Raw genomic sequence first — 47961 nt, 5'->3', positions numbered from 1 at the left:
AAGTGGAAAGTGGAAAGTGGAAAGTGGAAAGTGGAAAGTGGAAAGTGGAAAGTGGAAAGTGGATAGAAAATTATTGAAGATAAACAATTTTATACTTCTTTTTTAAGGCGTAGGTTTTTAGTCTTTATTCTTTGGGATTACTTTTATAGATAAGCTAGTGTTAAAAGGTGTTTTTTGGCTTTTTAAGAGGCTTTGTCTCAAATTAGATGTTTCTTATTTGGCAATGTTTTTTTGATGTTAATAATCGCATGTTTCAAAAGATTTTGGAAAGCAAATTAGAACAACTCAAACGGGAATTAATGGTTGGGAACTTTATGTGCTTTATGTTTAAAAAGAGCAGCTTAAAAACAAATCTTTTACATTCTTTAATTAACAGGCTGCTTCTTAAATCTGTGTAATTATTTTAATCTGTGGCTAAATCTAATTTAAATAGAATTGTGAAAAACCTCTTAGTTTGGAAATTCTCCCGTACAATATTCTTTTTTTGAGTTTTTTGTGATGGTTTCTTTTTAATTGTAATGATGGGCAATAAGGCTTTTTTAAGCCGTTTTTAGAAACTATTGTCTCAATTACAATAAAAGATAAGTTCGAATTCTTTTTAAACGTAAAGAGGCCAGAAAAACGATGCTCACTAATTATAGATTCTGAAAATTTGCCGAAAGCGACTAAACTTGAAAAAACCGTGGTGTTGCTGAAGGCTATTCTTAAAGATGTTTAACTTGGTACCTGAAATGACAATCGGGCTTGACAATGAAGTCCAGGGTTTTGCTAAATAAAAAAATCCCCGTTGAAACTCAACGGGGATTTTTTATTATGTAACCTTTATCTTAGTTAACTACGATATCATCGATACCAAAGTTTGTTGTAAGTCTTGGGTTGGTAAGTCCGGAACCGGTATATTCAAAAATGAAGAATCCGTTTCCTGTAACGTTTGCAGGAATTGTGAATGTTCCGGCATTTACAAAAGTCTGGCTTGTTCCAATGTTAAAGCTAGATGTAATATCAACGATAGCTGCATTTCTGATATCTTGGCCAGGAGTGTAGTTTGTCGTATAATATACTTTTAAAGGAGCATGACCTGTTACAGGGAATGAAACTTTATATTTGAAAGTCATTGTATTGGCAGCTGTCATGTCAACCGGAACGAAGAACATCGTTTTGTTATCTTCATTCGGTGTTCCAAAAGATGACATTTCCAGATATTTAGAAGCTGTAGTTTTGATGTTCCAAACTTTAGTTCCAACAAAAGGTTTGTTGAAATAGTTCGGGAAGTTACTTTGGTTAGCAACATAGCTTTCAAAGTTTTCTGTAAAGCTTCCCAAAAAGTTAAAACTTCTGTTTCCGCTTAATTGGATGTCGCTTTCGTATCTTACGATGAATTGGAAATCGGAGTTGTATTTAGTCATTACACCTCTGATTTTTCCACTTCCTGAAGGAACTCTGTTTCCTGAAAAAGGAGCAAAGCTGCTGAAACGGATAATATTTGAAGCACCACCTGTAGATGCAGATGTGATAAAGTGGTTTGTTGCCCCACCACCTGAATCAATATCATAATATTTTCTTCCTACGGAAGCATCAGCAAAACGTACATCGTTGATTTCGATAAGTGTGTTCAGGTTAGCATTGTTATAAGCCTGAGCAAGTGTTACCGTTCTTACCATGTCATTCTCATTTACTCTTGTGCAAGAAGGGAAGATAAACTGTCTCCAAACATTTTCAGAGATTCTTCCAATTTGATTTCCTTGATATAGGGCACCAATCTGTAAAGAGTTGAAAACATTAGCATAGTACAAGCCTTTTAGCTTGATGTAAACTTTAGTCCCTGGAGTAAATCCTTCAGCAAAAGTTGAAGAAACGTTCAAAGCAATGCTGAATCCTACAGGAGCTCCTGTTTCAGGAAGCGTCTGCATAGAAATAGTCTTAAAGAAAGTTCCTTTTTCATCGCTTGAAGTTACATATCCTTCAATGATATCGTCATCTTCATACAACTTTGGAGTTCCGGTAGCCATTGCAATAATCTGCTGAACCGTTTTAGTAGCCGTCAATCCCGGATCAACACATCCAAGGTTTGGCGTATTATAATTGTCGTCATTAGCACAACCAGAAATTAATCCGGCAGCAATCATAGAGACAAATATAGATTTAAATATAATAGATTTCATTTTTTTACTTTTAATAGAATTAGTTATAAACTCTAATATTATCAATTTGATAAGTACCGTCTAATGTCGTACCGTTTCCTTTTACTCTGAATGCGATATGAGCAGTTCCGGTAAATCTTGACAAATCAATTACTCCGGACTTAATAAATTGGTAATAAGTTGCAGAAGTTGTCGGGAAAGTTGCGCTCAATGACTGCCATGTAGCTGCAGTAACATTGGTTCCGTCAAAGTCAGTAGAAATTAATACTTCAATCGTATTTGCTGCGTTGTCAACAAAAGCCTGAGCTGTCTGGAAAACTAATTTCTCGCCCTCCTGAGCATCAAGGTCAATACCTGGAGTGATTAACCATCCAATGTTTGAGGACTGGCCAGATTGGTATGATGTGAATTCTGCATAACCATTTCCGCTGTAAACCTGATTTGTCCAACGAACAGTACCGGTTTCAGCAAAGTTTAACCATCCTTCTTTTTCAAACAATGTGTTGTCTGCACCTTCTGAAAAATCTTCACCAAAAATTAGCGGAGTATATTCTGGAAGGCTAGTGTCATCATCATTTACACAGCTTGACATCATTCCCATCGTAAGAGATGCGAATAATAATGTTGTTATCTTATTCATTTTCATAATACGCAATTTTAGAAGTTGATGTAAAGGTTTACAAAATAAGTTCTTCCATATCCGTAGAAATACTTTGGACCAAAAGAAGGAGTTCCGCTTGAAACGTCTCTGTTTAACTCTTGATAGTTAGCATTTCTTGCCTGTTCAAATCCACCTGTTTTGTATGTCTGATCGAATACGTTGTTGATACTTGCAAAGAATCCTACAGTTTTACCACCGATTCTCCATGATTTTCCTCCAGTTAAATTTACTAAATAAAAATCATCAAATTTCTCTTGTTTCAACAATTTTCTTGCATTCTCACGATCAATATCAGAGAATGGGAAATCCATTCCGTAAGGATCTGCAGAGTTTTCAAAGAAATTGTGTGTTCTCAATAATGCAGATACATCTAAATAGTTGCTTGCCAGGTAGTTTGCGTTAGCACCAATCCACCAGAAGTGAGGATCTCTATATTCAAGACCCACAGAGTAAGCCTGTTGTGGCATACCTGGAAGACGGTAATTTTTCAAGTTAGCCTGTCCAAAATTTACTTGTGTATTTGGCGCGCCTACACTTGCCAGAGAACCTTCTTGTACAAGAGCTGCAAGAGCGTCGTTATTGATACTTACATTAGGATTGTTGTCATAAGTATACTGTCCGTAAGTTCCGGTAGCAGTAAATTTCAATGTTGGGATAATTTGGTATTCGATACCCAATTCAACACCCATGTTTTTCTTATTGATATTGGTTACTGTTTCAGCAACGAAAGCGTTGGCATCAGAACCATCTCCTTCAAATACTCCTTCAGCAAAGAAGAATGAAGTTTCAGTAGCATTTTTGATTGTTGAGTAGAAACCTGTCAATCTTGCTTTCAATTTAGGTGCTCTGATGATATAACTTGCGTCAACACTCATGATGTTTTCACTGTTGATATCCGGAACGATGATGTTGTTCAAACGCGCATTAGGGAAAGTATTTCTCAATGAAGGCGCTTTAGTCATGTAGATTGCATTAACATCGAACATTTGTCTTCCGGTCATTTTGTATGTCATACCTCCTTTGAATCCGAAGTTTTCAAAAACAATCTTGTCGCTTTTTCCAAAAGAGTTGTTTGCATAAAGTCCGTTTCTGTACAAACCTTCTCTTTGGTATTGAGAACGGGAAAATGATTGAGCAAGGTAGAAATCGAATGTGCTGTAGTTGAATTTAAATTGCGTGAAAGCATCAGCTACATCAGCAAGCAAATTATAGTTATAACCATAAGTATCTCCCACACCTACTTGTCTGTTTGGATTGTTCAAGTCAGACTGAGCAAAATTTCCAGTGTAGAAATTGTCGATATCATTAAAATACTGTCCTCCAAGAAGGTCAAGCATGTTTTGGAAGTTATGCGATTTTAGCTTTCTGTAAGTTGCACCAGCATTAAGAATGATGTTGTCAGAAAGTTGAGTATTTAAGATAGAGTTTGCAGTCCAGGTTTTGTCATCTGTTCTGTCTTCATACAATGCATAAACACTGTTTCCTGCAGCTGTTCTGCTGTTAGCAGCATACATTGCATTCCAGTCAATTTGTCTGTTAGTTAAGAAACGGGCTCTTGAAGCTTCTAAAATATTAGCTTCTGAATTTCCTACAAAGGTATTTCCATCATACATTGAAGTATAGTAGCTAGGAAGGTTTCTGTAGTAAGTAGGATCAGGGTTGTTTACGTTTTGGAAATCAAGACGGCTGTTTCCGATTTTACCAAATTGGTAAGAAACATTGGTGTTTAAGTTTGTCTTGTCAGTAATTTTCCAATAGTGGCTTAACATAAAGATTGGCTCTTCAACATCTTTGTCTCTTGAGTTTCTTTTCTCACCATCTTGCCATCCCCAGTATGAGTTGTATTTTTCTCCAGCAATTCTGTTAACTTCAGCCGTGTTTGGAGAGTTTTTACCTCTGCTGTTTTGAGCATAGATTGATGTAAAGTTTAAGCTGTGTTTATCATTAAATCTTTTTTCAATACTTGCAAAGAAAGAGTTTGCGCTGTAATCAGTTCCGTCAAAATAACCTTCCTGAGCCCATCTTCTTGAAGCAGAAATCACATAAGCAATTCCATCTTTATTCATTCCTGAAGCATGAGTTCCCATCATTCTCCAGCTGTAGTTTGTATTGGTTCCGGAGAAAGAAATTCTGGTACCAGGTCTGTAAAATGAAGCTCTTGTATTGATTTCCTGAGTTCCTAAGATACTTCCGAAAGTATAGTCAGAAGGAGCAGAACCCATAGTAAATTCTTGGTTTCTAGTAGCGTCGTTCAAACCTCCCCAGTTACTCCATTGTGGTCGGCCATCATATACTTTGTTCATAACGATACCGTTAATCATCGTGGTTCCGTATTCGTTGTCCAGACCTCTGATTCTAAAACGTGCCTGACCCCAGTTGAACGCTGCCGATTGCTGGAAAGCGTCTCTTGTTGCCTGTAACAATCCAGATGTACTTTCTGAACCGCTGTTGTCATCACCCAAATCATTTTCAGTAATGGTAATCAAGCTTAATTGCTGCTCAGAAGTAATGTCTTCTGCCAAAACAACAACTCCCAAATCTAAAGGTTGACCTTCAACATCGATAGACAGGATTTGACGAGAATAGCCAGTACTTGAAACTTCAAGAAGATGGCTGCCGTGTGGCGCATTTTCGAAAACAAATACACCGTCAGAATTTGTCAAAGCGGTCAATGTTGTGTTTCGAATTGTAGCTACTACATTTTGCAATGGTTTTTGAGTTTTTGAGTCAACAACTTTACCCTTAACTAAGGACCCCTGCTGAGCAAAAGCAAAAACGACTTGCATTACAAATAAAATACTAATTACAAGTTTTTTCATAAATAAATTTAATGATTAATCCCTTTTTGTTAGAAATACAATTTCTTAACGGCGGCAAAGTTACATTATTAATTAATATTATTTACTTTTGCTCCCAAGTTTATGTTAAACTTCATATTTAATTAATATTGGATTTATGAGAATTAAAAAATTTATTGCCCTTTTCATTGTATTATCTTCAATAAATGTTGCGCAAGCTCAGGATAAGAAGTTTAGAGTGCAAACCATTGCATTCTACAACTTTGAGAACTTGTTTGACACGATTAACAATGCAAATGTAAATGATGAAGAGTATACCCCAACAGGTACACAAAATTGGACAGCGGAGAAATACAAAAAGAAACTGGCAAATCTTAGCAGGGTTTTGAATGAAATTGGAACCAGCGACCAACAGAAGGAATCTCCTGTGATTATTGGTGGTGCAGAAATTGAAAACAGAGGTGTTCTTGAAGATTTGGTAAAACAACCGCTTTTGATTAACAAGGATTATGGTATTGTTCATTATGACTCTCCGGACAAAAGAGGAATTGACGTGGCATTGCTATACCAAAAAAAGCATTTCAAACCAACGAGTTCTATCAATATTCCGCTAATCATTTATGACCAGACAGATAAGACAAAGAGAATTTATACCCGTGACCAGTTGTTGGTTACCGGATTGCTGGATGGAGAAGAAATGCACTTTATCGTAAACCACTGGCCATCACGTTCAGGAGGTGAACAAAAATCAAGTCCAAACCGTGAGGCTGCCGGAAGATTAAATAGAAAAATTATTGACTCGTTGTATAATATCAATCCAAACGCAAAAATCATTACTATGGGTGACTTAAATGATGGTCCTTATAATAAGAGTGTTAAGGTTGAATTAGGAGCCAAAGCCAAAAAAGAAGAAACCAAAGAAAGAGGCATGTACAACCCTATGGAAGAAATGTCTAATAAAGGAATCGGAACTTTGGCCTATAGAGACGCCTGGGATTTATTTGACCAGATGATTCTTTCCGAGCCATTAATCAGAAAAGATTATTCTTCCTATCGTTTCTGGAAAGCCGGTGTTTACAACAAGCCTTTCCTTACACAAACAACAGGACAATATAAAGGTTATCCGCTAAGAAACTCCAACGGTCAGGTAGGATTCAGTGACCACTTTCCCGTGTATCTGTACCTGATAAAAGAGGTAAAATAATTTTAAAGGCTAGTTTTTTACTGGCCTTTTTTATTTTTAGTAATTTAGTAGAAATATTAAAGCTATGGCAATTTCAAAACCGTTCAATCTCAATCAATGGATTGAAGAGAACAGGCATCTGCTAAAACCGCCTGTTGGGAATAAAAACATTTATGTTGATTCTGAAGACTATATCGTAATGATAGTAGCCGGGCCAAATGCCCGAAAAGACTACCATTATAATGAAACCGAAGAATTGTTCTATCAGCTTGAAGGCTCTATAAAAGTAATCATTCAGGAAGACGGCAAACGCAAGGAAATGGAACTCCATGCCGGAGATATGTATCTTCATCCGGCCAAAACACCACACTCTCCGGTTCGTTCAGCAGGTTCTATAGGTCTGGTTATTGAAAGAAAAAGAGCAGGAAAAGGCTATACGGACGGACTGCTTTGGTTCTGTGAAAACTGTAACCACAAACTTTACGATGTCTACTTTGAGCTCAACGATATTGAAAAAGATTTCCTGCCGCATTTTCAGCATTTTTATAATTCCAAAACATTACGTACCTGTACAAAATGCGGAACCATTATGGAAGCCGATAAAAAATACACATTAAAGAGATAATATTGTGGTGCTCTTCAAAAACTGAAAACCTTGCTCAACAAGCAAGGTTTTTTTATTGTGCTAAAAAAAACATAATGGAGATAACAGTTTCATATTTAATGTCATACCTTCGCGCCGCATTTAAAATTATCCTTAAAAAATGGACGATTATTATCAGAAGAACATTTTATTAATGTAAGGACAGCGCGTCATATCGCAAGCTGTTCTTAGAAATAGCATTGCATTATGATTACATTCTACAAAAATGACAGCGGGCTTATTCCTGCCCAAAACCCAAACGAAAGCTGCTGGATTAATGCGGTTTCTCCAACTAGAGAAGAAATCAGATACCTTCTTGAAGATTTAAAAATCCCTGAAGCCTTTTATAATGACATTGAAGATATTGACGAACGTCCGCGTCTGGAAACCGAAAACGGCTGGAATCTCATTATCCTGAGAATCCCTTTTAAGAGCAATGACGAAAAGCTACCCTTTAATACGGCTCCTTTGGGACTGATTTTTAACGACGATGTTTTTGTTTCCTTATGTTTTCAACCCAACGACATGCTGGAAGATTTTGTGCTGTATACGCAGCGTAAAAAAATAGCAATCGCTTCGCATTATGATTTAGTACTCAAATTATTGCTATCATCCAGTGTCTGGTATCAGAAATATCTGAAACACATTAACCAGCGTATCAAATTGGCTGAAAGCAATCTGGAAAAATCAATAAAAAATGAAGAACTCCAGGCCTTGCTGCAAATTGAAAAGTGTCTGGTATTTTTTATAACATCTTTAAAAGGGAATGATATCCTTTTCCATAGAATCAAAAATTTAAAAAATCAGAAAACAACACTTAACCCCGATTTGGTTGAAGACGTAGAAATTGAATTGCGGCAGGCAGAAGAGACGACAAATGTCTACAGCAACATTTTAACCGGAATGATGGACGCTTATGCTTCTGTAATTTCGAATAACCTGAACGTTATCATGAAACGGCTGACTTCCATTTCAATCATTTTGATGATTCCTACATTGGTAGCGAGCCTGTACGGAATGAACGTGCCTAATAACCTTCAGGCAAGTCCGCTGGGATTTTGGATTATCCTGCTCATGTCACTATTCATTTCCATTCTGGGCGTATTTATATTTAAGAAGCGAAATCTGTTTTAATTCTTTAAGAAAAGGAAAGACAATTGCTAAAAAAACATTTTGATTCGCAAAATCCACCTATAAATCATAACTTCGCAAAAAATAATACAATTTACAATCAAAAAGTTATAAATGGCAACAATAGCAAATCAATTTGGAATGACTGAAGCCTTGCAACAATTGGGCTTGGCGGCAATTAACGAAGGAACTTCAACAGGAAACAGCTGGTTTTCAAATGGTGAAATCATTGAAAGCTACTCTCCGGTTGACGGTCAGCTAATCGGAAAAGTAAAAACTACTACAAAAGAGGATTATGAAAAAGTAATGAAAAGCGCTACCGAAGCTTTCAAAACTTTCCGATTAATGCCGGCGCCACAGCGTGGAGAAATCGTTCGTCAGTTTGGTCAGAAATTGCGCGAGAAAAAAGAAGCTCTTGGTAAATTGGTTTCCTATGAAATGGGTAAATCATTCCAGGAAGGTCTTGGAGAAGTTCAGGAAATGATTGATATCTGCGATTTTGCCGTTGGACTGTCCCGTCAGTTGCACGGATTAACAATGCATTCAGAGCGTCCTGGACACAGAATGTATGAGCAGTACCATTCATTAGGAGTTGTTGGAATCATTTCTGCTTTCAACTTCCCAGTAGCCGTTTGGTCATGGAATACCGCTTTGGCCTGGATTGCAGGTGATGTTTGTGTTTGGAAGCCATCTGAAAAAACACCGTTATGTGGTATCGCTTGTCAAAATATCATCGCAGAAGTCCTAAAAGAAAACAACCTTCCGGAAGGTATTTCCTGCCTGATTAACGGCGACTACAAAGTAGGTGAGTGGATGACTGCAGATGTTCGCGTTCCTTTGGTTTCTGCAACAGGTTCTACAAGAATGGGAAAAATAGTAGCTCAGGCTGTAGCCGGACGTTTAGGGAAATCATTATTGGAGTTGGGAGGAAACAATGCTATCATCGTAACTCCGGATGCAGATATTAAAATGACAGTTATCGGAGCTGTTTTTGGCGCTGTAGGAACTGCAGGACAAAGATGTACTTCAACACGTCGTTTAATTATTCACGAAAGCATTTATGATAAAGTAAGAGATGCAATCGTTGCGGCTTACGGACAATTGAAAATAGGAAACCCACTAGACCAAAACAATCACGTTGGGCCGCTTATCGATACACATGCAGTTGAAATGTACAACAAAGCTTTGGAAAAAGTAGTAGCTGAAGGCGGTAAAATTATTGTTGAAGGTGGCGTTCTTTCTGGCGAAGGTTATGAAAGTGGATGTTATGTGAAACCGGCAATTGCTGAAGCAGACAATTCTTTTGAAATCGTACAGCACGAAACATTTGCACCAGTTCTATACCTGTTGAAATATTCTGGAGAAGTTGAAAATGCAATCGATCTTCAAAATGGTGTGGCACAAGGATTGTCTTCTGCAATCATGACCAACAATTTGCGTGAAGCGGAAAGATTCCTTTCTGTTGCAGGTTCTGACTGTGGAATTGCAAACGTAAACATCGGAACTTCTGGCGCTGAAATCGGTGGTGCTTTTGGTGGTGAAAAAGAAACCGGAGGCGGACGTGAATCAGGTTCTGACGCCTGGAAAGTATATATGAGAAGACAAACGAATACAATCAACTATACTACCAAGTTGCCTTTGGCACAAGGAATCAAGTTTGATTTGTAAGATTTAGCTATTCTTAATAATAAAGTCCTGCTGAAAAGCGGGACTTTTTGTTTAAAGTTAATTGATTATCCGAAGTTTATACCAAACCAACTCCAATTGCTTAGCGGCTCTGCGCCTTTGCGAGCAACTATTTCACGCAAAGGCGCAGAGCCGCAAAGTTCCTGGATAATGGAAATTTGGTGTAAACTCCCCGATAATCATTTTACATTTCCCGGAATAAAAACCTTTCGTCAAAACAGCCAAGCTATTCGTCAAATGAATTTCATGATGTATGGCTGAACTGCGTACTTCGTGCAAAAATAAATTTGACATGAAGAAACTGGTTTTTTATTGGGTACTATTTTTTGCTTCAATTGCAGGCAAAGCACAAACAGGCATTTCAGGACAAGTCAAGGCAGATTATGTGCCTTTTTCTAATTATATACGCCCTATTGATAGTGTAAAGACAGATTCCAAGAGTGATTTTAAAAGAGTACAAGCCGCTCTGGAAATACCGCTCTCTCTTAAAATGGTTGATGAGAATAAGCCGAAATTGTGGTCGCTGTATCTTCAGGGAAGCTATGCTGCTATGGAAAACAAATATTATGACGAGAAATTGTTTCCTGCGGAATTGTTGAATGCCCAGATAGGATTGAAACATATCCGGCCTATTGGAGGCAAGTGGTCCATGATGGCAACCTTGTCTGTGGGTATCTATACCGATTTGGAACAGATTACTATTGACGATGTTTTGCTTCAGGGAGGAGTGCTTTTTATCAAAAATTTCAAGCCTAATTTGGCATTTGGATTTGGCCCGGTATTGACCAATGCATTTGGTGTTCCTATGGTTTTGCCCGGAATTTATTTCAATTGGGAAACTCAAACAGCATTGCATTTTAAGATAGCATTTCCTGAAGGTGCCGAAATAGGCTATAGATTCACACCGAATTTTGACTTAAAAGCAGTGGTAGAATTGGATGGTATGACAGCCGAAGTTTCTCGGGATGGAAAATCAAAACTGTTAGGCTATCAGCAAATCATTGCAGGAATACGCCCCCAATCTAAATTAGGCGAACATTGGACAATTGATTTTACGGCTGGCTCTACGCTCACACGCTCTTTTCAGACAAATGACAGAAAGCTTAGCGATATTTTTAAAGAAAAGGATATGGCCAATCCAAAGTTTTCGACTACGTTTTATGGTGCGGTAGCTTTAAAATGGAAGTTTTAGATTATCGGCTTAACAGGTTTTTATAAACTACCTCTTTCAGGAGTGCCTCTCTGCGTGTTCTTGAAATAGGTAGTTGCTGCCCGTTAATAGAAAGACGGCCGCCTGCTATAGAATCGATATGGTCGATATTTACCAAAAAGGATTTATGAATCCTGAAAAACTTTTCTTTAGGAAGCGTTTCTTCCAGCGAAATCATAGTCTGATGGATAATCAGGACTTGATTTTTGAAATGCAACTTGGCATAGTTCTGCATTCCTTCGATATAAAGAATATCCATCCAGGATATTTTTTGGAAACCTTCACCCTGGCGGATATATAGAAAAGGGTCAGCCGGAACCTGCTGTTTTGCAGAAGCGGTTAAAGAAAACAGTTGCTGAGCTTTTAAAGATGCCTGATAAAATCGTTGAAATGTGATAGGTTTCAGCAGATAGTCTACTATTTGAAGACGATATCCTTCCAAAGCATGTTCAGAATAGGCTGTCGTAAAAATTACCATTTGTGGGCGTTCCAGAGAATCTAAAAATTCCAGACCCGAGAGATAAGGCATGTTAATATCCAGAAACAGTAAATCGACCAGCCCTTTTTGGACGTATTCTGAAGCTTCGAGAGCCGAAGCACAGGAACCGATAACTTCCAAAAAATCTATTTTTTCAATAAAATCGATAATGCTATGCCGCGCCAATGGCTCATCATCAATAACGAGACAATGAATCATCACTTTAGAAGACTGGTCCGCATTCATATTCATATCAATTGAGTGCTAAATTAAGAATAATTGTATAGGTATCTTTCGTTTTCTCAATAGATAAATCATAACGACATGGATATTGGATATCAAGCCTCTTGCGCACATTTTCCAATCCAAGTCCATGATCATTAGATGATGGTTTATACTGTTCAGTATATGAATTTTTTATTTTTAGCATGAGATCATTTCCTTCCTGTCTGCACAACAGATTTACGTAACCATTTTCATGAGGAAGCCTTGAAACGTGTTTAAAAGCATTTTCTACTAATGGCATCAACAGTAATGGTGTAATTTGTAGGCTGCCGTTTTGGATTTCCCATCGGCAATCCACATCCAATTCATTTCCCCAACGTACTTGCTCAATACCGACAAGATCTTTCAGATATTTGATTTCCGCATCCAGCATTACATATTCACGATTGGACTGATACAATTGGTAACGCAGAATATCCGAAAATTTGATAAGCAACTCAGAAGCAAGAGGCACATTGCGTTGCATGAGAATATGAATGTGATTGAGCACATTAAACATCAGGTGCGGATTGATCTGATCCTGCAATATCTTGATTTGGGCTTCCAGGTGATTTTGCTTTAATAGGGCGTGCTTTTTTTCCATTATGCCATGCTCCTGATAAAAACGCAGGCCGCAGGCTGTACCATTTACTAATAAAGCCGCCGGAATCGCGGTGTAAAAACGGAACCAGAAATGTTCTAAAACAGGTAATTTGGATTGAGGATAAATACCCCGTATTTCATAACTTGAAAACACGACAGATATCAGTGCGAGGCATCCGGCCAGAAGGAATACCATAAAAACAAACTGAGCTCCAAAAAAGCCCATCCTGTTTTTGTTCAAAGCTTTAGGTAGCAAAACATCGCTTAGCGTATGAGCAATAGTAATGGAAAATACTAAGAAAAGCAGTGCCTGGTAGACAGCATGTAAGAAATTAAAATCCTGGATCATCTGTGACCAGATGGCAAAACCTAAGGCACACCAAAATACACTTATAAATAGCCAATGCTTGTATTGAGAATTTTTTTTCATGAGAAAAGGCAAAGATAATCTTGCTTCGTTAAATTTTCGAATATACAAAGAAGGAAAGATTATTGCTTTTTTTGAAAAATATTTGACCAACTGTATCTACAGATTGACTAAAAGCAGATGTGGCAGTAAAAAACATCCGGTTTTACTTCTCCCACAAACTATCCGTAAAATACTGTTTGCCATCTAAAAAATTTTCAACAACCTTAAAATTCAACTGATTTGCCAAATCCTCAATTTCTGCAAAACTGTATTTTTTAGAAAGTTCTGTCCAAATGGTTTCGTTTTTTTCAAAACTAAACGATGTGTTTAGTACCCGACTGTAAAATTGCTGTTGGATTAAGCTGTACAGATAACTATTGACTTCGCCATTTTCAGGATTATAATGGCAGTAAAAATCAAATTGATCTATGGCAATATCTGCATCCAGTTCCTTGTTAATTCTATGAAGCAGGTTCATATTGAATGCTTTGGTAATTCCATGCGGGTCGTCATAGGCAGCCTGTATAACTCTGGGGTCTTTTTGCAAATCAATACCTAGCAATAATTTATCACCCTTTTTCATTCCGGACGAAAATTTTTGAAGTAAATCAAATACATCTTCCTTTTTATAATTACCAATATTGCCTCCCAGAAAAAGAAACAGGTTTGGAGTGTCATCTTTTGCTATATCTTCAAGCACATCAAAATAATCGCCAATTTTCGATTCCATTTTGAGTTTTGGCAAGGCAGAGAGCAGGTCTTCTTCCAGAATTAATATGGCTTCTTCAGATATGTCAATAGGCATATAGGTGAAATCTGCATCTTTATTCAGGAAAGTCTTTAATAACTGCTTTGTTTTTGTGCCGTCACCCGAACCAAACTCCACAATATTGAAATTTCCCTTAAAAGCAATCTTGTCCAAAATGGTATCCGATTGCCAGGACAGGATTTCCAACTCGCAATTGGTAGGGTAGTACTCGGGCATTTTCATGATTTGCCGGAATATCTGACTTCCGTTATCATCATAAAAATATTTAGAGGACAAGTGTTTCTTTTTTGAAGTCAATCCTTCAAGGACATCTTCCGCAAAAGCGGTATAATGGATGGGTTGTGCAGTATTCATAAGCAATTATTTTGCGAGACGAATGCCGTTGAACTGCCAGCGTTCATGGGCATGAAAAAAGTTTCTGTATGTTTTTCGGTCATGCTGTGGCGGCGTGGCACAGGAAGCGCCACGGAGTACCATCTGATTGACCATGAATTTTCCGTTATATTCTCCGATAGCGCCTTCGGGTTTTTTAAAATTCGGATAGGGCAGGTAAGCGCTATTTGTCCATTCCCAACGCTTTCCCCAATTGAATTTGTCGGCAGCAGCTTCCCATTCGAATTCGGTTGGCAGTCGCATTTTTTTCCAGGCTGCAAAAGCAACAGCTTCATAAAAGCTGATGTGTGTCAGGATAGCTTCTGGATTTAATTTTTCCAATCCGCCTAAAGTGTAATTGTGCCATTCTCCATCAATCTTATGCCAGTATAAGGGTGCCTCAATTTTGTTTTCGGTAACCCAGGACCAGCCTTCATCCAGCCAGTAATCAAAATTCTTATAGCCGCCATTAGAAATGAATTCCAGATATTCCGCATTGGTCACCAGCGATTTTGAAATTTCAAAATCATGCAGGTATACTTTATGTCTTCCATGTTCATTGTCAAATGAAAATCCTTCCCCTTCAAATCCTATTTCATAAATACCTTCTTCGAGTTTTACAAACCCGGTTTCTTCATTTTCCTGTTTTTCCCAATCAATATTTTCGTCATATACGGGGAAAATAGGATTGTTTCCAAGAATATATTTAATGTCGGTAATAAGCAGTTCCTGATGTTGCTGCTCATGATTCAATCCCAACTCAATTAAGTCTTTCAATTCTTCCGATTTAAGCTGTAACAGTATTTGCATATGCATATCTACATAAGAACGGTATTCAAATACTTCATGAACACCCGGACGGGTAATGTTTCCCCTATCCGCTCTAAAAACACGTTTGCCTACAAAATTGTAGTAGCTGTTGAATAAGAAGCTAAAATCGTCATCGAACAGTTTATAATCCGGAAGATGTTCGTTTAAGACGAACTGTTCAAAAAACCATGTAGTATGTGCCAGATGCCATTTTGGAGGACTTACAAAATCAGCAGGCTGCGGTACAAAATCTTCTGTAGTCAGTGCATTACAGAGGTGTTCAGTGTGTTTTCTAATGGAATTGTATCGGTCTGAAAGTGTCATTTTTTTGGTGAGTTTGTATACCTAATTTACAAATAATGTTTTATAGCTTCTTTCAAACCGGCTGATTTTAACCTATTTATAACATTGCTAAAAAAAATAAATAAACCAGGCAACCTTTTTAAAAGTTTTGCATCTATATAGAAATTGCTATAGAAAAAGATTCCATTGTAACGGCATAGAAACCCGGAAACTATATTTGACAGCAACTGCGAAAACTATCAATCTTTTGCTTCAGGTTTGGTTATGATTACTGCAGCTGCATGTCACGTTATTCCGAAAGTGTGACTGTCGCGTTACAACCGGAATAAAAAAAGTCCCGATATTACCGGGACTTTTTCTTTTTGCGGAAATAGGAAAACAAAAAATCCGATTCTTTTTAGGAACCGGATTTTGAATATGCTGTTTATTTTATAATTATAGATTGAACGAAGCGCCAATATGGAAAACAAACTGATTGTTCAGGCGGTCATATCCAAACACATCACTTTTATATTTTGCAATTGGAACGCTAAATTCTGTAAATAAACCGAAACCTTGCGAGAAGAAATAACGTCCGCCTAAATGGGCGCCAAAATTTCTTAAGCCTAAATCCAGACCCGGATAGATATCTACATTTTCTGGCAAGCCCATCACATTTCCGATGTTTGCATTAAAACGCGCTTTCAAATCGAAACGGTCTTCAAATTTAGAGCCGTCGCCATCAACGCCCAACAGATATGTGGTGTATCCACCAATAGACATGTTTTCACCAATTCCATAGTCATAAGTAGCCATGATTCCTGTTGCATGATCCTGAAAGTTGGCACCTACCTGAAACTTCTTGTCGCCTTTTCCGCTAAAAGCCTGTGCGTTTCCAAGAAAAGCACTTAAAAGCAAACCAATTGTTATAATTTTCTTCATGATTAAAAATTTTATGCAAATATACTCGAATTTTATAATTTTTTAAACAAATTAATTTCGACCACTTTCTTCAGGATATAACAAGTAAACCGGATCGCTTTGCCAATATTCTTTTGTTTGAATATCCAGAATAGTCAAAGGGCCTTTAAAAGCAGCTCCTGTATCAACATTCCAGATGTTTGCCTTATTCACAGGAACGGTTTCTCCAATTCGGGTTACCGGTGTATGTCCAATAAAAATTTCAGTGTAAAGATTGAATCTTTTTGGATAAAAAGGACTGTTTTTTTCAATAGAACTGTCAAGTGAAAGTGCATTTTCCCACAAGGTGCGTTCCCAATAAAACATTTTTGGGAAATACTCATAACTAACCCCGTTGAGGTTGGTAAACCCGGCATGAACAAACAAACGATTATGCTCGTCCAGATGGTAATTTTCTAAAGTTTTAAGAAAATCAATATGAGCCTGTTTTTTTTCCTGAGACAGTATGCCATATTTTTCCATAGTCAGGCGACCGCCATGATTGAACCATTGCGGGTTGTCCTTTTTTACTTCCAACCATTGCAACAGCAGGTCGTCATGGTTTCCTCTTAAAAAAATGCAATTATGGGTGGTTTTCAGAGCAATTAAAAAATCAATTACTTCCGGAGATTCGCTCCAGCCGTCAACATAATCCCCAAGGAAAATCAAGGTATCATTAGTGGTTACGTCGGCTCTTTTAAAAATCTGGTGCAGGGCTTTTAATCCGCCATGGATATCTCCAATGATTAAAGTTCTGTTCATTCTATAAAGTATTGTTTTCAAATATCATAAAAAACTATTGATTATATAAAAGAATAATTCACATTTAGCGTTTAATTAGGATTGAAAAAGAAAATATTTGATTTAAAATTCTGACTTTTTAAAAACTACTATGCAAAAAATTTACCCCCAACTGGCCTTTTTATTCTTAATGGGGCCGGTTTTGTATGCACAGAACACAATTAAAGGAAAAATTATTGATTCAGAAACCAAAGAACCTCTTGCCTTTGCTACGGTTGTCATTAATGGAGATAATAGACAAGGTGTGTCTTCTGATATTGAAGGTACCTTTGTCTATAAAAGCACTTCGCCTATTTCCAGCGTCAGTTGTAGTTATATGGGATATGAAAATTTTTCCACTCCCATTTTAAAAAAGGACAGCGAAATAGTAATTGCTATGGTCCGTTCCAAATTTGATTTAAACGAAGTGGTTATAGAATCAGGAGAGAATCCTGCCAATGCCATAATTCGGAAAGTAATTGCCAATAAAGAACTTAATAATCCGGAAAACATCAATTCTTTTAAATACCGGTGTTATAACAAGCTAATTTATGATTACAGATCGGATTCGCCCGATAAAAAAGACAGTTTGCTCATCCGGCAAAAACTAAAGGGAAGCCGGCTTTTTATGATGGAATCTGTAACAAACCGAAAATTCATAAAACCCGATATTAGCGAAGAAGTCGTAATTGGTACCAAAGTCTCGGGATTTGAAAATCCGACCTTTGCTTCACTGGCAACCGATTTTCAGCCATTTTCTTTTTATAAAGACAACATCAGACTGTTCAATATCAATTACCTGAATCCAATTAGTAAGGGTAGTTTAAAGAAATATAAGTTTCGCATTGAAGATACAATCTACCAACAAAAAGACACGGTATACATCCTTTCATTCCGACCTCAGGCGAATAAAAATTTTGACGGACTAAAAGGGTTCCTGTACATCAATACCAACAAATATGCAGTACAAAATGTTATCGCATCACCTTTCGAAAAAGGAAAAATTGATATCAGAATACAACAGCAGTATGCTTTTATAGATAATAAATACTGGTTTCCGCAGCAGCTTAACTATGCTTTGATTTTTAATGAATTTCCAACCAAAACTATCGGAATGATTCTGGATGGTAAGAGTTATATAGATCAGGTAGAAGTCGATATACCGCTGAATAAAAAAGAATTTTCATTAGAAGCTGTCCGTATGGATTCTGAAGCAGCAAAAAAAGACAGCCTTTTTTGGGATAATTCCCGTGCCGAAAAACTAAACAATGCCGAAATGACTACCTACAAGGTCATTGACAGTATTGGAAAGAAAGCGAATTTTGACGGCTTTTTGACATTTATGGAGAAATTTGCACAAGGACGAATTCCTGCCGGTCCAATCGATATTGATTTGTCAAAAACGTTTAGCTACAACAAATACGAAAAATTAAGGCTGGGAACCGGTTTTTATACCAATGAAAAGCTCTTCAAAGATTTGACTTTGAGCGGCTTTTTGGGTTATGGAATGGAGGACCATGACTGGAAATATGGAGGGGAAATACTATATAGGATTTCTAAAGAAAACGAGATGGTAGTTGGAGCAAAATACCAGCAAAACCTGATGGAAACAGGGAATTATGGTTTGAATACGTATGAGCCCAGCCTTTATAATTTCAGAAATTATATTGGTTACCAATATGACATGATCAGGCAGAATAATCTGAATTTTAGCTTCAGGACGCTACGCTATTTAAAATTCAAAGTCGATTTCAATCATACCAAAACTACACCCAGGTATGAATATCTTTTCAACGATGGAAATCGGGATTTTCGAAATTATACAACGACAGACCTCACATTCCACCTAAGATTTGCTTACAAGGAAAAATTTGTAAATAGCATGAACCAGCGCTATTCTATGGGAACAAAATATCCTGTCTTTAATCTGGCCTACACTAAAGGAATCAAAAACTTAATCGATAGTGATTTTGATTATAACAGGATAGAAGCCAGTGTCCAGCAGTCCTTTTTTACAAAGAATTTCGGACAGACAGACTATCGCTTAGAAGCCGGTTTTATTGACAAGCCGTTGCCATATGGACTTTTATTTACAGGTGAAGGAAGTTATGATAGCAAATCGGCTATTATTATGAAAAACACCTTTCAAACGCTACGTCCGTATGAGTTTTTATCAGACAGCTATGTGAACTTATTTCTTTCACACAATTTTGGCGGGTTACTGTTCAAATCAGGAAAGTTTCAACCGGGTGTGACCTGGCATAATAATTTTGGTTGGGGAAATCTGTCAGATAAAAGCGCACATCAGGTAATTGCTTTCAAGACAAAAGATAAGATTTTTACAGAAACAGGTTTACAGATAGATAATATTTTAAAAATCAACTATATGAATATTGCTAATCTGGGTCTTGGATTTGGTGTGTATTATAGATATGGGGCCTATTCACATCCTGAGTTTAATGACAACCTGACTTTTAAATTTTCGATGGCCATGTCAATCAAGTGATGTATCATATTTCATCTTACGCAAAATGCGCATTGCTTCCTTAAAGTTGACATAAACAGTCGGATTCTCGAAACTTTTCAGCAAAGGTTTTGCATCTATCAGTTTTTGTTTTGCCTCTTCAAAACCGTTGAGGTAGCAAATCATGAATGTTGAAGGAAGATTTTCCAGGTCTTTTTTTTCTCTTTCAGAAAGTGTAAGTCCTTTGTCGAGTTTGGCAAGCAGCGATTGGTTGGAATTATAGATATGGAAAAGCATTTTTCTATTGTATTGTGGCGGTTCAAACAAAAATTGCGTTTCGATTTTATAGTAGCCGTTGTCATAAAAGGAAATGGTCTGTTTTTCTAACGGATAATAACTGGTCTTATCGTTTAGTCCCAGTGGAAGGTATTCTGTTATTGAAAAAGTATGGTTGTCGTATTCAATGGAAACTTCATCCAATGCCGAATAAAAGAGCTTCACCTGTTCGTTCACGAGTTCGATGTCAACACGGGAAAGATAGGTCATGTCCTTGACCTTTTTTTTATGTCCGGCCCAGCAAACCACAAATAATTCTTTGAATACTTTATATTTTGGAGACATGTCCTTATGCCGGTTGTTCATGAAATCAATAACGCCTTCCAGAGTATGTTCAATGCTGTTGCGGGAGTTGTTTTCAATACTGATAACGGTTTCCACATTTTGGTAGTTTCGGCCACTATCATTTGGAATTTCATCAACAGGAACAGAATTGCTTCCAATGCGTATGAATATCGATTTTGCAGGAATAGTATGGATTCCTTTTTTAAAAAAGGAAACTTTTTTACTCGGTTTGATTGTTACTAATCCAATAACCTTGTCTTTTGGAAGATTTGGAAAAGGCACATTTTCATACTGGATTTTAGGGGGATTCTCCAGAAAGGCATTGACGAGATTCTGGATTCGGCTGTCGTCAAAAAAATCATCACCTATAATTTCATTATCGTGGTCTTCAATGCCCACAACAATATAGGAATTGTTGGCAGGATTGGAATTTGACAAGGCGCAAATATGTTTTAAAAATTTGGCCTTTCCTTCCCGGGTGTGGAGGTTCAGTTGGCGCTTTTTGTCATAAAAGCTGCTTTCGTCATTATGAGCGAGGAGATTTTTTATGAGCAGGCGCTTATTGATCATGGAGTGAATGTTAAAAGGCCGGGTTTTTAGTTCTTCGAACCAAAAACCCGGCCATCATCAATTTAGAGTATGCGGTTTACTATTGTAGAGGAAGCCTGCGCCGTCGACATTACCATCAGGTCGGCAATGTTGACATGGTAGGGTCTCGTAATTACAAATCGTATAATATCGGCTATGTCTTCCGGTTTTAAAGGTTCAAAACCTTTGTAAACATTGGAAGCTCTTTCAGCATCGCCTTTGAAACGTACCTGTGAAAATTCCGTCTCAACCATGCCCGGATGAATGCCTCCAACCCGTATGCCGTATTGGTTGAGGTCCATTCGCATGCCCTGGTTAATAGCATCAACAGCGTGTTTTGTAGCGCAATAGACATTTCCATTCGGATAAACTTCTTTTGCGGCTGTGGAGCCAATGTTGATAATGTGGCCGTTTCTCCTCTCAACCATTTTCGGAATAACGGCATGTGAAACATATAAAAGACCTTTGATATTGATGTCTACCATAGCATCCCAATCTTCCAGATCGCCATTTTGAATAGGGTCCAAACCGTGCGCATTTCCGGCATTGTTAATGAGGATATCGATTTCGGCAAATTCTTTTGGCAGTGAATCGATAGATTCCTGTACGGCTTTTTTCTTTCTTACGTCAAAATTAAGCGTATGTACTTTGGTGCGGTGTTCGAGCTCGAGCTGTAATTCAGCCAAACGGTCCTCGCGTCTTCCACAAAGAATCAACTTAAAATTATGTTTTGCTAATTCAATCGCTGTAGCTCTTCCTATACCGCTGGTAGCGCCTGTTATTAATACTGTTTTCATTAATTTCCTGTCAGAATTTATAATTCATCCTAAATAGTTTAGTCTTTTTAAGGCACTTTGTTTCCCATACTTTCTGTCCAGATGGCAAACCATTCTTCGTTTTCCAGTTTGAATTCGGTTGCCTTATAAAGTTGCTGGATTCTGGAAACATTCACGGTTCCTGCAATTGGGATAACTTTTGCCGGATGCTGTAATACCCATGACAATAAAATGGTGTCTGAACCTACATGATATTTTCCAACCAATTCTGCCAAAAGTGTTTTTAAACGTCGCGTTTGGTCGGTTTTTTCTCTGAAAACCGTTCCAAGCGGATTCCACGCCATAGGGCGTATGTTATGCACCTGCATATGGTCAAAGCTTCCGTCGGTCATAGCCTTAAAGTCGGTTGCAGAAAATTGTACCTGGTTGTAACTCACTTCTGTTTTTGAAAGTATCAGGTCGGTTTGTGAAGGCGTAAAATTAGACAGCCCGAAATCAAGGATTTTTCCTTCCGATTTTAATTTTTCTACGGCTTCTGCAATTTCATTGGCATTCATAAGCGGACTCGGACGATGCAGCAGGAAAACATCCAGATAATCAGTATGGAGGTTTTTCAGCGAGTTTTCTACAGACCAGATAATATAGTCTTTCGAATAGTCATAATGTTTGATTTTGTTATTCCTGTTTCCAAGAACATGCTGTATGCCGCATTTTGAAATCAGCTGTATTTTTCTTCGGTCGATCTTGCTTTCGGACAAAGCTTTTCCAAATTCGGCTTCGGTCGTGTAGCCTCCATAAATATCGGCATGATCGAAAGTGGTGATTTTATTTTCAGAGCAAACGTGTATCAGGTTCGCCATTTCGGAAGTTGTGAGATTTTTATCCCAGACTCCCCAGCTCATAGTTCCCGCAATAATGGGAGATAATGTTGTTTTCACGATGATAAGTTTTGAGATTTTAAATTTATGAAAACAAAATCATAAATCATCCTTAAAACCAAGGCATTCAAACATATTTTAACGTAACGTTAACAACTTGCATTTAAATAAATTTTCAATTTGCACTGTTAAAATTAAATACTAATTTCACGGCTTTTTAAATATTAGATTATGGAAGAAAATGCTACTGCATTAGACATTAGGGCAATTAATGAAAAAATAGAAAGAGAAAGTGCTTTTATCGACTTGCTGATGATGGAAATGAATAAAGTCATTGTAGGTCAGAAACACATGGTGGAGCGATTATTGATTGGACTTTTGGGACAAGGGCATATTTTGCTGGAAGGTGTTCCCGGATTGGCAAAAACATTAGCAATTAATACACTGTCGCAGGCAGTTCAAGGTTCTTTCAGCCGTATACAGTTTACTCCGGATTTACTTCCTGCCGATGTGGTAGGAACCATGATCTATAATATTAAAGACAATGCTTTTTCAATCAAGAAAGGACCAATCTTCGCTAATTTCGTTTTGGCAGATGAGATTAACCGTGCCCCTGCAAAAGTACAGTCGGCATTGCTTGAAGCCATGCAGGAAAAGCAGGTAACTATTGGAGATACGACTTTCAAATTAGATAAGCCATTTTTAGTATTGGCTACACAAAACCCGGTAGAACAGGAAGGAACCTATCCGTTACCAGAAGCTCAGGTTGACCGTTTTATGTTGAAAACAGTTATCGACTATCCAAAAATCGATGAAGAAAGAATGGTCATCCGCCAGAACCTGAAAGGCTCTTATGAAAAAGTAAATCCTGTAGTTTCTACAGACCAGATTCTTCGCGCTCAGGAAGCAGTTCGTGAAGTATATATGGATGAAAAAATTGAAAAATACATTCTGGATATCATTTTCGCAACCCGTTATCCGGAAAAATACAAACTGGAAAACCTGAAACCATTAATCAGTTTTGGTGCATCGCCTCGTGGAAGTATCAATTTGGCGAATGCAGCTAAATGTTATGCCTTTATCAAACGCAGAGGTTATGTAATTCCTGAAGACGTGCGTGCTGTTGTTCACGATGTACTTCGCCATAGAATTGGAATTACGTATGAAGCAGAAGCAGAAAACGTAACTTCTGTAGACATCATAAACAAAATCGTAAACGAAGTTGAAGTACCTTAGTAAGTTGATAGTTGACAGTGAATAGTTGATAGTTTATCGATAGTTCAAACTAACTATCCACTAAAGACTATCCACTATCCACTAAAAAGACTATCCGCTAAAAATTGTCCACTATCAACTAAAAAAAATGGATACAAAGGAATTACTCAAGAAAGTACGGAAGATAGAAATCAAGACCCGAAGATTGAGCGATCATATTTTTTCGGGTGAATATCACACATCGTTCAAAGGACGCGGGATGACTTTTAGTGAAGTCCGCCAGTATCAGTTTGGAGACGATGTGCGTGCAATTGACTGGAACGTTACGGCAAGATATAATGAACCTTACATTAAAGTTTTTGAAGAAGAACGCGAGCTGACCATGATGCTTATGGTTGACGTCAGCGGTTCGGAAAGCTTTGGAACACAAAATGGCTTCAAGAAAGATATCGTTACTGAAATTGCGGCAACAATGGCCTTTTCAGCAACACAGAATAATGACAAAATTGGTTTGATTTTATTTTCGGATGAAATAGAACTGTATATTCCGCCTAAAAAAGGAAGGTCGCACGTATTGAGAATTATCCGGGAACTGATAGAGTTCAAGCCTAAAAGCCATAAGACGAATATTTCTCAGGCATTGCGGTTTTTGTCCGGAGTCATGAAAAAGAAAGCCATCGTTTTTGTGATTTCTGATTTTATGACAGACGATAATTATGAGCATACGCTAAAAATTGCAGGAAAAAAACACGACCTTACCGGTATTCGTGTCTATGATGTAAGGGAAGAAAAAATGCCAAACATAGGAATGGTCAATATGCTGGATGCCGAAACAGGCGAAACTCTATTGGTCAACACGGGCTCAAAAGCGGTACGTCTGGAATATGAAAAATACTATCAGGAAAAAATGAAATTTTTTAAGGAAACGTTTAGCAGATGTGGTTCGGGAACGGTAAATACCAGAGTAGATGAAAGCTACGTGACGAAACTATTGGGCTATTTTAAATCGAGAGGATAATCTTTTTTCCCCCTTTCATGATTAAGATTAGGAACTAAAATGAAGAACAACACGCTTTACATACTATTTTTTTTATTCATCGGAACCTTTGCCTTTGGGCAGCAGAAACGGGTAACTACAGCCGTTGATTCGACCAAAATAAAAATAGGGGCACAAATCAATCTTACGTTAAAAACTTCAGTAGACACATTGTCAAATGTGGTATTTCCGGAAAGCACTAATTTCGGACAGTTAGAAGTTCTGGAATCCTATCCAACTGATACCGTGAAACAAAAAGACCGCTATCTGCTTACAAAAAGATATGGACTTACCCAGTTTGATTCCGGAAAATACATGATACCGAGCCTTAAAGTACTCATCAACGACAAACCCTACTCAACAGATTCAATTTTTGTTAACGTTGCCGGAGTCAAGGTCGATACATTGAAACAAAAAATGTACGACATCAAAGGAATAGCAGAAGTTAAGGAATCTATGGGTAATTGGTGGAAATACCTTCTGGGACTCTTGCTTTTGGGCGGAATCGGATACCTGATTTATTACTTTTCCAAAAAATATAAAAAGAAAGAAAAGCCGGAAGAGGTTGTATATGCAACACCAATAGAAAAAGCGGTAACACTTCTTAAAAATCTGGAACAGAAAGGACTTTGGCAAAAAGGAGAAGTTAAGAACTATTATTCAGAATTGACAGATATTACCAGAACCTATATTGAAGAAGAAATTCAGGTTCCGGCAATGGAAAGCACCACTTCCGAAGTTATTACAGGTTTGAGAAATGCCGCTGTCCGTAAAAAGATGAAAATTTCACAGGAAACCGTTGACAATCTGGAGCGTGTTCTGCGTCAGGCAGATTTGGTGAAATTTGCCAAATCAAAACCGCTTGATTTCGAAATAGCGGAAGACCGTGCAAAAATAGAAAAGACAATTTTCACATTGCACAAGGCTATACCTGAAGTTGAGGAAGAAGACGAAGAACTGTTATTACTCGACGCGCAGAAAAAAGAACTGCTGCTAAAGAAAAAACGCAAACGCAAAATTGCAATTGCCACATTTGCAGGAGCATTTTTGGTGGTAGGAACGTTAACCTATTTCATTACGACCAGAGGGTTGGATGCTATTTTAGGCAACCCTACAAAAGAATTATATGAAGGCGAATGGATTAAGAGTGACTACGGAAATCCGGCTGTGACCATTGAAACACCGAAAGTATTGAAAAGAACAAAACTTCCGGGCGGCAATAAAGACATGGGCATAAAAGAAAGCCAGGCATTTGCTTATGGGACTGTTTTTGATGAGGTGATGGTGAATATTTCTACTACATCATTTAAGGATACTTTGAGCCGACCGCTGGAAAAAGTAGTTGAAAAGGAAATCAAGTCGTTTGAAAAACAATACAAAGCAAAAGATGTTTTTGTAAAGCAGGACCAGTTCGATACCAAAGAAGGTATTTCCGGAATAAAAGCCTACGGAACTATGGTCGTTTTTAAAGAAGACAGTGATAAAGGAATCAAAATTGGATATGAAATTATGGTATTCGGACAAGAAGGAGGCCTTCAGGAAATTATTATTACCTATCGTGATAATGACGAATACGGTTCCAAAATTTCAGATAGGATAGTAAACTCGGTCGAACTTAAAAAAGTAAACTAAGATGAAAAATGTTACCTTTTTAAATCCTGAGTTTTTCTGGCTGTTTGTTCTCATTCCGATTGCTATTGCATGGCAAATATGGAAAGGAAAGAAACAGGCTTCACTAAAAGTAAGCTCGCTAAAAGGATTCAAGGCGAAACCATCAATTTGGTCAAAATTAAAACCGCTATTATTTGTTTTCAGGATTCTTGCCTTAGGTTTTCTGATTGTTGCCATGGCAAGACCGCAAACCGTAGATATTAGTAATAAGACCAACATAACCAACGGAATTGATATTGTAATGTCTATTGACGTTTCGGGAAGTATGTTAACGCGTGATTTGAAGCCAAACCGTTTGGAAGCTTTGAAAAGGGTGGCCTCAGAATTCGTAGAAGCCCGTCCAAACGACAGAATAGGTCTGGTTGTCTATGCAGCAGAAAGCTATACCAAAACGCCGGTAACCAGTGACAAGGCAGTCGTGTTGGATGCTTTGAACAGTGTAAAGTATGATAACCTTTTGCAGGACGGAACAGGAATTGGTATGGGATTGGCAACAGCCGTAAACCGATTGAAAGACAGCAAGGCAAAAAGTAAAGTAATTATATTGCTTACGGACGGAGTCAACAATTCCGGGTTTATCGATCCGAGAATGGCTTCCGAAATAGCAAAAGAATACGGCATAAAAGTATATACGATTGGTATAGGAACAACCGGAATGGCAGAATCTCCTTATGCCATAGCTCCAAATGGAGATTTTGTTTACCGAATGATGCAGGTGGAAATTGATGAGCAGTTGATGAAAGAAATTGCAAGAAATACCGATGGAAAATATTTCAGGGCAAAAAATAACCAGAGCCTGAAAGCTATATATGATGAAATCAATAAGCTGGAAACCACAGAAATTGAAGAACAGAAATTCTATAATTACGATGAAAGGTTCAGACCTTTTGCTATAGCAGCAGGCATACTTTTATTGTTAGAAGTTTTATTGAAAAATACGGTTTTTAGAAGCTTTATTTAAGAAATTATGTACGACGAATTAGACGAAAAAAAATATTTATATCTCCTGATAGTCATACCAATTCTGGTACTGATTTTCCTTTTCAATCTTTATTGGAAAAGAAAAAAACAGAAAGAATTTGGTGACCTGAAATTGGTGAAAAAACTAACTCCGGAAAAATCGGTTTTCAAATCGACCCTGAAAATTACGGTCTTTCTTTTGGCGTTGGCCTGCCTCATTTTAGGTCTGGTTAATCCTAAATTGGGAACCAAGGTCGAAACCGTAAAAAGAGAAGGTATTGATATTGTTTTTGCTATTGACGTTTCAAAATCAATGCTGGCAGAAGATGTAGCGCCAAACCGTCTGGAAAAAACCAAGCAGATTGTTTCGCAGATTATCAATCAGTTGGGGAGTGACAGAATCGGAATTGTAGCCTATGCGGGCAGTGCTTTTCCGGTATTGCCAATTACGACAGATTACAGTGTGGCCAAAATGTTCCTGCAAAGCATGAATCCGGGAATGGTGTCATCACAAGGTACTTCGCTTGATGAAGCCATACACCTGTCGTCTAGTTTTTTCAGCCAGGACAGTAAGGTGAGCAAGCTGGTTATCATGATTTCTGATGGGGAAGACCATTCCGAAGGAATTGAAGAAGCAACAGAAGAAGCCAATAAAAACGGATTGAAAATCATAACTATTGGAGTAGGTACCGAAAAAGGCGGACCCATACCGTTAAAAAGAAATGGTGTGGTAGAAAGCTTCCAGCGCGACCAAAACGGAGAAGTTGTAGTCACCAAGCTGAATGAGACTACTTTGAAAGAAATTGCCAAAATTACCAAAGGAGGTTATGTGAACGGAAACAATACAAAAGAAGTGGTCGATTATGTGAAACACGCCTTGGAAAATATTGAAAAAAGCGAATTCGAAACCAAGCAGTTTGCCAATTACCAATCGCAGTTTCAGTGGCTTTTAGGAATAGCATTCTTTTTGTTTTTTATTGATATCTTCTTTTTAGAGAAAAAGACAAACTGGGTGAAAAAGATGAACTTATTTAATGAAAAGGAATAATATGAGACAGCTATTGATATATACGCTTCTACTTTTTTCCTTTGCAGCAATCGCACAGGAAAAAGATAAAGACAAGAATCTGCCAAGAGGAAATAAAGAGTTTAAAGAAAAAAACTATGTCGATGCTGAAGCCGAATACAGAATTTCATTATCCAAATCGCCAACCAAGGCAATAGCATCTTATAATTTAGGAAATACGATTTATAAGCAAAAACAGCCAAGTGAAGCAAAACTGGCTTATGTCAATACTATAGAAAATGCCAAGACCAAAGCCGAAAAGCACAAAGCTTTTCATAATTTGGGAAACATTTTTATGACAGAAAAAAAATATTCAGATGCTGTTGAAGCCTATAAAAATGCACTGAGAAACAATCCGGCTGATGAACAGACCCGTTACAATTATGCCTTAGCTAAAGAATATCTGAAAAACAATCCGGAGCCGCCTAAAGACGATAAGAAGAAAGACAAAGACAAGAAAGAAAAAGATAAGGATAAGAAAAACGAGAAAGACGACAAAAAAGAAGGAGACAAGGGCGACGATAAGAAAGAGAATAAAGACAAGGGCGACGATAAAAAGGATAAGCAGGACGGCAAAAATGGTGAAGGAAAGAATGATAAGGATTCTGACCAGAAAGGCCAGCCTAAACCACAACCGGGTAACAGTCCGTCAAAGCAGCGAATTGAAAACCTGCTCGATGCAGTAAACAATGAAGAAAAGAAAATTCAGGAAAAGGTCAATGCCAAAAAAGTAAAAGGCAAGCCGGTTCAAACAGAAAAAGACTGGTAAGATGTTGATTGCGATGAGAAAATATATAGCAGCACTAATTTTAATCTGTTTCCAGGGTCTTTCTGCCCAGGTACAATTTGAGGCAAAAGTCAGTAAACAGACACTCGGACTTAACGAAAGGCTCCGTATTGATTTCATCATGAATGAAGACGGCGATAACTTTACGCCGCCTTCTTTTGAAGGTTTCCGTGTGGTTGGTGGTCCAAGCCAGCAAGTGAGCCAGACCTGGATTAATGGGAGGGCAACTTTTAATAAATCCTATATTTATATACTGCTTCCGCAACAAAGAGGAACGCTCACCATCAAGCAGGCAACAATAGAAATTAAAGGGCAGACCTACAAAACGGCACCCATTAAAATAAACGTAACGGCACCTATTGATGAGTCTAAGGACCCTAGCAGTCCGGACTATGTGCCAAGCGGTGGAATCCATCTTATTGCTGAAATATCGAATACAAACCCGTATCTAAACCAGCCAATTACAGTTGTCTATAAGCTGTATGTGAGCAATAATGTCAGCGTTAGGAACTGGAAAGAAATCGATAGCCCGAAATTCAATGATTTCTGGAGCCAGAATATCGATATCAAAAATCTTGTAGTCGAAAACGGAAAATATAATGGTGAAGACTACCGTTATGTGGTGCTTAGAAAAACGGTGCTATATCCTCAAAAATCGGGGAAACTAACCATAGAACCGCTTTCTTTGGACATTGTGGTTGACCAGCCTACCAACAGAAGAGATATTTTTGGAAGAGTCCAGTTTGTTACAGGCAATAAAACGGTTTCTGCGGGAAGTAAGGTTATCAATGTAAAAGCTTTGCCTGAAGCAGGAAAACCACAGGACTTTACCGGCGCCGTAGGAAAATTCAATTTTGTTGTCAAGCCTTCCAAAACGGAGTTAAGACATGGTGAATCATTGGATTTGGATATCAGTGTTTCCGGTAACGGGAACCTGAAACTGTTTACCTTGCCAAAACCAATTGTGCCAAGTGCTTTGGAAATGTATGACCCGGTACATAGTGAGCAGGTTACAACACCACTTTCCGGAATGCAGGGAAAAATTGCGGATAAATACACCATTATTCCGCAATATCAGGGCAATTATACCATTAAGGGACTAACATTCTCGTATTTTGACCTGTCTACAAAAACATACAAAACAATAACTTCAAATGATATTGTTATTAAGGTTTTGGATGGACCGACTTCATCGGATTCTTCTGTAGCTGCCACTCCGGGAGCTACAACAAACAAACAGGCAGTAAAAAGTACGAATCAGTTCCGGTTTATTGCGCTGAAAACGCAATTGCATTCTACCCATAAAGAGGATTTCTTCGGTTCAGGGTTGTTTTATACGTTGCTATTCCTGCCTTTCCTCTTTATCCCTATAATTATTTTGGCTAAGAAGAAAAAAGAAGCAATTGATAGTGATGTTGTTGGAAATAAGAGAAAGATGTCTAACAGGCTGGCTAAAAAATACCTTTCGGAAGCTAAAAAACAAATCAATAATAAAGAGCCGTTTTATATCGCCCTTGAAAAAGCATTGCACAATTTCCTGAAAGCCAAATTACATATCGAGACTTCAGAAATGAGCAAAGACAAGATTCGTGAAATTCTTTTGGACAGAAATGCAAGGCCGGAAACGATAAATGATTTTATAAACCTTACGGAGAACTGTGAGTTTGCCAGATATGCGCCTTATTCCAGTGTAGCCATCCAGCAGGATTTTGATAAGGCCGTAACCGTAATTTCCGAACTGGAAAAACAAATCTAACAATTGATAATTCATTATAGAATTGAAAATTGAACAAAAATGAAAAACATAGTCTACATACTGTTGCTTTTTACCCAGGTTTTCTGGGCACAGGACAATTTTGAGGCCGGAAACAAGTTCTACCGTCAGGACAAATTTGAAGAAGCTGTCAAAGCCTATGAAAATGTACTGAAAACAAAACAGCACTCAGCGGAATTGTATTTTAATCTCGGAAATGCTTATTACAAGCTCAATAAAACCGCTCCTGCGATTTATTATTACGAAAAGGCTCTGTTGCTTAATCCTGGTTATAGTGATGCCAGAAACAACCTGCAATTTGCCCAAAACATGACAATTGACGATATCAAGCCTGTGCAGCAGGTTGGTTTTGGAAAAATTATTCATGATTTTACGTCTTCCTATACCTATGACGGCTGGGCCAAAATTGCTATTGGCTTTTCAATCCTGTTTCTGTTGTTTTTCATAGGATATTATTTTTCGGCGGCAACCTGGCTCAAACGCGTTTTCTTTGTGGGATTATTCGTTGCATTAATTGCATTAATTGTGAGTGTTGCTTCTGCCATAGCAGAAAAGACAAGCTATGAAAACGATAAGCCTGCCATAATTTTTGCAGATACGGTGGGTGTTAAAAATGAACCGAAAGAAAATGCAGACAACGCCTTTGTACTTCATGAAGGCACAAAAGTCCAGATTATTGAAACGTTGGATAATTGGAGGAAAATTCAATTGGCTGATGAAAAAGAAGGCTGGGTGAATAAGGATGTTTTGAAAGAGATAAAGTAGATGTAGAATTTATGATTTTAGATTTATGATTTCTGTCTGTGACTCGCAAGCTAAAATCAAAAATCTTAAATCAAAAATCCTAAATCAAAAATTTACTTCTTCAACTCCTCAAACCATTCCTCAAAAACAGGGTAAACAAACTCTGAAATTTTCAGAATCGGGTTATAAAACAGCGAGTCATCAAGGGTTTTCTTTTCGGCAAACGTATTGTTGGAATTGATTTTTTGGAACAGTGCCAAGACAAAGCTCAGAATCAGGCACATTTTCAGGACGCCAAAAACTCCTCCGGCAATTTTATTTAGCAGTCCCAAACTTGCAAAATTGGCAATGGAAGTAAAGAATTTTGCCAGTAACGAAATACCGATAACTACACCAATAAAAGTCAGTACAAATGCCCAGATGGCAATGGTTTTTGGATTCCAGGAAAATACATCTGCTAAAAATTCAGCTGTAATGAAAGAAAACTTTATCGCAATATAAATCCCTAAAAGCAGCGATACCAAAGAAGCAAACTCTACAAAAAGCCCATTCCAAAGCCCTCTGATTAAACCATAGGCTAAGAAAATGCCTAAAATAATATCTAAAAGTCCCATTCAAAAAATAATAAGCAGCCAAGATAGATGACTTTGCATAGAAAAACAAAAATCAAGAATGTATCTTTGCAGATTAAATTCACAATTTATGAATGGAAAATTTCTGTTCGTAACTTAAAAAACTAAGATTCAAATGTCTAGAGATATACAATTAAAACAACGCTGGGAAAAAGTCGTCAGTCTTTTATCTCACCAATTTGCCGAAGGCGATGAGGAACTCGATTTGGACTCCATCATTTACCTTATCGGAGTACAGGAACTGGGAAAGGTTCATAATAAATTCAAAAAAGATGAAAAGGTAAACCTGATGCATATTGCCATATGCCGACTGCTGGAGCCTTACGGATTCTATGAATTTGATTATTTCGACAATGAAGGATGGCCGCATTATAAGATAAAAGAAGAACTGCCACCATTGAAAGCAGGTGAGCAATCCGTGCTAATGAAAGAAGCCATTGTGAATTATTTTCTGGAAAGAGAATTTATCGATTAGAGATTGCGAAACGTTCGTTCAGAACGGGCTTTTTCAGGGAAAAAATATTAAATTTGCACCTTTACTAAAAGAAGATGATAGACAAGATTAAAGAATATATTGGCGAAGTAGAAGCGTTTCAAACCCAAAATAAAGAGGAACTGGAAGCTTTCAGAATAAAATTTCTTGGGAGCAAAGGCCTTATAAAAGATTTTTTCGCCGAGTTCAAAAATGTTCCTAACGAACAGAAAAAAGAATTCGGGCAGGTAATCAATCAATTGAAAACTACGGCTGAAGATAAGCTAAAATCCATTCAGGAACTGTTTGAAAGCAAGGAAGAAACCATAGGCATCTATGGCGATTTGACGCGTCCGGCAGAACCTGTAAAGATAGGTTCGCGCCATCCTATTTCTTTGGTTAAAAATCAGATTGTAGATATTTTTTCCAACATCGGTTTCAACGTTTCTGAAGGTCCGGAAATTGAAGACGACTGGCATAACTTCACAGCATTGAATCTTCCGGAATATCATCCGGCAAGAGACATGCAGGATACTTTTTTTATCCAGACTAATCCGGATATCCTGTTGAGAACACATACATCATCAGTTCAGGTGCGTTATATGGAAGAAAACAAACCGCCAATCCGAACGATTTCTCCGGGACGTGTTTTCAGAAATGAAGCCGTTTCTTCGCGTTCGCACTGTATTTTCCACCAGGTGGAAGGTTTGTACATCGATAAAGATGTTTCGTTTGCCGACCTGAAACAGACGCTTTTATATTTTACAAAAGAAATGTTCGGGAAATCAAAAATCCGTTTGCGTCCGTCTTATTTCCCGTTTACAGAACCAAGTGCGGAGATTGACATCTATTGGGGATTAAAAACAGAAACCGACTACAGAATTACCAAAGGAACCGGTTGGCTTGAAATTGGTGGTTGCGGAATGGTTGACCCTAATGTATTGAAAAACTGTGGTATCAATGCAGATGAATTTACAGGTTTCGCCTTTGGAATGGGTGTTGAAAGAATAGCAATGCTGCTGCACCAAATTGGCGATATCAGGATGTTCTATGAAAATGATGTGAGATTCCTGGAGCAATTTAAAGCTTCTATTTAAGTCGTAAAGTTCATAAAGTCATAAAGTTCATAAAGTCGAAAGTTGGAAAGTAATTGTCTAAAAAAAGACTAATTACTTTCCACTATTCACTTTCCATTTTCCATTTTCCATTTTCCACTTTCGACTTTCCACTTTCGACTATCAACTATCAACTATTCACTATGAAAAAAGATATCGTTATCCCAAAAGTAGAAAACGTTTTCCTAGCCGCCGTCCAGGAATGGAACGACGACTTTATGGAAAAAGTATGGTATGTCTATTTAGTCAATGACAGTGATTTTGATTTGGATAGTGTCATGGTCGTATCAAAGGCCTTTGGAACCATTGATGGCGAAATGAAAAAAACATCACTTTTGCGCCATGCCTTTACGCAGGTTCCTGCTGTTTCTGTAGTAAAAGTAGAAATGGTTGAAAAGAGCGTTTTGGCTCTTAACAACGAATTCATGGTTACTTATTTTATAGGAAACACCCTGTATGATAAGAAATTCATTTTCCGTACAAATACTATCAACGAGCGCGCTACAGAAGAAGTGCCTATTTTGTTTGTAAACGGAGTTATCGTCAGATAAATCAGCCTTTCAAAATCTTAGCCTTTTCAACATCAAATTCTTCCTGCGATAAAATTCCGGCATCCAAAAGCTCTTTCAGGTCTAATAAGGCTTGCTTTTTTGAAGCCATATCAACAGGAGCGGAAGCTGGTGCGGGTTCTGTTTTCGTACTATTTGGATTAGCAGTGTTTGACGGACTGTATTTTAGCAACAGTTCCGTAATTTCATTAAATCCCTTGATGTTGGAATAATCAATCGCTTTCTGTTCTTTTGCGTTTACTACAGAAGCATCTGCTTCTTTTTCCAAAAGCAGTTTTACCATATCTTTTTTGCCGTTAGCTGCTGCATAATGCAAGGCCGTATTGCCACTTTCATCCTGTATGTTGATATTGGCATCCTTATCCAAAAGCAATTTGACCATACTCACATGGCCGCTTTTTGCGGCAACATGCAGCAAGCTTTCGCCACCATAACCATAAGATGTGTCTAATGAAAAACTACTCGAAATACTAAGACTGTCGGCCGTTTCCACCCAATCCAGATAAGAATACATGGACGTTTCGTTTCCGGTCACCGGTTTGGAATAATTAACATCGACGCCATTATTTATAAAAAGCTCGACAATTTCTTTTTGGTTGTTGGAACAGGCATACCATATTGGTGACAATCCGCTTTGGGAAGAAACAAAAATGTCGGCTCCTTTTTCCGTCAAGAGTTTGGTCAGCATGCGGTTGCTGTCATAGCAGGCCAAAAGCAAAGCGCTTTCGCCGGCATGATTGATATGGTTAATAGCAGCGCCATTTTCCAAAAGCAGTTCGACCATGGGCTGGTTTTTTGATTTGACGGCAAACAGCAAAGGTGAATTGCCCTGTTTGTTGGTCGTATTGACATCGGCTCCGTTTTCTAATAATTTTTTGACAATCGCTGCATTTCTCCAACTGGCTGCTATAAGAAGCGGGGTTTCGGCTTCATTGTTTTCTAAATCAGCATTTACGCCCTGTTCAAGCAGTTTTTCTAAAACCTCAATTTGTCCGGTTTGGGCTGTAAGATGCAAAAGACTGTTTCCTTTGAAATCTTTGACGTCTGTTTTGGCGCCATTTTCCAATAAGAATAATGCCGTCTGCTTTTGTTTTTGCAAACAGGCAAAATAGAAAGGCGTTTCGCCGGCGTGGTCTTCATAATCAATAGCGGCTCCTTCGCTAATGAGTATCTGTACAAGGTCAAGATAACCATGATGGGCTGCATAATGCAATGCAGTTCTGCCTTTTTCATCGGTATAGGTTACATCAACTTCTTTGTTGGCTAATAAAAGTTCTGCTATTTTTCTTTTTCCGCTTTCGCAAGCGATTATAAATGACATTGACATGGTTCGTTCGGATTAGGATTGCTTCATCAGCAGTTCAACGGTTTTTATTTTCAGGTTATCATCAGACGCGAGATTCAGGGCCGTCTGGTCTTTATCGTTTGTGATTGTGACATCGGCACCGTTTTCAAGCAAAAGCTTTACTTTTCGGTACATTTCCTTTGCTTTTTCAGCATCATAATTCACATTGTAGGCACAAACTTTATGCAATAATGTATTTCCGCTATTGTCCTGACGATTGATGTCGATGGCTCCGGTTTCTATAATAGTTTGAAGTACTTCCGGTTTTTTTTCAGCGATGAGGTCGGCTGGCATTGTGTCCCGGCCATAATAAATGCTGGTTTGGTATATATCTGCTCCATCATCAATGAGCTTTCGTAATAATTCCAGACTTTTTTCTGAAGTATCATACATCATTCGCATGTATTCAAACAAAAGCGTTACCTGGTCGCTGTTGAGCAGGTCAAATTGAGGCATGTCGTAATTTCGAAGTAAATCGTACAACCTGACATCTAGTTTATGGGCTACGGCATAGAAAAAGGCCGTATTTCCGTTTTTATCGGCATGATTAGGATTGGCTCCATTTTGCAGAAGAAGCTCAAGATATTCGTTTCTGTTGAATTCTATGGCTGTAATCAAAGGTGTTTTCTGCACAATGTTCTGAGCATTGACATCCAAACCTTCCTGTATCAGAAATTCAAGATACGAAAGGGAAAGTTCGGGTTTCATCAGATTGGTTTTTATAACCTGATGCAGGAAATTTTCTTCGGCATTGTTCTTGAAGTTTACATTACATCCCGTTTCTGCCAGTATTTTAATACTTTCGAGACTGGCGCCTTTCTCGAAAAAGTAGCCAAGGAGAGTTTTGGCACCCACTTCATCGTTTATATTGTCAAATTTTGAAATAAATTCCCTGAAAAAATCAAGAGATTCATCATCTGTCTGCAGGCCCCTCACGACGCTTTGGAAAATGCTTTTATCAAAACTGTCAAATTCATAGACATCGGTTTCAATAACACCATTTTCTAAAAAGAGGCGGATAATTTCAAATTGTTTTTGCTGAAATAGTCTGTCAAAAATGCCTGACTTGCTGTATTCGTTTAGTGTTTTTGGAAGTTTTTCGCCATTGGCAACATGGTCTAAAACTTCGGAGAATTTTCCCGAGTTTAAAAGTTGTTCTAACATAAGGTTGTATGGTTATTATTTATCATAATTACGAAAAATAATAACACAAGCCGAGAACTTTCACTTTATTTTCACAAATAGACTATTTTTCTTCTTTTACAGGAAAAGCCAAAGAAGCCATTACAGACAAAATCAGTACGCTTCCTACTACAGTCAGTGAAGTTGGTGATGAGATATGGTAAAAAGGCTGTATAAGCATTTTTACGCCTATAAAAGCCAGGATAATTGCCAGTCCGTACTTTAGTCGGCTGAACATATACATAAAGTTTGCCAACAGGAAATATAAAGCCCTAAGCCCCAATATGGCAAAAATGTTTGAAGTGTAAAGAATAAAAGGGTCGTTTGGTGCTATGGCAAAAATAGCCGGAATAGAATCGACCGCAAAAATCAGGTCCGTAAATTCGATAACAGCTACAACAACTAATAATGGTGTAGCCATTTTGACTCCGTTTTCTACCGTAAAAAACTTATCGCCGTCATAATTTTCAGAAACTTTGAAGAATCGGTGTACCAATTTGGCTCCCGGGCTTTTTGTAAAATCTTTGTTTTCGTCATTGTCTTCTTTTGAAAACCACGATTTGAATCCTGCGAAAACAAGGAAAAACCCAAAGACCGATAAGACAACATTAATGCTGACCAGCTTTCCAAAAATATTCATTTCAGGCAGATAGGTCATATTGATAAGCTCTACGCCGGAGAAAATAAAAATCGCCCTGAAAATCAAAGCCCCGATAATTCCCCAAAACAGGACTTTATGGTGCAAATGTTTCGGAACATTAAAAAAACCAAAAACCAGAATGAAGACAAAAAGGTTGTCGACAGAAAGCGCCTTTTCAATCCAGTAAGCCGATTGAAATTGCGTGAACTGCTCTATTCCCATCAAATAATAAATCACGCCGCTAAAACCCATGGCTAAAGAAATCCATACGATTGACCAGATAGCCGCTTCCTTGTTCGAAACGACATGGCTTTTTTTGTTGAACACTCCTAAATCAAGAAGCAGCATAATGATGATAACAACAGAAAATGCGGTCAGGATTCCGGGATGATTGACTAGATGGTCGACGCCGTTGTTTTGCATGTCAGGAATTAGTTAAGTTTTTCAGTTAGTTTTCTAAATACTTTTTTAGGTTCTTTTCCTTCATATAAGATGCCATAAACTGCATCAATGATTGGAGTTTTGGCACGCAAGCCTTCATTTAGCTTGTAGGCACTGTTTGTGGCATAATAGCCTTCGGCAACCATACTCATTTCCATCATGGCAGATTTTACGGTATAGCCTTTTCCAATCATGTTTCCAAACATTCTGTTTCTCGAAAATATGGAATATCCCGTAACCAATAAATCGCCCAGATAGGCAGAATCATTGATGTTTCGTTTCATTTTATGAACCTTTCGGATGAATTTTTTCATTTCGCGTATTGCGTTACTCATCAAAAGTGCCTGAAAGTTATCGCCATACCCCAAACCGTGAGCCATTCCGGCTGCAATCGCATAAATGTTTTTTAGCATGGCAGCATATTCTGTACCAATAATGTCATCAGAAATTTTGGCTTTGATATAATTGCCGCTGAGGTTATTTGCCATAATTTTGGCCTTTTGCGAATCGCCACAAGCAATGGTTAGATAGGAAAGGCGTTCCATGGCAACTTCTTCAGCGTGACAAGGACCTGTTATAACCCCGATATTGTCATACGGGATCTTGTATTTTTCGTGGAAATGCTCTCCAACAATAAGGCTGGTTTCAGGAACAATACCTTTGATGGCAGAAAAAATAATTTTCCCATCCAGGCTTTCTGTAAGATGCTCCAATTCGCCACTTAAAAAAGCTGAAGGAATAGCGAAAATAATATAATCGGCATATTTTACTGCTTCGTTTATATTACTGGTAAGTTTTAGTTTTTTGGTGTCAAATTCAACAGAACTGAGGTAATTCGGATTGTGTTTGAACTTTTTGATATGTTCAATCGCACTTTCATTCCTCATATACCACGCAATCTCTTCGAGATTAACGCAAAGCATTTTTGCAATTGCTGTCGCCCAGCTTCCGCCGCCAATTACGGCAAATTTTGGATGTTCATTCATTTCGGTTCGTTTGTTTGCCAAAAATACTCAAATAAGTGGTAATCGGAAATTAATTTCGTCCCTCTATTCTCTTTTTTGTCAGAAACCTACTCCATAAAACGGACACATCGATAATTTTAACTTAAAATTATGATTATCAATGCAATGCGGGACCATTGTTGCCGTTATTGATATTGAGTTGGTTAGATTACAATATACGTTGCAAAATAATACGCCTTCGTATTATTAAGTTAGTTAAGATTTGTTTTTGGTGTTTTGAAAAAGGCACTCTTGAAAATTACTTTCAGGAGTGCCTTTTGACTTTAAAACGGGTGAACTCTTAATAGCTGAGTTCCACAATATTTTTTACTTTTTCAGGAGTAATGTTTTTCTTTTCTCCCAGGCCTTTCCAGCCTCTTTCTTCAAAACGTCGGGCTATGAAATCGGCTGTCTTTTCGTAGTCCTGTGTGTATTCAGACAATTTGGTCTGCATTCCCATTCTATGAAAAAATTCAACGGTTTTTTCAATAGCTTCAACAGCCATTTCATCTATAGTACCATCGGCAACATTCCAGACTCTTTTGCCATATTGTGCCAGCTTATCTTTTTTGGTTTCAAACATGACGCGGTACAGATTTGGGCCAATAATAGCTAGTGTTCTGGCATGGTCTATTTCAAACAGGGCAGTCAGTTCGTGGCCAATCATATGCGTAGCCCAATCTGTTGGAACGCCTTTCTGGATTAGTCCGTTCAATGCCATCGTACAACTCCACATATAATTAGACGCCAGTTTATAGTCGGTTGGATTTTCTACAACTTCCGGTCCGATTTCGATTAGGGTTTGTAGAATTCCTTCAGAAATTCTGTCCTGCAATAGAGCATCATGCGGATAGGTAAGATATTGTTCAAGAACGTGCGTGTAGGCATCAATAATCCCGTTTTGGATTTGTCTTTTTGGCAATGAAGCAACTACTTCAGGGTCGCAGATTGAAAATTTTGGGAATAGGGCAGGACCACCAAACGAAAGTTTTTCCTGAGTTTCGTTGATGGTGATTACCGCTCCCGAATTCATTTCGCTTGCAGTAGCCGGAAGCGTGAGAACTGTCCCAAACGGAACGGCATTATCAAGAATCCGAATTCCTTTTTTTAGAATATCCATTGGCTTTCCGTCAAATTTTACGGCAGCCGAAATAAACTTGGTCCCATCAATTACAGAACCGCCGCCTACAGCCAGTATAAAATCCAGTTGTTTTTCACGGATGATTTCTACGGCTTTCATTAAGGTTTCATAACGCGGATTGGGCTCAATTCCTCCAAATTCGGTGATGTCATACCCGTGCAGTGCTTTTCGTACCTGGTCATAAACACCATTTTTGAAGATACTGCCACCGCCATAAGTAATCAATACTTTTGCCTCTTTTGGGATGAGGTCGGAAATTTTTGCAATTTGTCCTTTCCCAAAAACCAATTGGGTAGGATTGTATAATTCGAAGTTCAGCATAATTTTAAATTTTATGTAAAATTACGAATCCATGAAGCGAAAAAGTGGTAAAGCTCTGTTAAGAAAATAACCTAAAAAGTAGAAAAGAATACTGCTTTCCGCGAAACAATTTTTATTTTTGTGTAAAAATTACGCATTTATGTCGCCAGTTCAAAATATACGAATAGCCGTTGATGCCATTGTTTTTGGTTATCAAAACAATAAGCTTTATGTGCTTCTGATACAACAAAAATTTGGTTCAGAAAAAGCCTATTGGGCTCTGCCGGGCGGTTTGGTCAAAGAAGATGAGACATTAAAAGAGGCAGTAAAACGGGAACTGCATGAGGAGACCAATGTGGCTATTAATTATTTTGAACAGCTTTATACTTTTGGCGATGACATATACCGCGATTCCAGAAACCGCGTAATTTCTGTGGCGTATTTTGCCTTGGTTGATTCCTCAAAATTTGATATTAAGGCAGATTCTGATGCTGAAAATGTGAAATGGTTTGAGATAAAAGCTGTCCCGCAACTGGCTTTTGACCATAATTTAATATTAGATAAAGCGGTGGAACGATTAAAAGCAAAATTGACCTACCAACCCGTAGGATTTGATTTGCTTCCTGAGGAATTTATGTTTTCTGAGCTTGAAAATCTATACTGTACCATTTTAGAAAAAGAAATCGACAGGAGAAATTTCCGCAAGAAGATTTTAAGCTTCGGAATTATTGAAGAAACAGATAAGTTTTCTCCCATAAAAAGCGGGCGTCCGGCCAAACTTTTCAAATTCAACAAGCAAAAATATTACGACCTTGAAAAAGAAGGCTTCCATTTCGAAATTAAATTTGCGTAAAAATCACACTAAATAATTTGACTGTTGTGTTTTTTGTTTTATATTTGCGTAATAATTACACAAACTAAAAAACATGATACTCAATTTAGATACCCATTTCAATCCTTTTCCAGGTAAAAGAGAAATACAGTTCCAAAGCTTTACTTTTTCAGGTGGTGAACCTCATATCAAGATCAATCCTGATTTTGATGTTTCTGAACCGGTAACGATTACACATCGAATCAATTCTTTTAATGATTTTGGCTTGCTGCTGTTGGCAATAGATGCGTTGAAAAGAATGGATGTGAAATTAATCAATGTTTTTATCCCTTATTTTCCGGCAGCAAGACAGGATCGTGTAATGATTTCAGGAGAACCATTGTCTGTAAAGGTTTATGCGGATATTTTGAATAGCCTGAAACTAAATAAAGTTACTGTTTTTGACGCACATTCTGAAGTAACTCCGGCATTACTTGACAACTGCGAAGTGATTCCAAACCATGCTTTTATTGCGGAGGTCTTAGAAAAAATAGGCAAGGAAGTAAAATTGATTTCTCCTGATGGTGGTGCTTTGAAAAAAATCTATAAAGTTTCTGAATATTTAGGCGGCGTTGAGGTCGTGGAATGCAGCAAAAGCCGTGATGTTAAGACAGGGAAGTTATCTGGTTTTAAAGTTTACAACGATGACCTTAAAGGAATGGATTGTTTGATTGTAGATGACATTTGTGATGGAGGCGGCACCTTCGTCGGACTTGCCGAAGAATTAAAAAAGAAAAATGCTGGAAAATTATATTTAGCCGTAAGCCACGGAATTTTCAACAAAGGATTTGATGTTTTTCAAAAAGATTTCGAGAAAATATTTACGACAAATTCTTTTAGAGAATTTGACAATGAGATGGTAGAGGTGGTAAAATTAAAATTATGAATAAAAATTATAGAGTAGAAATAGCAAATAAAACACTGGAAATCATCAAGAATGGTTTTTATGAGGTCAACGGAAAAAAAGTTAATATAGAAAAAGAACTAAGGAGTTCAATAGAAAATACGATTACAATAGCACCAGAGGATTGGGAGCCTATTTTGAGAATTCCAATCGATAATACGCACAATACAGAAATCAGCATTAAAAACTGTTCTACGATTGAAGCGATATTTCAAGAAAAAGAAGGCAAAATAGGAGTGTTGAATTTTGCTTCTGCAAAGAATCCTGGAGGGGGATTTTTGGGTGGTGCATCTGCACAGGAAGAAAGTTTGGCAAGGTCGTCAAGTCTGTATGAATCGCAGATTAAAGATAAAAAAATGTATGACTTTAATAGAAGCCAATCATCGTTTTTATATTCAGACTATATGATTTATAGTCCGGATGTTTTATTCTGGAACGATGATAACGGAAATTATTTTGAACGACCATTAATTGCAGATGTGATTACTTCTCCGGCTCCAAATAAAGGAGCTATGCTACAGCATAACAGAAAAGATGAAATCGAGAATATTGATGAAGTTTTTAAAAGGAGAATGGATGAGATGCTGGCAATTGCAGCCAAAAACGAGATTGAAATATTAATCTTAGGGGCTTGGGGTTGTGGTGTTTTTAGAAATGAGCCAAAAGAAGTAGCCCAATTATTTAAGGAAATCATCTCCGAAAAATATTCCGGGGCATTTCAGAAAATTGTTTTTGCAGTATATGATACTTCTGAAAAGAAATTGAATTTTAAAGTTTTTGAAGATATTTTTAGTTAGATAATGAAAATCGAAGTTATCCAAGCAGATATTACAGAAATTCAGGTTGATGCCATAGTAAATGCGGCCAATACTTCCCTTTTGGGCGGAGGCGGAGTTGACGGAGCCATCCATAGAAAAGGGGGAAAACAAATTCTTGAAGAATGTATTGCTATCAGAAACAGGCAAGGCGGTTGTGATGTAGGCCAAGCTGTAATTACGAAAGCAGGAAATTTACCGTCAAAATTTGTAATCCACACCGTTGGCCCGGTTTGGAATGGCGACAAGGAGGAAAAGAAAAAACTCTTGGCTGATTGTTATAAGAATAGTTTGGAATTGGCACTTGAGAATAACATTAAAACCATTGCTTTTCCGAATATCAGTACGGGAATTTATCATTTTCCTAAAGATAAAGCTGCAGAAATTGCCATCCAGGCAGTAAAAGAATTCTCCCGAAAAGAAGAATTCGAAAAGATAATTTTTGTCTGTTTTGACGAAGAAAACCACAGTTTATATAAAAATTTACAAGACAACTAATTTTAATCCATGAGAACTTTAGTTATAGGAGATATCCACGGAGGATATAAAGCCTTGGTTCAGGTTTTGGAAAGAGCAAAAGTTACGACTGACGATACCCTAATTTTTTTAGGAGATTATGTAGATGGTTGGAGCGAATCGGCTCAGGTTATTGATTATTTGATTGAACTGGATAAAAAACACAAATGTATTTTCATAAAAGGAAATCATGATTTGTGGTGTGGAAGATGGCTGCTCTTAGGGGCTTCTAATCCTGTATGGGAAGAAAATGGAGGGAAGGCTACAAAAGAAAGCTATTTGAAAACAGGTTTATTGACTAATTCTGAACATAAATCCTTTTTCGAAAACCTAAAAAACTTTTATATTGACGAAGAAGAAAGGCTCTTCATCCATGCCGGATATACCTCAATTCATGGAGTCGAAAAAGAAGAACACGAATCCAATTATTATTTTGACAGGACTTTATGGGAAATGGTTTTGGCAATGGATAAAAATATGGACGAAGAGGTGTTTACTTATCCTAAACGATTACACCATTATCGTGAAATCTATATCGGTCATACACCAACAACAAATTACAATCAGGATGTTCCAATGAATGCTATGAATGTATGGAATATCGATACAGGTGCCGGGTTTAAAGGAAAGCTGTCGGTTTTAGATATAGAATCAAAACTATTTTGGCAAAGTGACCCGCTTGTTGAGTTATATCCAAATGAAAAAGGAAGAAATTAATACCCAAACAATGAAAGATATTCAATACAAAAAAGGAGATGCAACCAATCCTATAGATAATGGCAACAAGGTAATTGTCCACATATGCAATGACATTGGTGCATGGGGAAAAGGTTTTGTGATGGCCATTTCAAAAAAATGGAAAGAACCGGAAAAGAAATACAGAGAATGGTTTAAATCTAAAGAAAATTTCAATCTTGGGGAGGTTCAATTCGTACAAGTTCAGGAAGATTTGTGGGTTGCGAATCTAATAGGTCAGCATAAAATAAACAAAGACGAAAACGGCAATGCCCCGATAAGATATGATGCCGTTGAAAACGGATTGGATAAGGTGGCAAATTTTGCATGTGAAATAAATGCTTCTGTGCATATGCCTAGAATAGGTTGCGGTTTAGCAGGAGGAAAATGGGAAATGATTGAACCAATTATCGAGAAAACCATTTCAAAAAAAGATATTAACACAACAGTTTACGATTTTTAAAAAAACAAATATGAACCCACTCTTATTAACAGACGGCTACAAAGTCGACCACAGAAGACAATATCCGGAAGAAACAACACTGGTTTATTCTAACTGGACACCAAGAAAATCAAGAATTGAAAATGTAGATGAGGTAGTTTTTTTCGGATTACAGTACTTTATCAAGAAATACATCATTGAAGATTTTGAGAGCAGTTTTTTCAGACAGCCAAAAGAAGAAGTTGTAAAAAAGTATGCCCGAAGAATCAACAATTATTTAGGTGAAAATCAAGTTGGTACAAAACATATTGAGGATTTGCATGATTTAGGATACATTCCTATGGTTTTTAAGGCATTGCCTGAAGGAGCAAGTGTTCCTGTTCGTGTTCCTATGTTTACGATGTACAACACGAAACCGGAGTTTTTCTGGTTGACCAATTATTTCGAAACCTTGCTTTCTGCTGTAATCTGGCTGCCTTGTAATTCGGCTACGATAGCCAAACAATATCGAAAAGTTTTGGACCGTTTTGCAAAAGAAACTTCTTCCGTTCCGGAGTTTGTAAACTGGCAGGCACATGATTTCTCCATGCGGGGAATGGGCGGAGTAGAAGCAGCAGTAACTTCTGCGGCCGGTCATTTGCTTAGTTTTACAGGTACAGACACGATTCCGGCAATTGATTTTTTTGAAGAATATTATAATGCGAATTCAGATAAGGAACTTATTGGCGGTTCTGTAGCAGCTACTGAACATTCCGTTATGTGTATGGGAACCACTGAAGGCGAGTTCGAAACCTTTGAACGACTGATTACAAAAGTATATCCAAAAGGTATTGTTTCTATTGTTTCTGATACCTGGGATTTATGGAAAGTTTTGACGGACTACCTTCCAAGACTTAAAAATAATATTGTTTCAAGAGAAGGGAAAGTTGTAGTAAGACCGGATAGTGGAGACCCGATTCATATTTTATGCGGTAATCCTTATGGAAAAACTGAAGAAGAAAGAAAGGGTGTGATAGAGTTGTTATGGGATGTTTTTGGAGGAACTATCAATGATAAGGGCTATAAAGAATTGGTCCCCCAAATAGGTGCCATTTATGGTGATAGCATCACGATTGAACGGGCAACAAAAATCTGTGAAAAACTAAAAGAAAAAGGCTTTGCTTCTACGAATGTAGTTTTAGGAATTGGGTCGTTTACCTACCAATACAACACCAGAGATACTTTTGGTTTTGCGATGAAAGCTACCTATGGAGAAGTAAACGGTGAGGGAAGAGCTATTTTTAAAGACCCGATTACAGATGACGGAACAAAAAAATCAGCGAAAGGATTGATGAAAATTGAATTGGAAAACGGAACCTACAAGCTCATTGACCAGGTTTCGTGGGATGAAGAGAAGAAAGGTGAGCTGAAAGAAGTTTTCAGAGATGGAAAACTGCTCATTGATTACTCTCTTGCCGGGATTCGTAAAACGATTAATGAATAATAAAATAAAAAGCCTAAACAGGAATGTTTAGGCTTTTTATTTATCAATTATTTCCCAAGCGATTTCAACTCTTTTAAAACTGCTTCTCCAACACCTTTTGCGGATTGAGGATTTTGTCCGGTTACGAGCCTTCCGTCAACCGTAACATGAGGTTGCCATAATCCGGATTTTTCGAACTTAGCACCACGTTCTATCAGTTTTGTTTCTAAAGCAAACGGAACGACTTTTTCTAATTTTACTGCAATTTCTTCTTCATTGGTAAAGGCGTTTACTTTTTTGCCGTCAACCAAATATTTGCCATTGCTTAATTTAATGTTTACCAATCCCGCTGGTCCGTGGCAGACTGCTCCAACCACGCCATTGTTTTCATAAATAGCCGTAGCAATTTTGGCGATTTCTGCATTTTCAGGAAAATCCCACATGGCACCATGGCCTCCGGCATAGTAAATAGCGACATAATCTTTCGGATTTACTTCAGACGGTTTCATTGAATTGCTGATTTTGTTGTGATAAACCGCATCTTCCCAAAATTGCTTATTAATCGGGTCGTTCAGGTCAAAACCATCAACAGGCGGTGTTCCGCCTTTTGGGCTTACAAAATCAATTGTATAATGGTCTTTTAATACTTCCCAGGCATGGGTAACTTCTCCCAGATAATAACCGGTTGGTTCGCCTGTGTTTCCTTTTTTGTCATGGCTCGATACCACGAATAAAATTTTCTTTTTTTCCATCTTTTTTGATTTTTTAGTTTGTGCGTTGGCCAAATCCGGATTTAAGAAAAGGGCAAAAACTGTAACTGCCATCAAAACCGGAGCGATTATTTTTTTCATAACTAATGTTCTTTAGAATTAAGTTACAAAATTCAGAAGAAATTTAGGGGATGAAAAGGTAAAAAGTCACGAATTTGAAGTGACAATTGTCACACTTACGAACTAAAACGGCTCAATGTTTCCCGGGAAACGCCAAGATAGGAAGCAATCAGTTTTTTAGGGACTTTTTGAAATAGGCTGGGATAAAGCTGCAGTAATTTTTCATAACGTTCCTGCGGATTGTTGTTTAGCATCGACAGGATTCTCTGTTGCAGGGCAATATATCCGGCATTGGATTTTCTGCGAAAAAAATGTTCAATCTTATGCATTTCTGAGCAGAGTTTTTCACGGTTGTACAGTGAAAGGCAAAGTACTTCCGTATCTTCAATGCAGTCAATGTTGAGAGTGGCTTTTGTTTGGTTGAAATAGGCATTGAAATCACAAATCCACCAATCAGGAAGGGCAAACTGGAGAATATGTTCTTTCCCGTCCTGGCTAACATGATAGGCTTTCAGGCAGCCTTCCAAAACAAAAAAATCATTAGGGACATCTTCACCTTCCTGAACTAAAAACTGGTGTTTTTTATATTTTTTAGGAGTAAAATGCGACAGTATATAATCGAATTCGCCATCAGTTAGTGGCGTGATTTTCTCGATTTGCTGTCGTAATAGTTGACTCATTTTTTAACCTTTATAATTTGTGTCTGAAATCTACTTCTTTATTTTTTGCCACTGATTGGAATGATTGCCACTGATTTTTAAACATCGATAAAAATCATTCTAATC

The 47961-nt window shown here is 37.7% G+C and carries 44 protein-coding genes; 24 read left to right on the top strand and 20 right to left on the bottom strand.

The window, feature by feature from the left end; translation table 11 throughout:
• Positions 1–827: 827 nt before the first annotated feature.
• From ASG38_RS02905 to ASG38_RS02895, 3 genes are read right to left on the bottom strand one after another with little or no spacing between them, the layout of a single operon-like run.
• On the bottom strand, positions 828–2162 hold the full coding sequence (locus ASG38_RS02905; RefSeq protein ID WP_157485990.1) for a DUF5689 domain-containing protein: 1335 nt from the start codon (positions 2160–2162) through the stop codon (positions 828–830).
• A gap of 19 nt (positions 2163–2181) precedes the next feature.
• The gene (locus tag ASG38_RS02900; RefSeq protein WP_162239644.1) at positions 2182–2781 is read right to left on the bottom strand and encodes a choice-of-anchor J domain-containing protein; all 600 of its coding nucleotides are present in this window, start codon (positions 2779–2781) and stop codon (positions 2182–2184) included.
• Positions 2782–2798: 17 nt separating this feature from the next.
• Positions 2799–5621 (bottom strand): carboxypeptidase-like regulatory domain-containing protein, encoded by a 2823-nt coding sequence (locus ASG38_RS02895; protein ID WP_056066932.1) that lies wholly within the window; start codon positions 5619–5621, stop codon positions 2799–2801.
• Positions 5622–5757: 136 nt separating this feature from the next.
• On the opposite strand from ASG38_RS02895, the gene ASG38_RS02890 reads away from it, so the two are divergent.
• The 5 genes from ASG38_RS02890 (at position 5758) to ASG38_RS02870 (ending at position 11435) form a co-directional block, all read left to right on the top strand.
• Positions 5758–6804 carry an endonuclease gene (locus ASG38_RS02890; protein ID WP_056066929.1) on the top strand — a complete coding sequence of 349 codons (1047 nt, stop codon included), beginning with the start codon at positions 5758–5760 and terminating at the stop codon, positions 6802–6804.
• A 64-nt stretch (positions 6805–6868) separates the two neighbouring features.
• Positions 6869–7408: a 3-hydroxyanthranilate 3,4-dioxygenase gene (locus ASG38_RS02885; protein WP_056066927.1), complete on the top strand. Its 540-nt coding sequence runs from the start codon at positions 6869–6871 to the stop codon at positions 7406–7408.
• Between the two features lie 225 nt (positions 7409–7633).
• A complete protein-coding gene (locus tag ASG38_RS02880; RefSeq protein ID WP_056066922.1) occupies positions 7634–8560 on the top strand; it encodes a magnesium transporter CorA family protein in 927 nt (308 codons plus the stop codon).
• Between the two features lie 111 nt (positions 8561–8671).
• A complete protein-coding gene (locus ASG38_RS02875; protein WP_056066919.1) occupies positions 8672–10225 on the top strand; it encodes an aldehyde dehydrogenase family protein in 1554 nt (517 codons plus the stop codon).
• Positions 10226–10535: 310 nt separating this feature from the next.
• A complete protein-coding gene (locus ASG38_RS02870) occupies positions 10536–11435 on the top strand; it encodes a DUF6268 family outer membrane beta-barrel protein (RefSeq protein WP_056067383.1) in 900 nt (299 codons plus the stop codon).
• Position 11436: 1 nt separating this feature from the next.
• On the opposite strand, the gene ASG38_RS02865 is transcribed toward ASG38_RS02870, so the two are convergent.
• From ASG38_RS02865 to ASG38_RS02840, 6 genes are all read right to left on the bottom strand, one after another.
• Positions 11437–12177, bottom strand: coding sequence for a LytTR family DNA-binding domain-containing protein (locus ASG38_RS02865; RefSeq protein ID WP_056067380.1), 741 nt, complete (start codon positions 12175–12177; stop codon positions 11437–11439).
• 7 nt (positions 12178–12184) lie between these two features.
• Positions 12185–13228, bottom strand: coding sequence for a sensor histidine kinase (locus ASG38_RS02860; protein ID WP_056067379.1), 1044 nt, complete (start codon positions 13226–13228; stop codon positions 12185–12187).
• Between the two features lie 142 nt (positions 13229–13370).
• A complete protein-coding gene (locus tag ASG38_RS02855) occupies positions 13371–14330 on the bottom strand; it encodes an L-histidine N(alpha)-methyltransferase (protein ID WP_056066916.1) in 960 nt (319 codons plus the stop codon).
• Positions 14331–14336: 6 nt separating this feature from the next.
• Complete coding sequence (gene egtB, locus ASG38_RS02850; RefSeq protein WP_056066913.1) at positions 14337–15482, bottom strand: ergothioneine biosynthesis protein EgtB; 1146 nt, start codon at positions 15480–15482, stop codon at positions 14337–14339.
• A 414-nt stretch (positions 15483–15896) separates the two neighbouring features.
• Positions 15897–16382, bottom strand: a complete 486-nt coding sequence (locus ASG38_RS02845) for a DUF6646 family protein (RefSeq protein ID WP_056066910.1) — start codon at positions 16380–16382, stop codon at positions 15897–15899.
• Between the two features lie 51 nt (positions 16383–16433).
• Entirely contained in the window at positions 16434–17162 is a 729-nt protein-coding gene (locus ASG38_RS02840; RefSeq protein ID WP_056066907.1) for a metallophosphoesterase family protein, read from the bottom strand.
• Between the two features lie 130 nt (positions 17163–17292).
• Here ASG38_RS02840 and ASG38_RS02835 point away from each other — a divergent pair, with 130 nt between their 5' ends.
• A complete protein-coding gene (locus ASG38_RS02835; RefSeq protein WP_056066904.1) occupies positions 17293–19686 on the top strand; it encodes a DUF5686 family protein in 2394 nt (797 codons plus the stop codon).
• Here the strand turns inward: ASG38_RS02835 and ASG38_RS02830 are convergent.
• From ASG38_RS02830 to ASG38_RS02820, 3 genes are all read right to left on the bottom strand, one after another.
• Positions 19675–20835, bottom strand: coding sequence for an ATP-binding protein (locus tag ASG38_RS02830; RefSeq protein ID WP_056066900.1), 1161 nt, complete (start codon positions 20833–20835; stop codon positions 19675–19677). The two genes, ASG38_RS02835 and ASG38_RS02830, sit on opposite strands and share 12 nt — an antisense overlap.
• A gap of 62 nt (positions 20836–20897) precedes the next feature.
• A complete protein-coding gene (locus ASG38_RS02825) occupies positions 20898–21650 on the bottom strand; it encodes an SDR family NAD(P)-dependent oxidoreductase (protein WP_056066897.1) in 753 nt (250 codons plus the stop codon).
• Between the two features lie 47 nt (positions 21651–21697).
• Complete coding sequence (locus ASG38_RS02820) at positions 21698–22570, bottom strand: aldo/keto reductase family oxidoreductase (protein ID WP_056066894.1); 873 nt, start codon at positions 22568–22570, stop codon at positions 21698–21700.
• A gap of 168 nt (positions 22571–22738) precedes the next feature.
• Here ASG38_RS02820 and ASG38_RS02815 point away from each other — a divergent pair, with 168 nt between their 5' ends.
• From ASG38_RS02815 to ASG38_RS02780, 8 genes are all read left to right on the top strand, one after another.
• Positions 22739–23743: a MoxR family ATPase gene (locus ASG38_RS02815; RefSeq protein ID WP_056066891.1), complete on the top strand. Its 1005-nt coding sequence runs from the start codon at positions 22739–22741 to the stop codon at positions 23741–23743.
• Between the two features lie 127 nt (positions 23744–23870).
• Complete coding sequence (locus ASG38_RS02810; RefSeq protein WP_056066888.1) at positions 23871–24740, top strand: DUF58 domain-containing protein; 870 nt, start codon at positions 23871–23873, stop codon at positions 24738–24740.
• Positions 24741–24779: 39 nt separating this feature from the next.
• Positions 24780–26390, top strand: coding sequence for a hypothetical protein (locus ASG38_RS02805; protein ID WP_056066884.1), 1611 nt, complete (start codon positions 24780–24782; stop codon positions 26388–26390).
• A 1-nt stretch (position 26391) separates the two neighbouring features.
• The gene (locus ASG38_RS02800; protein WP_056066883.1) at positions 26392–27390 is read left to right on the top strand and encodes a VWA domain-containing protein; all 999 of its coding nucleotides are present in this window, start codon (positions 26392–26394) and stop codon (positions 27388–27390) included.
• Positions 27391–27396: 6 nt separating this feature from the next.
• Positions 27397–28437 carry a VWA domain-containing protein gene (locus ASG38_RS02795; protein WP_056066881.1) on the top strand — a complete coding sequence of 347 codons (1041 nt, stop codon included), beginning with the start codon at positions 27397–27399 and terminating at the stop codon, positions 28435–28437.
• 1 nt (position 28438) lies between these two features.
• Entirely contained in the window at positions 28439–29224 is a 786-nt protein-coding gene (locus tag ASG38_RS02790) for a tetratricopeptide repeat protein (RefSeq protein ID WP_056066879.1), read from the top strand.
• Between the two features lie 13 nt (positions 29225–29237).
• A complete protein-coding gene (locus tag ASG38_RS02785; protein WP_056066876.1) occupies positions 29238–30998 on the top strand; it encodes a BatD family protein in 1761 nt (586 codons plus the stop codon).
• Positions 30999–31037: 39 nt separating this feature from the next.
• Positions 31038–31781, top strand: coding sequence for an SH3 domain-containing protein (locus ASG38_RS02780; RefSeq protein ID WP_056066875.1), 744 nt, complete (start codon positions 31038–31040; stop codon positions 31779–31781).
• Positions 31782–31873: 92 nt separating this feature from the next.
• On the opposite strand, the gene ASG38_RS02775 is transcribed toward ASG38_RS02780, so the two are convergent.
• A complete protein-coding gene (locus tag ASG38_RS02775; RefSeq protein WP_056066873.1) occupies positions 31874–32374 on the bottom strand; it encodes a CvpA family protein in 501 nt (166 codons plus the stop codon).
• Positions 32375–32507: 133 nt separating this feature from the next.
• Between ASG38_RS02775 and ASG38_RS02770 the strand changes: the two genes are divergently transcribed.
• The 3 genes from ASG38_RS02770 (at position 32508) to ASG38_RS02760 (ending at position 34530) form a co-directional block, all read left to right on the top strand.
• Positions 32508–32867 (top strand): hypothetical protein, encoded by a 360-nt coding sequence (locus ASG38_RS02770; protein WP_056066871.1) that lies wholly within the window; start codon positions 32508–32510, stop codon positions 32865–32867.
• A gap of 74 nt (positions 32868–32941) precedes the next feature.
• Positions 32942–33961 (top strand): phenylalanine--tRNA ligase subunit alpha, encoded by a 1020-nt coding sequence (pheS, locus tag ASG38_RS02765; RefSeq protein WP_056066869.1) that lies wholly within the window; start codon positions 32942–32944, stop codon positions 33959–33961.
• A gap of 161 nt (positions 33962–34122) precedes the next feature.
• Positions 34123–34530: a hypothetical protein gene (locus tag ASG38_RS02760; RefSeq protein WP_056066866.1), complete on the top strand. Its 408-nt coding sequence runs from the start codon at positions 34123–34125 to the stop codon at positions 34528–34530.
• Between the two features lies 1 nt (position 34531).
• Here the strand turns inward: ASG38_RS02760 and ASG38_RS02755 are convergent, their stop codons facing one another.
• The 5 genes from ASG38_RS02755 to ASG38_RS02735 form a co-directional block, all read right to left on the bottom strand.
• A complete protein-coding gene (locus ASG38_RS02755) occupies positions 34532–35875 on the bottom strand; it encodes an ankyrin repeat domain-containing protein (RefSeq protein ID WP_056066865.1) in 1344 nt (447 codons plus the stop codon).
• Positions 35876–35887: 12 nt separating this feature from the next.
• Positions 35888–37057 carry an ankyrin repeat domain-containing protein gene (locus ASG38_RS02750; protein WP_056066863.1) on the bottom strand — a complete coding sequence of 390 codons (1170 nt, stop codon included), beginning with the start codon at positions 37055–37057 and terminating at the stop codon, positions 35888–35890.
• Positions 37058–37139: 82 nt separating this feature from the next.
• On the bottom strand, positions 37140–38138 hold the full coding sequence (locus ASG38_RS02745) for a TerC/Alx family metal homeostasis membrane protein (protein WP_056066861.1): 999 nt from the start codon (positions 38136–38138) through the stop codon (positions 37140–37142).
• 8 nt (positions 38139–38146) lie between these two features.
• Positions 38147–39142: an NAD(P)H-dependent glycerol-3-phosphate dehydrogenase gene (locus ASG38_RS02740; protein WP_056066858.1), complete on the bottom strand. Its 996-nt coding sequence runs from the start codon at positions 39140–39142 to the stop codon at positions 38147–38149.
• A 319-nt stretch (positions 39143–39461) separates the two neighbouring features.
• Entirely contained in the window at positions 39462–40622 is a 1161-nt protein-coding gene (locus tag ASG38_RS02735; protein ID WP_056066855.1) for an iron-containing alcohol dehydrogenase, read from the bottom strand.
• Between the two features lie 139 nt (positions 40623–40761).
• Between ASG38_RS02735 and ASG38_RS02730 the strand changes: the two genes are divergently transcribed.
• The 7 genes from ASG38_RS02730 to ASG38_RS02700 all read left to right on the top strand — a co-directional run bounded on the left by ASG38_RS02730 (position 40762) and on the right by ASG38_RS02700 (position 46367).
• Entirely contained in the window at positions 40762–41454 is a 693-nt protein-coding gene (locus ASG38_RS02730; protein ID WP_056066853.1) for an NUDIX domain-containing protein, read from the top strand.
• Between the two features lie 73 nt (positions 41455–41527).
• Positions 41528–42358 (top strand): ribose-phosphate diphosphokinase, encoded by an 831-nt coding sequence (prs, locus tag ASG38_RS02725; protein WP_056066848.1) that lies wholly within the window; start codon positions 41528–41530, stop codon positions 42356–42358.
• Positions 42355–43173 (top strand): TIGR02452 family protein, encoded by an 819-nt coding sequence (locus ASG38_RS02720; protein ID WP_056066845.1) that lies wholly within the window; start codon positions 42355–42357, stop codon positions 43171–43173. Before prs ends, ASG38_RS02720 begins: the two co-directional genes overlap by 4 nt.
• A gap of 3 nt (positions 43174–43176) precedes the next feature.
• Positions 43177–43689 (top strand): O-acetyl-ADP-ribose deacetylase, encoded by a 513-nt coding sequence (locus tag ASG38_RS02715; RefSeq protein WP_056066842.1) that lies wholly within the window; start codon positions 43177–43179, stop codon positions 43687–43689.
• A 9-nt stretch (positions 43690–43698) separates the two neighbouring features.
• Positions 43699–44424 (top strand): metallophosphoesterase family protein, encoded by a 726-nt coding sequence (locus ASG38_RS02710; RefSeq protein WP_056066839.1) that lies wholly within the window; start codon positions 43699–43701, stop codon positions 44422–44424.
• 10 nt (positions 44425–44434) lie between these two features.
• Entirely contained in the window at positions 44435–44905 is a 471-nt protein-coding gene (locus ASG38_RS02705) for a macro domain-containing protein (RefSeq protein ID WP_056067377.1), read from the top strand.
• 10 nt (positions 44906–44915) lie between these two features.
• A complete protein-coding gene (locus tag ASG38_RS02700) occupies positions 44916–46367 on the top strand; it encodes a nicotinate phosphoribosyltransferase (protein WP_056066836.1) in 1452 nt (483 codons plus the stop codon).
• A 47-nt stretch (positions 46368–46414) separates the two neighbouring features.
• On the opposite strand, the gene ASG38_RS02695 is transcribed toward ASG38_RS02700, so the two are convergent.
• Together ASG38_RS02695 and ASG38_RS02690 are read right to left on the bottom strand one after the other, a co-directional pair.
• Positions 46415–47197: a type 1 glutamine amidotransferase domain-containing protein gene (locus ASG38_RS02695; RefSeq protein WP_082482139.1), complete on the bottom strand. Its 783-nt coding sequence runs from the start codon at positions 47195–47197 to the stop codon at positions 46415–46417.
• A gap of 95 nt (positions 47198–47292) precedes the next feature.
• The gene (locus tag ASG38_RS02690) at positions 47293–47856 is read right to left on the bottom strand and encodes a Crp/Fnr family transcriptional regulator (protein ID WP_056066834.1); all 564 of its coding nucleotides are present in this window, start codon (positions 47854–47856) and stop codon (positions 47293–47295) included.
• Between the last annotated feature and the right edge of the window lie 105 nt (positions 47857–47961).

The sequence above is a fragment of the Flavobacterium sp. Leaf359 genome (assembly GCF_001423985.1).
Classification (GTDB): domain Bacteria; phylum Bacteroidota; class Bacteroidia; order Flavobacteriales; family Flavobacteriaceae; genus Flavobacterium; species Flavobacterium lindanitolerans.
The sequence above is the reverse complement of the archived record's forward strand: the minus strand, read 5'-3'. Positions and strand labels throughout refer to the sequence as shown.

Bases quoted from the DNA above. Each gene is read 5' to 3' on its own strand.
- ASG38_RS02750 (WP_056066863.1), bottom strand. From the start codon at position 37,057: ATGTTAGAACAACTTTTAAACTCGGGAAAATTCTCCGAAGTTTTAGAC.
- ASG38_RS02715 (WP_056066842.1), top strand. From the start codon at position 43,177: ATGAAAATCGAAGTTATCCAAGCAGATATTACAGAAATTCAGGTTGAT.
- ASG38_RS02875 (WP_056066919.1), top strand. From the start codon at position 8,672: ATGGCAACAATAGCAAATCAATTTGGAATGACTGAAGCCTTGCAACAA.
- ASG38_RS02805 (WP_056066884.1), top strand. From the start codon at position 24,780: ATGAAGAACAACACGCTTTACATACTATTTTTTTTATTCATCGGAACC.
- ASG38_RS02695 (WP_082482139.1), bottom strand. From the start codon at position 47,197: ATGAAAAAAATAATCGCTCCGGTTTTGATGGCAGTTACAGTTTTTGCC.
- ASG38_RS02825 (WP_056066897.1), bottom strand. From the start codon at position 21,650: ATGAAAACAGTATTAATAACAGGCGCTACCAGCGGTATAGGAAGAGCT.
- ASG38_RS02735 (WP_056066855.1), bottom strand. From the start codon at position 40,622: ATGCTGAACTTCGAATTATACAATCCTACCCAATTGGTTTTTGGGAAA.
- ASG38_RS02865 (WP_056067380.1), bottom strand. From the start codon at position 12,177: ATGAATGCGGACCAGTCTTCTAAAGTGATGATTCATTGTCTCGTTATT.
- ASG38_RS02810 (WP_056066888.1), top strand. From the start codon at position 23,871: ATGGATACAAAGGAATTACTCAAGAAAGTACGGAAGATAGAAATCAAG.
- ASG38_RS02795 (WP_056066881.1), top strand. From the start codon at position 27,397: ATGTACGACGAATTAGACGAAAAAAAATATTTATATCTCCTGATAGTC.
- egtB (WP_056066913.1), bottom strand. From the start codon at position 15,482: ATGACACTTTCAGACCGATACAATTCCATTAGAAAACACACTGAACAC.
- ASG38_RS02800 (WP_056066883.1), top strand. From the start codon at position 26,392: ATGAAAAATGTTACCTTTTTAAATCCTGAGTTTTTCTGGCTGTTTGTT.
- ASG38_RS02730 (WP_056066853.1), top strand. From the start codon at position 40,762: ATGTCGCCAGTTCAAAATATACGAATAGCCGTTGATGCCATTGTTTTT.
- pheS (WP_056066869.1), top strand. From the start codon at position 32,942: ATGATAGACAAGATTAAAGAATATATTGGCGAAGTAGAAGCGTTTCAA.
- prs (WP_056066848.1), top strand. From the start codon at position 41,528: ATGATACTCAATTTAGATACCCATTTCAATCCTTTTCCAGGTAAAAGA.
- ASG38_RS02835 (WP_056066904.1), top strand. From the start codon at position 17,293: ATGCAAAAAATTTACCCCCAACTGGCCTTTTTATTCTTAATGGGGCCG.
- ASG38_RS02760 (WP_056066866.1), top strand. From the start codon at position 34,123: ATGAAAAAAGATATCGTTATCCCAAAAGTAGAAAACGTTTTCCTAGCC.
- ASG38_RS02895 (WP_056066932.1), bottom strand. From the start codon at position 5,621: ATGAAAAAACTTGTAATTAGTATTTTATTTGTAATGCAAGTCGTTTTT.
- ASG38_RS02780 (WP_056066875.1), top strand. From the start codon at position 31,038: ATGAAAAACATAGTCTACATACTGTTGCTTTTTACCCAGGTTTTCTGG.
- ASG38_RS02700 (WP_056066836.1), top strand. From the start codon at position 44,916: ATGAACCCACTCTTATTAACAGACGGCTACAAAGTCGACCACAGAAGA.
- ASG38_RS02855 (WP_056066916.1), bottom strand. From the start codon at position 14,330: ATGAATACTGCACAACCCATCCATTATACCGCTTTTGCGGAAGATGTC.
- ASG38_RS02815 (WP_056066891.1), top strand. From the start codon at position 22,739: ATGGAAGAAAATGCTACTGCATTAGACATTAGGGCAATTAATGAAAAA.
- ASG38_RS02710 (WP_056066839.1), top strand. From the start codon at position 43,699: ATGAGAACTTTAGTTATAGGAGATATCCACGGAGGATATAAAGCCTTG.
- ASG38_RS02755 (WP_056066865.1), bottom strand. From the start codon at position 35,875: ATGTCAATGTCATTTATAATCGCTTGCGAAAGCGGAAAAAGAAAAATA.
- ASG38_RS02900 (WP_162239644.1), bottom strand. From the start codon at position 2,781: ATGAATAAGATAACAACATTATTATTCGCATCTCTTACGATGGGAATG.
- ASG38_RS02690 (WP_056066834.1), bottom strand. From the start codon at position 47,856: ATGAGTCAACTATTACGACAGCAAATCGAGAAAATCACGCCACTAACT.
- ASG38_RS02770 (WP_056066871.1), top strand. From the start codon at position 32,508: ATGTCTAGAGATATACAATTAAAACAACGCTGGGAAAAAGTCGTCAGT.
- ASG38_RS02830 (WP_056066900.1), bottom strand. From the start codon at position 20,835: ATGATCAATAAGCGCCTGCTCATAAAAAATCTCCTCGCTCATAATGAC.
- ASG38_RS02890 (WP_056066929.1), top strand. From the start codon at position 5,758: ATGAGAATTAAAAAATTTATTGCCCTTTTCATTGTATTATCTTCAATA.
- ASG38_RS02860 (WP_056067379.1), bottom strand. From the start codon at position 13,228: ATGAAAAAAAATTCTCAATACAAGCATTGGCTATTTATAAGTGTATTT.
- ASG38_RS02870 (WP_056067383.1), top strand. From the start codon at position 10,536: ATGAAGAAACTGGTTTTTTATTGGGTACTATTTTTTGCTTCAATTGCA.
- ASG38_RS02905 (WP_157485990.1), bottom strand. From the start codon at position 2,162: ATGAAATCTATTATATTTAAATCTATATTTGTCTCTATGATTGCTGCC.
- ASG38_RS02720 (WP_056066845.1), top strand. From the start codon at position 42,355: ATGAATAAAAATTATAGAGTAGAAATAGCAAATAAAACACTGGAAATC.
- ASG38_RS02845 (WP_056066910.1), bottom strand. From the start codon at position 16,382: ATGAAGAAAATTATAACAATTGGTTTGCTTTTAAGTGCTTTTCTTGGA.
- ASG38_RS02880 (WP_056066922.1), top strand. From the start codon at position 7,634: ATGATTACATTCTACAAAAATGACAGCGGGCTTATTCCTGCCCAAAAC.
- ASG38_RS02705 (WP_056067377.1), top strand. From the start codon at position 44,435: ATGAAAGATATTCAATACAAAAAAGGAGATGCAACCAATCCTATAGAT.
- ASG38_RS02775 (WP_056066873.1), bottom strand. From the start codon at position 32,374: ATGGGACTTTTAGATATTATTTTAGGCATTTTCTTAGCCTATGGTTTA.
- ASG38_RS02740 (WP_056066858.1), bottom strand. From the start codon at position 39,142: ATGAATGAACATCCAAAATTTGCCGTAATTGGCGGCGGAAGCTGGGCG.
- ASG38_RS02745 (WP_056066861.1), bottom strand. From the start codon at position 38,138: ATGCAAAACAACGGCGTCGACCATCTAGTCAATCATCCCGGAATCCTG.
- ASG38_RS02885 (WP_056066927.1), top strand. From the start codon at position 6,869: ATGGCAATTTCAAAACCGTTCAATCTCAATCAATGGATTGAAGAGAAC.
- ASG38_RS02790 (WP_056066879.1), top strand. From the start codon at position 28,439: ATGAGACAGCTATTGATATATACGCTTCTACTTTTTTCCTTTGCAGCA.
- ASG38_RS02840 (WP_056066907.1), bottom strand. From the start codon at position 17,162: ATGAACAGAACTTTAATCATTGGAGATATCCATGGCGGATTAAAAGCC.
- ASG38_RS02785 (WP_056066876.1), top strand. From the start codon at position 29,238: ATGAGAAAATATATAGCAGCACTAATTTTAATCTGTTTCCAGGGTCTT.